The sequence below is a fragment of the Duganella sp. Root1480D1 genome (genome assembly GCF_001427305.1).
Lineage (GTDB): Bacteria > Pseudomonadota > Gammaproteobacteria > Burkholderiales > Burkholderiaceae_D > Rugamonas.
On record NZ_LMFZ01000004.1, the window covers coordinates 173,015 to 228,333 of the forward strand.

A 55,319-nucleotide genomic window follows, 5' to 3' on the forward strand; every position below is an offset into this window, starting at 1 on the left:
GGGCGCCCCAGAGGAAAGCACGCTCGTGCGCGCCTCCCTTCGCCTATGCCCCGGGCCTGCTGTAGCCTTGCCGCAACAGCATTTAGCTGCCGCGCTCGACGTCGTCGTGTTCCTGCCGTTTGGCGTCGGGCAGCGATTCGACGTGGTCGACATCGATATCGCCGCCATCCGGCGCGGGCGTATCGCGGCCGACACTGGCGCGCTCGCCGGTGCCCTGGGCATCGGAATCGCTGTCGAGTTCGCTGTCCCCGGGACCTGGCGGGCGCGCGCCCTGCAGGTCGCTGCCGGAGTCGGACGAATCGCTGGGGCCGAGCGCCCCGGTGCCATGGCCCTTGTTGACCTCTCGGTCAGGCTGGACCGGCATATTGTCGGGGTCGAGAGTACTGGTTCCTGACATGGTGTCCTCCTGTTTCCATTAACTTAACGAATTCAGGCGCCAGGCGGCGCAGTGTTGGAAGATGCCAACACTGTGTTACATCGGCAATAAAGCTGAAACATATTCGGCCATATACCAAATGCACCAAATTTCCCCTTTAGGTATAAGGTTTTCCCAAGATGTAGCTTTCAAAAAAGACGGAACTCATCCTTGCACGGAGCTTACGTTTGGGGTTTGATGCAGATCAAAAAGGCATTTACCTTAGGTCAACACTAGTACAATTCAGGCTTGAACAAATTGCACAGGAGTGCCTGCAGAATGAGTAGTTTTGACGCAACCAATAAGCGCCTGAAAAACATTCATACTCGCATCCCGGAATTCCCGGAAGACTTGGTACGCCTGCTGCGCATGACCTATCACGTCCAGAAACGCATGAAGGATCTGGCGAACTCGGTATTGCGCAAGTATGACCTGGTCGATGCCAGCTACATGGTGCTGGCGGTGCTGTATGGATCGGAGAATGAAACTTCGACCGCGTCCAACCTGGGCGAAGCCTGCATGGAAAAGCCGGCCAACCTGACCAGGGTCTGCAATGACCTGGAAGCGCAAGGCCTGATCACCCGCGGCAACCGCCCGGGCGACCGCCGCTGCGTGATGATTACCCTGACCGACGCCGGCCGCAACCTGATCGAACAGGTGATGCCGGAAGTCTGGACGCGCACCACCCGCGCTTACGACGGCTACAACGGCGACGACATCCGCGTGCAGGAACAGCTCTTCAAGCGCCAGCTCGCCAACCTCGACGTCTCCGCTTAAAAAACAAGGACATAAAAATGGGGACGTACCCCATTTTTCCGCAATGCGGGAAAATGGGGTACGTCCCCATTTTTTTATTTCTGCGGCTTGGTGTGCTTCATGGCGTAGTACAGGTGCTGCCACCAGTGCTCGCGTGATTGCACGCTCAGCATGCACTGGCGGTCGATCTCTTCCTTGAAGACGCGGTCGCGGCATTGCATATTGGCCAGCGCATTGCGCTGGTTCTCTGCATTCACTACGGCCAGCACGAGCCAGAACACCAGCCCGGACAACAGGACCACCAGCGTCCAGGCAAAGTGGTTGACCCAGGTGCGTTGCACCAGGCCGGCCTCGTCAGGGGCCGACTCCCGGAATGCACGCATCACGCCTTCTTCACGTTGGTCCATGTCTTATTTCTTGGTCGCAGCAGCCTTGGCTACCAGGTAGTCCGCAACCGCCAGGGCGGCAGCCTGGGACTGCTCTTCCGGCTGGTTTGGACGGCCGGCCATCGATGGGGAGGTCACGTAACGGCCATCAATCACCAGGGTTGGCGCACTGTCCACCTTGTACTGGGCGATGATGCTCTCCATACGCTTCATTTTAGACTCGACGCTGAAGGATTTGTAGACGCTTTCGTACTTGGCCTTGTCGACGCCGGCGCTGACCACCACGCCGGTCACGTCGTCTTCGCGCATCAGGCGCTTGTGTTCTTTGTGGATGGCGTCAAACAGCTTCTGGCTGGCGACATCCGTGGCGCCCATGGTTTCCAGGGTCACGTATGCGCGTGCCAGCGGGTCTTTTTCGCCACGGGCGAAGTGGATGCGGCGGAAGTGGATCTTGTCGGCGTTCTGCTTGACCCAGGCCGACATGCGCGGCTCGAGCGCGTTGCAGTGCGGGCAGGTGAACATGAAGAACTCGACCACCTCGACCTTCTTGCCCTGTGCTTCGCTGCGCACGGGGGTATCGAGGACCGTATAGTCAACGCCTTGTTTCGGCTCGGCGGCATAGGCGCCGGCAGCGGTGAACATCAGGGCGGCAGAAGCAATCAGCAGTCGCAGCAAACGCATGGTCATCCTTACAGGTAAATGGTAAACGCCGCGAGATTACCATTTTTTGCGCCCCGTGATCAGCCCCGCGGGCCAAATTGGCGCCAGCGGGGCTGATTTAAGCCAGCTTTAAGCGCTTAGAAGTCGTAACGCGCCGAAACTTTCAGTTGGCGGCCACTGTTCGGGTAAATGCCGCCGCGGCAGCTGAAAGCCTGGCTGAAGTGCTCCTTGTCGAACAGGTTCAGCGCGGTCACCGCCAGCTCCCATGGACCGAACTTGCGCGCATAGCGGCCATCGACCACGGTGTAGGCCGGCATGCGGGCGTCGCAGCTATTGTCGAAGTCACTGCCGTAACGCTGCTGGCCGACGCGCTGCACGCCGATGTCGGCGCTCTGGCCGTCGGACGGCAGCCATGCCAGGCGCACGGTCAGGATGTTTTTCGGCACCAGTGCCAGTTCGCGGCCTGCGTTAGGGCCGGAGCGGAACTCGGCATCCACCTGCTGGAAGTGGCCCTGTACCTGCCATTCCGGCGCGAAACGGTAGCTGCCATCCAGTTCGAAGCCCTTGCGCTGGGTTGGCGCCAGGTTGGTGTTGGCGCCGAACGTGCCCGCGGTCGGGTCGAAGTAGATCTCGTTGTCCAGGTTATGGCGGAAGATGCGCGCGTCGATCTTGGCGGCGCCCTGCGCGTAACCGAGGCCGATTTCGGCATCGTGCGAAGCCTGGGTCTGCAGCGGCTTGGATTGCACGGTGAAGCCGTTCTCGTCGGAGTTGGCGACGCGGTAGCTCTGGCCGGCCTTGGCCCAGGCGGTCAGGCCTGGCGCGGCCAGCATGCTGCCCTGCACTTCCCAGGCGTTGTTGGCTTGCTTGACAAGCACTGCGTCAGCAATGAATGGGTTCGGGTTGACCGATTCCTTTTCGAACAGCTCGCGTCGAACGCCGGCCGCCAGGCGGAATTGCTGCGGGCCGGCGAATTTCACTTCATCGCGCAGGTAGACCGCTTTATTGCGCTGGGATGCTTTGTCGTTGGAGAAGGCAGTATGAGTGATGCGGCTCCAGAGGCCGAAGTCGAAACCGGCTACCAGCTCGTTCAACAGGCCGCCGAACTGGCCCAAGTGGCGCACGCGCGGCGAGAACTGGGTCTGCCTGGTGTCGTAGGCAGACTGGAATACGCCAAACTGGCTGAAATAGCTGGCTTCCGCCTCTTTTTTGCGGTGCGACAGTTCGGCTGCCAGGTCGAAGGCGCCAATCTTGTGTTCCCAGGCGGCGGTGTAACGGTCGCTATCGAGCTTGCCGAAATCGTTCGGGGTCAGGGTCTGGCGCGGATTGGCATTGAATTCGCCTTCTGTCAGGCTGCCGGCGAAACGCTGGTCCTGGCGCGCGATATCGGCGCGCAGCGAGAAGCGGCCCACGCCGGTGTTGAACTTCACGCCGCCGTTGAAACGCGACTGCTTGAATTCATTGTTGTCGCGGTAGTTGTCGGAGCGCTGGTGGCCGGCCGATGCGTCGAAAGCGACATCGTCGAAGCCCTGCACCACGCTGGCGCGTACTTCGCCGCTGTCGAACTGGCCCAGTTCAGTGAACACATTGCCGCTGCGTTCGCCGGCTTGCGGGCGCTTGGTGGTGATCTGGATCACGCCGCCGGTGGCGCCTTCACCATACAGCACGCTGGCGCCGCCGCGCATGATGTCGATGCGCTCCACCATGTCGATCGGGATGGTGGACAGGGTTGCGCTGGACAGCTCGTTTTCGTTCAGGCGCACGCCATCCAGCACGATTACCACGTTCTGGTCGCTGTTGGTGCCGAAACCGCGCAGGTCGAGGCCGAAGTCCGGGCTGCCGGTCAGGCTCTGGCGCCCATACACGCCGCCGATCTTGCGGATCGCCTGGTTGACGTCGGTCACGCCGGCGCGGCGAATGTCTGCCGCGGAAATGGAAGTGGCGCCGATCGGCAGCAGCGATGGATCGCTGGCGAAGCGGGAACCGGAAACGACAACGGTGTTCGATTGGGCTTGGGCTGCTGCGGCAAAGCACAGGGCGATAGCTGCGGCAAGCGCGCAGCGCGAGGTGATGAAGGTCATGGCTGTTTGAATGAGTATTTTCCGCCTGCCTCCCCGCAGCCGGAATCCACAGAAGACGATCCCTGTGCGGGTGCGCTTCCACCTCCCTGGCCGGTATCCGGGCTGGCAAGACTGACCGTTCCACCTTCCTGCAGATGCAGTGGTTGTTTGGCGCGGCCTGCCGTCATGACGACGGCGCTTGCTTACCGTTGCGGGGGCAGCACTATGCGTTTCCCGTTTAACTGCCCCCATGAACAGGGGACGAGCACCAAGGCGCCCACATTATACGCTGCTTGCGCTATAGTGACGCGTTGCCAAATTGTTATGGGAGAACCATGCGTACTTTCATCGCGCTCGCCGCCATCGCCCTGCTGGCCGGCGCCGCAGCACCGCAAGCCGAGATACCGACCGCGCCGCGCAGGGCCGAAGCGGTCGCCGTGCCCAGCGCCCCCAATGCCTGGGGCGGCATGCGCACCGGCCAGGAAGCCACCCTGTCGGACCGCGTGGTGGACTACCAGATCGAGGCCAGCCTCGACCCGGTCAAGCACACCATCGACGGCAAGCAGCGCCTGACCTGGCGCAACCGCAGCAGCGAGCCGGTTCGCAGCGTCTACATGCACCTGTACCTGAACGCCTTCCAGAATTCCGGCAGCACCTACTTCACCGAGCAGCGCAAGAGCGGCAATGGGTTCCGTTCCGGGGTCGATACCAAGGACGGCGACTGGGGCTATATCGATCTGCGCAGCGTGCAGCAGAACGGCGCCAACGTGGCATGGAAATTCGTGCAGCCGGACGGCGGCCCGGTGACCGACCGCACCGTAGTGCGCATGGACTTGCCGCAGGCTGTTGCACCGGGTGCCAGTACCACGCTCGACATCAGCTTCTTCGACCAGTTGCCGCGCGTCGTCTCGCGCACCGGCTACTTCGGCACCTTCCACCTGGTGGCGCAATGGTTCCCCAAGATCGCCGTGCTGGAGTTGCCCGGCGAGCGCGGCGCCACCCAGGCGCGCTGGAATGCGCACGAATTCCACGCCGAGTCGGAGTTTTACGCCGATTTCGGCAGCTATGACGTCAGGCTGACCGTACCGAAGGACTATACCGTCGGCGCCACCGGCGAGCTGCAAAGCCAGCCTGTCGAAAAGGACGGCAAGCTGACCCACCGCTTCGTGCAGGGCGACGTGCACGATTTCGCCTGGACTGCCGACAGCCGCACGGCCAGGCCGCTGACCGATACCTGGACCGGCACCGGCAGCCCGCAAGTGAAGATCACGGTGCTGTACCCGCCGGAATACACATCGAATGCAGCGCCCGCGCTGAAGGCCACCAAGGATTCGCTCGACTACTTCTCGAAGACGCTCGGTCCCTATCCTTACAAGACGGTCACCGTGGTGATCCCGCCGTACAACGCGCGCGAAGCGGCCGGCATGGAGTACCCGACCTTCTTCACCGCCGACGCCTACAAGGACGTCACGCCCGGTACCCTCAGGGCCTTCGAACTGGACTTCGTCACCATCCACGAATTCGGCCACGGCTATTTTTACGGCATCCTCGCCAGCAACGAGTTCGAGGAACCGATGCTGGACGAAGGCCTGAACCAGTACTGGAATACGCGCATGCTGGCCGACCTGGATCGCACGATCGGCGCCACGACGCCTTTCCTCAGCAAGCTCGGATTTGCGCCGCGCTTCGACGTCTGGCATGTCGAACGCGCCGTGAGTCCGCGCGACGAGCCCGCCGACCCGCTGGGTGCCAGCGCATTCCATCGCCTGCAGGGCGTCGGCCCGGTGTATTCCCGCACCGCCACCGCCATGCACGACCTGGAAGCCCAGTTGGGCAAGGAGGTGATGGGGCGCGCTTTCAAGGAATACTACCGCCGCTGGAAATTCCGCCACCCCAGCGTGGCCGACTTCCGCGAAGTATTGGGTGAAGTCAGCGGCAACCGCGCAATGGTCGATCGCGTGTTTGCGCAGCAGGTGTACAGCGTGAACCGGGTCGATGACCGCATCGCCAAGTTCAGCAGCGCAGAAGTGGTGCCGCTGCCGGGCGTGCAGGTGGAGAACGGCAAGCACGTGGAGCTGACGTCGGAACAGGCCGAGGAGCGCGAAGAGCAGCAGCGCAAGGCATGGAAGAAGGCGCACCCGAATGCCAAAGAAGGCGAAGGCCCCTTCCCCTACCACACCATGGTCACGGTGCGCCGCCGTGGCGCCGACGTGCCGCAAACCCTGGTCGTCACCTTTGCCGACGGCAGCAAGGAAACCGTGCAATGGAGCGGTGAGGAGCGCTGGCAAACCTTCGAATGGACCAGGCCAGGCAAGGCCGTATCGGCCGAAATCGACCCGGGCCGCAAGAACTACCTCGATGTCAACAAGCTCGACGACAGCCGCACCGTGAAGCGGGACGGCCGCGCCGCGCGCCGCTGGAGCTTCGACTTCGCCGCCATCGTCCAGACCCTGATCTCCTTCATCGCTACCTTATGAAACTGACCGCCAACCTGAAAAACGCAAGCCGCGCCGCCCTGCAATGGCGGCTGCTGGTGATCTGGCTCGTTGCCGCACTGCTGCCTGCCCTGCTGGTCGCGGCGCCGATGTGGAGTTCACTGTCCGGCATCCTTGACCAGTCCATGCAGGCGCCGCAGCTGGCCAAGTCGCTGGATGTGCTGGCCCTGGCCGACATCATGGCTGAACTCAAGCGCAATAGCCTGTCGCTGCAGGCTGGCGGGATCGCAGCAGTGGTGCTTACCTTGCTACTGTCGCCCCTTCTCACCGGCGTGATCGTCACGGCCGGCCGGGCGGCGCAAACCGCCACTTTCCGCCAGCTGTTTGCCGGTGGCGTGAGCGAATACCCGCGCATGTTCCGCATGCTGTTGTGGGCCGTCGTTCCGCTTGGCGTGGCGCTGGCTGTCGCAGGGGCCGTGAGCGACGGCGTGCAGGGTCTTGCCGAGAAAGCCATCCTCGAATCGGCCGCCGACAACTGGGCGCTGTTTGCCAATGTGCTGGCGGTCCTGCTGATTGCCCTGGTCAACCTGACATTGGATGCCGGGCGTGCCCAATTGGCCATCGACCGCCGCCGCACTTCCGCCGTCAAGGCCTGGTGGTCGGGTCTCAAGTTGCTGTTGCGCCGCCCGGGCGCCATGCTCGGCAGCTATGTGCTGCTGACCGTGGCAGGCCTGCTGCTGGCAGGCCTGTTCGCGCTGGCGCGCTTTAACGTGGCCGGCAGTAATGGCTTGCTGCTGCTGGCCGGCTTCCTGCTGGCGCAGTTAGTGGTGCTGGCGATGGCGTGGATGCGTTCTGCGCGCCTGTTTGTGCTGATGTCGCTGTCAGCGGCGAATCGCTGACCGGAGTATATTGGTGGGCATGACTACCTTGCCCACCTTCTTCCTCTCCCACGGCGGCGGCCCATGGCCCTGGATGCGTGACCAGTTCGGCAACGCTTACGACCAACTGGATGCATCGCTGCGCGATCTGCCGCGCCAGGCCGGCGGCAAGCCGCTGGCCCTGCTGGTCGTCACTGCGCATTGGGAGAGCCGCGACTTCCTGGTGTCGTCGTCGGCCAGGCCGCCAATGATCTACGACTACGGCGGCTTCCCGCCGCATACTTACCAGATCCAGTACCCTGCCCCTGGTTCGCCGCAATTGGCTGCACGCGTGGCCGGGCTGCTTGGCGGGCGCGCCCGCCTCGATCCGGAACGCGGCTTCGACCACGGCACCTTCAGTGCCATGTATCCCGCCTTTCCGCAAGCCGACGTGCCGATCGTGCAGCTCTCGCTGCGCCATGGGCTGGACCCGGCCGAACACCTGGAAATCGGCCGCCTGCTGCGGCCCTTGCGCGATGAAGGGATCCTGGTCGTCGGCAGCGGCCTGAGTTACCACAACCTGCGCGCGTTCAACGCCGCCGGCGCCGAGGCTTCGCGCGTGTTCGATGGCTGGCTGCGCGAGACCATGACGGCAGCGCCGGCCGAACGCACGGCACGCCTGCTGGAATGGGAGCGTGCACCGGCCGCGCGCATGGCGCACCCGCGTGAAGAACACTTGCTGCCCTTGATGGTGGCGGTGGGCGCGGCCGAGGATGCGGCCGCGGAGGTGGTGTATCACGAAGACCGCTTCATGGGGGCGCTGGCGGTCAGCAGCTTCAAGCTCGGTTAGGTACCGCGCTTGCCCTTCATGCGCTCGGCCTCTTTCTCGGCAGCCTTGCGCTCCGCCTCTTCCGCCTTGACGCGCTCCGCTTCCGCGTGGATGGCCAGCGCCTCGGCGCGGGTCGCCGGGGTTTCCAGCGAAATGCGGCCCAGCGCGCCGCTGCGGTAATCCTGCAGCAGCATGTGCGACGCCTTCTCGAAGTCCCAGTCGCCGCCGCGCAGGCGATAGCTGCGCAGCTGCGCCACGCGCTCGATCAGCGCCACGCCGTCCATGGCCGACACCTCGGCCTTGTAGCGCGCCTTCAGCAATTCCGGATAGCGCTTCAGCAGTTCCTCCGCCAGCCACACCGCCACTTCTTCCTCGATCAGCGCGTTGGCGCCGATCGCGTGCGAGGCCGCCAGCGCCATGCCGTCGGACGGCATCTCGATCTTCGGCCACAGCAGGCCCGGGGTATCGATCAGCACCGTCTCCAGGTCGAGGTAGATCTTCTGCTGCTGCTTGGTGACTGCCGGCTCGTCGCCCACTTTCGCCACGCGGCGCTTGAGCAGCGCATTCATCAGGGTCGACTTGCCGACGTTGGGAATCCCCATGATCATCATGCGCAGCGGCTTGATCGGCTCATTGCGGTGCGGCGCCAGCTTGCGCGCCTTGGCAATCACCTTGGCCACGTCGGACGGCTTCTTGGTGGTCATCGCGTAAGCGGTGACGGTCTTGTCCTGTTCGAAGTGGCGGATCCAGGCCGCGGTGGCATCCGGATCGGCCAGGTCGATCTTGTTCAGGATCTTCAGGCAAGGGCGCTGGCGGAACTTGCGCAATTCGTCCACCAGCGGATTGCAGCTTGCCGCAGGCAGGCGCGCGTCAACCACTTCGATGACGACATCGACATCGGCCATCTGTTCCGCCGCCTTTTTCTTGGCGGCGTTCATATGCCCGGGGAACCATTGGATAGACATGCTCTTGCCTTACGAATCGAATGAACAATCCGCCATTTTACCTCAAGACCACCCTGCCGAACGAGGTGTCGGTGCGGGCGCCGCTGGCCTTGGGCGAGATGCCGAAACGACAAGTTTGCAGCCAGTTCACCGCATCGCGCACCACGGCGGCATCGAAATGCGCCGCTTCCGGCACGATGCGCCGGGCCTTGCCTTCGGCGTCGACCAGGAAGCGCAGCTTGATGGAAGCGCGGCCATCGGGCCGCTGGTCCAGGTTGTCGTAGCGCAGGAAGCGCTGCGACGGGCCGCAACTGCCAGGCAGCAGCATGGGCCGCAACGGCGCCGGGCCTTCCAGCGTCCACGCATACTGCAGCGGGAACACCGTCCCATCGCGTGCCGCGGCCAGCCCGGGCTTGAAGCGGCAGCGCGCCAGGCCGGCCAGCGCCGCCTGGTCCAGGATGGTCCAGCCGCTGCCCTGCTTCACTTCCGCGTTGCGCACCGCTCCATCGGCGCCGACCTGGAATTGCAGCGCGGTGCTGCCTTCGATTTCGTAGCGCACGGCTTCGCGCGGCCACTCGGGCAGCGTGCAACTGGCCGGCGTGGCCAGCGACTCATAGGGAAAGGCGCTGGCACCGGCCAGCGCAAGCAGCAACGACAGCATCTCAGATCTCGGCCAGGGCCTTCACATGGGCGACCACGCTGCGGCCCAGGGCCGACAGGTTGTAGCCGCCTTCCAGGCAGCTCACGATGCGGCCTTGCGCGTGCTGGCGCGCGACCTCCATCACCTGCTGCGTCATCCATGCATAATCCGCCTCCACCAGCCCCATGCCGCCCAGGTCGTCCTCGCGGTGGGCGTCGAAGCCGGCGGAGATGAAGATCATCTGCGGCTTGAACGCATGCAGCGCCGGCAGCCACTTCTCCTGCACCAGCGCGCGCACGGTATCGCCCCTGGAGCCGGCCGGCACCGGCACGTTGACGCGGTTTGGCGTCTCCGGCAGCACTTCGCAATACGGATAGAACGGGTGCTGGAAGAAGCTCACCATCAGCGCGCGCGGCTCATTGAGCAGCGCTTCTTCAGTGCCGTTGCCGTGATGGACGTCGAAGTCCACCACAGCCACGCGTTCCAGGCCGCGCACGTCAAGGGCGTGCCTGACGGCGATTGCCACATTATTGAACAGGCAGAAGCCCATCGGTTCGATCGGCCGCGCATGGTGGCCTGGCGGGCGCACTGCGCAGAAAGCGTTATCGATCTCGCGGTCGATCACCGCATCGGTGGCCGCAATCGCAGCGCCAGCCGCACGCCGCGCCGCATTCCAGCTATGCGCGTTGAGCGAGGTGTCGCCGTCGATCGGGTAGTAGTCGCCTGCAGCCGGCAGGTGGTCGCGCACGATGGCGATGGCATTGGCGGTATGGTTGCGCGCGATCGAAGCTTCGTCGGCCAGCGGCGCGTCGCGGTGTTCCAGCAGGTCGTCGATGTGGGCGTTGATCAACTGGTCGGCAATGGCTTGCAGTCGCGCCGGGCATTCGGGATGCCAGTCCCCCATTTCGTGGCGCTGGCAGTCGGGATGGCTGTAAATTGCTGTGCTCATGAATCGCGTTCTCGCATAGAATGCGAGTAATCTACCATGCGGCGGCAGGTCCACCAAACCACGTACCAAAACCATGTATACCAAATTACACGCCGTAGCACGCCAGGTCGGCCAGGTCATCGTCGGCAAGGAGTTGCAAGTGCGCCAGTCGCTGACCTGCCTGCTGGCCGGCGGCCACCTGCTATTGGAAGACCTGCCGGGCGTCGGCAAAACCACGCTGTCGCATGCCCTGGCGCTGTCGCTGGGCCTGCAGTTCAACCGCATCCAGTTCACCAGCGACCTGCTGCCGGCCGACGTGGCCGGCGTTTCGATCTATGAACGCGAGCTGAACGCCTTCAGCTTCCACCCCGGCCCGATCTTCACGCAAGTGCTGCTGGCCGACGAAATCAACCGCGCCACGCCGAAGACCCAATCCGGCCTGCTGGAAGCGATGGAAGAGCGCCAGGTCTCGGCCGACGGCGTGACCCGCCCGCTGCCCGAGCCGTTCTTCGTGATCGCGACGCAGAACCCGACCCACCAGGTCGGCACCTTTCCGCTGCCGGAATCGCAGCTCGACCGCTTCCTGATGTGCATCTCGCTCGGCTATCCCGACGCGGCCGCCGAGCGCGCGCTGCTGATGGGCGAGGACCGCCGCCAGATCCTCAAGCACCTGGCGCCGGCCATGACGCCGGCCGAACTGTTCGCCGCGCAGCAGTCGCTGCGCCAGATCCACGCCGCGCCGGCGCTGATCGATTACGTGCAAGCGCTGGCGCAGGCATCGCGCCAGAACGGCTTCTTTGCCGAAGGACTGAGCCCGCGCGCCGCGCTGGCCTTGCTGCAGGCTGCGCGTGCCTGGGCCGCATTGGAAGGGCGCGACCACGTCATGCCGGAAGACGTGCAGGCCGTGCTGGTGCCGGTGTGTGCGCACCGTTTGCGCCCGCTCAAGTCTTCGCACGGCACTGCGCTGGCCAGCCGCGACCTGGTGCTGCAACTGCAAAAGTCGGTACCGGTATAAGCCATGCTTGCTCCAGCAAGGAGAATGCTTGACCGCTGGCTGTTCCAGCTGAAGGAAAAGGAGCCGGGCGAGGTGCAGCTCGTGATGCGCCGCGTCTTCATCCTGCCGACCAGGCCAGGCCTGGCCTTTGTCGGCCTGCTGCTGATCATGCTGATCGGTTCCGTCAACTACAACCTTGGCCTTGGCTTCGTGCTGACCTTTTTCACCGGGTCCTGTGCCATCGTCGACATGTACATGACGGCCAAGAACCTGGCCTTCCTGCACCTGGCGCCTGGCCGCGCGCAGCCGGTGTTTGCCGGCGACGAAGCCCAGTTCGAACTGCATGTGCGCAACAGCACGCCGCGCAGCCGCTACGCCATCTGGCTCGGCTTCCAGGACGAAGGCGAGCCGCGCCAGGCCGTCGACGTGGAGGCCAGGGGCAGTGCCGCGGTGGTGCTGTCGCGCCCTACCACGCAGCGCGGCTGGCTGCCGGCGCCGCGCGTGCGCCTGTTCACCCGCTTCCCGCTTGGCCTGTTCGGCGCCTGGTCGTATTGGCAGCCGGACCTGAAAGTGCTGGCCTATCCGCAGCCGGAAGTGGCGGCGCCACCCCTGCCCACCACCGGCGCCGCGAGCGAGGATGGCTACGGCACCGTGGGCCTGGATAATTTCTCCGGCATCCGCAGCTACCAGCCGGGCGACCCGATGCGCCACCTGGCCTGGCGCCAGATCGCGCGCCTGCACCCGGCCGACGGCGGCAACCTGGTGAGCAAGCATTTCGAAGGCGGCGCGGTGTCCGACCTGCTGCTCGACCTGGAGGCGCTGCCGCCGCTGCTCGATATGGAAGTGCGCCTGTCGCGGCTCACGGCCTGGGTGCTGGAAGCGGAGCGGCGCGCCCTGCCCTATGCCCTCCATATCGGCCGCCGCGAAATCGCGCAAGGCCTGGGTGAAGCGCATTGCGCCAACTGCCTGCGCGCGCTGGCCCTGTACGGCAAGGAGGGCGCATGATCGCCCGCCTGGCCGGCATCGCCAGCCGCCTGACGCGCGACAAGGCCGATACCCTGCTGCTCGTGCTGGCGGCCTTGATGGTACTGGCGCCCCACTTCGGCCACCTGCCGTTGTGGACTTCGGCCACGGTCTGCCTGACCCTCGGCTGGCGCGGCGCCATTACCCTGCGCGGCAGCCGCCTGCCGCCAATGTGGCTGCTGCTGCCGGTATCGGTGCTGGCGATGGGCGGCGTCTACCTGACCTACCGCACCCTGCTCGGACGCGAAGCGGGCGTCACCATGCTGGCCCTGCTGCTTACCTTCAAGCTGCTGGAAATGCACGCGCGGCGCGACCTGTTCGTGGTGATCTTCCTCAGCTTCTTCCTGCTGCTGACGAACTTCTTCTACTCGCAATCGATCCTCACCGCGCTGGTGATGATCGCCACCATCATCGCGCTGCTGTCGGCGCAGATCACCTTCCAGTTCACCGCTGCCGTGCCGCCGCTGGCCGTGCGGCTGAAACTGGCCGCCCGCATCTTCCTGGTCGCAGCGCCGCTGGGCGTGCTGCTGTTTGTCGGCTTCCCGCGCATCCAGGGACCGCTGTGGGGCCTGCCGGGCGATGCCGGCGGCAAGAGCGGCATGGCCGATACGATGTCGCCGGGCTCCATGACCAGCCTGGCGCTGTCGGAAGAAGTGGCATTCCGCGCCCGCTTCGATGGCGCCGCGCCGCCGCAGCAACAGCTTTACTGGCGCGGCCCGGTGCTGAGCCACTACGATGGCCGCGCCTGGACCCGCATCGGCCTGACCTTGTATCCGATCGCCGAGCTGCGCCTGGCCCGGCAACTGGACTTGAAAAACCCCGCCTATTCCTATGAGGTGACGCTGGAGCCGGGGCGGCGCCAGTTCCTGTTCATGCTGGAGCTCAGCGAACCGGGAGCGCGGGCCGACGGCGCCGAAGTTTCGTACACAAGCGAGCTGGAACAACTGGTGCAGGCCGGCAGCGACAAGCGCCTGCGCTACAGTTCCGTGGCACACCCGGCTTACCTGGCACAGCCAGGCCTGGCGCCGCAAGCGTTGGAACGCTGGCTGCAGCTCCCGCAGGGATTCAATCCGCGCACGCTGCGCTTTGCCGCGCAAATACAGGCCCTGCGCGCCGTCGGCGGCGACGATGCCGCCATCGCCGCCGTGCTGGACATGTTCCGCAAAGGCTTTGAATACACGCTGGAGCCAGGCCAGCTTGGCCGCGATGAAATCGACGAATTCCTGTTCGATACGCGCAAGGGTTTCTGCGAACACTATTCCGGCGCCTTCGTTTATGTGATGCGCGCGGCCGGCTTGCCGGCGCGCGTGGTGAATGGCTACCAGGGCGGCGAACTGAATCCGGTCGACGGCTATTACACGGTGCGCCAGTCCGATGCCCATGCCTGGGCCGAAGTCTGGCTCGGCCCCCAGCGCGGCTGGACGCGCTTCGACCCGACCGCCGCCGTCGCGCCGGAGCGCATCCGCAGCAGCCTGGCGCAGGCCTTACCGCAATCAGCGCCTTTCGGTTTGCAAGGCTTGGCCGACCTGGCGCGCGACCAGAACTCCTGGCTGGCGAAGCTGCGTTTTGGCGCCAGCGCGATGAATAATGCTTGGAATCAATGGATCCTCGATTACAATCCAAACAGGCAGCAAGATTTCCTCAAAGAACTGGCCGCCTCCTTTGGCGACTGGCGCCTGCTGGCGGGCCTGGCCCTGTGCGCCGCACTGGCGCTGCTGGTGAAATACCGCCGCACCGGGCGCGCGCGCGATCCGGTCGATGCGGCCTACCTCGCCTTCTGCCGCCAGCTGCTGCGGCATGGCGTGGACAAGGCGCCGGACGAAGGCCCGCTGGCCCTGGCCCAACGCGTGCGGCAATCGAACCTGCCGCGCGAGAAAATAGCTGCCATGACAGGATTCCTGGAGCTGTATGGCGCGCTCAAATATGGGCCACCGGCAGCGCAACGAGACAATGAGCCGCTCGCACGGCTGAACAGTTTGCTGAAACAATCCCGATGAGATTTTTAAAGAAATTCCCCACCTCCGCGCTGGCCATGGCCTGCTTCGGCCTGGCCCTGGCGCCGGCTGCCGATGCCGCCATCCACAAGCCGGCCAGGATCAAGAAAGCGCCAAAAAAACCAGCGATCGACTACAGCGGCGAGTTCGTCAACTTCGGCCAGTGGAAGGACGTGCAGCAGTTCATGGGCGATCTGGAAATGAAGCATGGCGTGCCGGTCGCCGAATCCGAGAAGCTGTTCCTTGAACTGCGCTATATCGACGCCGCGGTGCAGCTGATGAAACCGGCGCCGCCGGGCAAGCCAAAAAACTGGCAAGCCTACAGCAGCCGCTTCATCGAACCAAAGCGCATCAATGCCGGCGTCGAATTCTGGAACGCCAACCGCGACACCCTGGCACGCGCCGAAGCGCTGTACGGCGTGCCGGCTGAAATCATCGTCGGCATTATCGGCGTGGAAACTATCTACGGCCGCGACATGGGCAGGTTCCGCGTGCTCGACGTGCTGGCCACCCTCGCCTTTTCCTATCCCCTGACACCGAACCGCGAGGCGCGCATGGAATTCTTCCGCGGCGAGCTGGAAGCGGCCATCGTGTCGGCGCGCCAGTCCGGGATCGATCCGCTGTCGCTGACTGGCTCCTATGCGGGTGCGGTCGGCATGCCGCAATTCATGCCAAGCAATATCTACCAGTTAGGCGTCGACTTCGACGGTGACGGCAAGGTCGACCTGCGCAATTCTCCTGCCGATGCCATCGGCAGCGTCGCCAACTTCCTGGTGGCCCACGGCTGGAAGCGCGACGATCCGGCGCGGCTGGCATATCCGGCGACCGTCTCGCCCGAACGAGCCTGGGAAAAATACCTGGGCACCGGCCTGGAAGCCCAATACAGCGGCGCGGACCTGCTGGCCGCCGGCGTGCACCCCGATGCCGACCTGCCGCCCGGCTTGTACGGCCTGGTCGACCTGCAAAACGGCTCGGAACCGACCGAGTACTGGGTTGGCACTAATAACTTCTTTTCTATCACCAAGTACAACCGGAGTTATTTCTATGCCATGTCGGTAGTGGAATTCGGGCGCGCGGTAAAGCTTTCAATGAAGGAAACTTTGTAACTGCGTGTAACTTGTGTGATATACAAGAGTATAGAATTACCCTAACACAAAAATTCAGGTAGAATTCTCTCAGAATGTTGCGATAGGACAACGCGTTTCGAGAGCAATATACTATTTTTTGTTGCACGCAAGTACTGCTGACCGCTCTGTTGTACAATTGTGTATATATTATGAAACTTGTTAAACAGGAATCCGTCTCAGGATTTGGGTCGTTAGCAGGACAACTTTAGAGAAGGAACAGAAGACATGACCAACCAAGTCGGTAATGATATGAACAACGAGTCGGAAGGCGATGATCTGCTGCAGTACAATCCGAACCGTCTGCTCGACACCCTGATCGAAAACCTGCGCCTGAAGAACGATGCGGCCCTGTCGCGCGCTCTGGAGGTCGCACCGCCTGTGATTTCCAAGATCCGCCACCACCGCCTGCCGGTCGGCGCATCGCTGCTGATCCGCATGCACGAGGTTTCCGACCTGAGCATCCGTGACCTGCGCTACCTGATGGGCGACCGCCGCAATAAGTTCCGCATCAGCGACAAGCAGTTCAAACCGAAAGAAGGCGCCGGCTCCGAAAACAAGGGCTGATTCCAGTTCTTGCTTTACCCTCCCCGCCCGGGGAGGGTGAGCGCCGCTGCGCTCAGGCCGGGAACACCCCGGTCGACAGGTAGCGGTCGCCGCGATCGCAGACGATGAACACGATCGTCGCGTTTTCCACTTGCTGCGAAATGCGCAGCGCAATCTCACAGGCACCCGCTGCCGAAATCCCGCAGAAGATACCCTCTTCAGCAGCCAGCCGGCGCGCCATGCGTTCCGCCGCTGCCTGCGACACGTATTCCACCTGATCCACGCGCGCCTTGTCGTAAATCTTCGGCAGGTATGCTTCCGGCCATTTGCGGATACCCGGGATCGACGAGCCCTCTTCCGGCTGCGCGCCGATGATGCGCACGTTCCCGTTCTGTTCCTTCAGGTATTGCGACACGCCCATGATGGTGCCGGTGGTGCCCATGGCGGACACGAAATGCGTGACGCGGCCTTCGGTATCGCGCCAGATTTCCGGGCCAGTGCCCTCGTAGTGGGCGCGCGGGTTGTCGCCGTTGGCAAACTGGTCGAGGATGATGCCCTTGCCGTCCTTCTGCATCTGCTCGGCCAGGTCGCGCGCGTATTCCATGCCGCCGGTTTTCGGCGTCAGGATGATGTTGGCGCCGTAGGCGGCCATGCTCATGCGGCGTTCTTCGCTCAGGTTCTCCGGCATCAGCAGGATCATCTTGTAGCCGCGGATGGCTGCAGCCATGGCCAGCGCGATGCCGGTATTGCCGCTGGTCGCTTCGATCAGGGTGTCGCCCGGCTTGATCTGGCCGCGCTCTTCGGCCCGGCGCAGCATCGACATGGCGGCGCGGTCCTTGACCGAACCGGCCGGATTGTCGCCTTCCAGCTTGCCCAGGATGATATTGCCGCGCGTGGCCGCTTCTGCGCCGGGGATGCGTACCAACTGCACCAGCGGCGTGTTACCGATGGTATCGGCGATTGTTTTGTATCCCATGGTTCCTGCTATGTATTGTTCTGTCAAACGGCCATTTTATCCGCTTCGGCGGCGAGGTGCAGGGACATGAAGACATAGCCCAGGCTTTCGCCGTCAATCCGGAACAGGTCCGCAATCTCGCCAGTCTGCACGAAACCGCACTTCCGGTACAGTCCACGGGCCGGCGCATTGCCCGCCAGGACCTCCAGGTCCACCCATTCCAGGCCCTGTTCACGCGCCCAGCCGGCTGCCGTGTTCACCAGTGCAGCGCCAAGCCCGCTGCGGCGCGCAGCGCGGTGCACGCCCATGCCTAGCAGGCAGCGATGGCGCGCCGTCGCCTCGGGCCGCGAACGCAAGTCGATGTGGCCGATGATTTCCCCTTCGCGCAGCGCGACCCAGACCCGGCGCCAGCCTTGCTGGCCGAAGCTGGCCTGCAGGCCGGTACTGAAACCGTTCACCTTCTCCGGCGGGAAGCCGGCGCTGGTGCGCGACATAGGCTGGAACAATGGAGCACCATCGCGTCCATTATCAAGCAGGTGGTCGTTCAGGTAATGAAAGAAGGCGGCCAATTCTTCTGCTTGCAGCGGCCGGATTGTAAAGGTCATGGTAAATCATAGCAGGCCGGGGTAATTGCATTAAACTACATGCATTAACAGAGGAGCCTTTCCCCATGAGCGACACTGAAGTCATCTCCACGCCGTCCACCTTGGAGAGCCGGCGGCACCAGGTCAATCCGGTGCTGACCGAGCAGGAAATCAAGCGCCTGCACCGTTTCGGCACGGTGCGCCAGTATGCGCGCGGCGTGCGCATCCTCGAAGCGGGCCACACCTGCTTCGGCTTGATCATCGGGCTGAAAGGCACGATCACGATCTGCAAATACGATGGGCTTGGCAATTCCGAATTCCTGACCGAGCACGGTCCCGGCGAATTCACTGCCGAGGTCTCGCAGCTGTCGGGCCGCCCGTCCCTGGTCAACGCCACCGCCAAGGACGATGTCGAAGTGCTGGAAGTGACGCCGGAAAACCTGCGCGCACTGGTGATCGCGGAGGCGGAACTGGGCGAGCGCATCGTGCGTGCCCTGATCCTGCGCCGCGTCGGCCTGCTGGAGACGGAGGGCGGTGGCCTGGTGCTGGTGTCCCCGGCCGGCAACGCAGCCCTGTTCCACCTGCGCAGCTTCTTGAGCAGCAACGGCTATCCTTACCGCATCCTCGATCCCAAAGATGACGAGCAGGCACGCGCCCTGTGCGAGTACTACGAGCCGGGCCCGGACGACTGGCCGCTGGTGGTGTGCCCGGACGGCGTGGTGAAAAAGAACCCGAGCAATGCCGAAGTTGGCTACTGCATTGGCCTGCTGCCCGACATCGATACCGAAAAACTGTGGGACGTGGTGGTGGTCGGCGCCGGGCCTGCCGGCCTGGCGACCTCGGTGTATGCCGGTTCGGAAGGCTTGTCGGTGCTGGCACTGGAGCAGCGCGCCTTTGGCGGCCAGGCTGCGGCCAGCGCGCGCATCGAGAACTACCTTGGCTTCCCGACCGGCATTTCCGGCGGAGCGCTTGCCGGCCGCGCCTTCGTGCAAGCGCAGAAGTTCGGCGTGGAAGTCGCGATTCCAGCGCCAGCTACCCGCCTGCTGTGCGACAGCTGGCCGCTGCGCGTGGAAATCGCCGGCGGCCAAGTGGTGCGCGCCAAGACCGTGGTGCTGGCCAGCGGCGCGCGCTACAAGCGCCCTGCCCTCGACAATATCGGCGAATTCGAAGGCCGCGGTATCTATTTCTGGGCCTCGCCGATCGAGGCCAAGCTGTGCAAGTCGGAAGAAGTGGTGCTGGTTGGCGGCGGCAATTCCGCCGGCCAGGCAGCTGTCTTCCTGTCGGGCCACGCCTCCAAGGTGCATATGGTGATCCGCGGTGACGGCCTGAAAGCCACCATGTCGACCTACCTGATCGACCGCATCAAGGCCACCCCGAACATCGAACTGCACACGCACACCGAAATCGTCTCGCTGGACGGCAATGACGACGGGCTGTCGCGCGTCACCTTCCGCTGCAAGGACACCGGCACTATCGATAGCTGCGACGTCTGCCGCCTGTTCCTGTTCATCGGCGCCGACCCGAACACGGCCTGGCTGGCCGATTGCGGCGTGGAGGTCGATGCGCAAGGCTTCATCCGCACCGGCTTTGACGCCATCAAGGACCAGTGCCGCGCCAAGATGACGCTGGCAGATGCCCCGCAACGCGCACCATTGGAAACCAGCGTGCCGGGCGTGTTTGCGATCGGCGACGTGCGCTCAGGTTCCACCAAGCGCGTAGCCGCAGGTGTCGGCGAAGGCGCGGCCGTGGTATCGCAGATCCACGCCTTTCTGGCCAACCTGCCGGTAGAGGCGAAGGCCTAGGCACTGCCACGTGCCGCCGGCAGCAGCACGGTATCGGCATACTTCCATTGCTCTGGCGTTCCGCCCGTATCACCTCGCAGGAGTTCTCTCAGGGCAGGATCAATCTCTGCAAGCGCATCTCCCGAAGCGCTTGCAGCTTTGCCTGAGTCTTTCCATGCTTCGATGCCTGTTCGCTGCCTTGACGGAAGCGCTTTGACGGCTTCTCGAACGAACATGCACGTCATCCAGGGCGCGAATTTTTCCTCACTATGATCGATTTGCCGGGCGACCCGCCGCAGGATCAGCCAAGCCTGACGCAGGCGCCAAAGCGCCCGCGGATTGGTTAGCCTTGTTTTCGCCGCCAATTCACTAAAAAGTCGAACCTCATCCTGGCTGACCAACGCAATCTCGCCTCCGCCTGGCCTGTCTGTTTGTTCGGGCTCGTCCCGTTCAGGCGGATGCCAGTGTCCCCCGATTCCAGGACCAGTTCCAAACATTCCACCTTCGATAAAGAGCCGCGTATTGCTCGGCGAAATGGGCGTCAATGAGATTGAAACGTTAAACACTTTTGCCAAGTAGTCGCGCGCCACCATGGCGGGTTCGCGGTCAGCCGCTTTGAATTGCTCGAAATGCGTTTCAACGGCAGGAAATGCGATGCGATCATCCATTGCAACCAAAGTGACCACTCGCGGCAAGCTCGTAACGAGGCGGACCGCATCAAGCATCTGCTTGATGGTCGCTGTACTGCAGCGATCCAGGTCATCTACCACTATCAGCAAGTATTCTCCTTTGCCAGGATCACTTCCTCCTTCGATACGAAGTTCGATAAGGTTCTGAAGCGAAGTACGCATGTCATGGAAAGACCCCAGCTTCGACGAATAGTCCGGCAAGCCGAACATCCCCTCCCCGTCGGCCGTTGCCAGCCGCTTGGCCCATATCACCAGATTGCCGCCAACGAACTTATTGACAGAAGCGACGGCAGCCCAGGCAATCGCAATAGTGGAGATCAAAGTCTTGACCGCAGCCGACAGATCGAGCTGGCTAAAAAGAAGAACAAACAAAACCACCAACAATGATTGGTGGGATACGAATGGACGCATCCACTGCAGGAAAGTGCCCATCTTGCTGTTGATATGCGTTCGTTCAGCGGCCAAGGCATCAAAGATGTGCCTGCGCTGTTTTGCCGACAGCTTCAGTGCTAATCGCCACATGTCCGACAGGCCCAATCCGGCAGTCAAATGCTCAACGATCGATTGGGCCAGTGCAGCCGCAATGTTCTCAGACTTCTCGTGTTCCCAGGCATTGAAATCAACTATCCTGACTGTGGGCTTGGCTGCAATTTCCCATCCCAATGCCGCCTTCACAAAACCGATCTGCGAAGTCTTGCCGCTCCCCCATTCCCCGAATAATGCAATGGTCAACGGATCAGTGGTCGAACGCTCGCGTATCAGATCCACTAGCGAATCGGTAATTGCCTGGCGGGCGAACGCGTCATGCTGCGCGACGCGCTCCACTTTGGTTTGCCCTTGTCCCGCGTCCGCCAACCAGGCCCCCGACGGCACCTCATTGCCGGGTGCTTCAGGGCTACTCTCCTGACGGAACGCCGTCTTTGAGGCGCGGGTTCTTGCCGCCCGCTTTTTGGGCGCGGCGCCGCTGTCGCCGTGAATGTCTAAACCGAGGTTCGGCAAATTCGTATTGGACGATCCGCGTGGGGCTTCGGCTTGCCCGAAACCTTCAAACAAACTTGTCGAGGACGAAGCAGTACTTGAAAAAGGCCAGGATTGGCTTTGGCTATCCATATGCAACCTCCTTCGTGCGCTTATGCTCCCAATCAAGGCATTCAGGATACTCCAGTCGCGCCCTTACATCCCTTTGAATCGGTGCTGGAAGCGCTGGCTGACCGGCAGCCGAACGGCATGCCCACGCAAGCTAAGCCACATTGCGTTGTCGCCGTCGCGCACGGCAGCTGCAATGCGCTTCACCGCTACCACATAGCTGCGGTGCACCTGCCAGAATCCCGCGCCGTCCAGCGTTTCCGCCAGTTGCTTGAGCGGCATGCGGATGTGCGCTTCCAGTCCCTGCGCCACCACACGCGTGTACTTGTCTTCAGCCACGAAGTACAGGATGTCGGACAGGTCGATGAAATGCACCGTCTGGCCAACCGATGCCTGTATCCACGACGGTGGCTGCGCCTGCGACGCGGGCGCAGCGCTTGCCGCGCGCACGCCGGCAGCGAGGCCCTGCAAGTCCGGCGGCGGCAGCAGCATGCGCTCGCGCAGCCGTTGCACTGTGCGGGCCAGCCGCGCCGCGTCGATTGGCTTGAGCAGGTAATCGTGCGCACCCTGTTCGAATGCGGCCAATGCATGTTCGTTGTACGCCGTTACGAAGACCACATGGGTGCGCGACCCGAATGTTGCTGCCAGCTGCAAGCCGTCCAGCCCGGGCATGCGGATATCCAGGAAAGCCACGTCCGGCGCCAGCTCGCGTGCCAGCCGCAGCGCCTCGAAGCCGTCCGCCGCATCGGGCAGCAGTTCGGCCTCCGGCCATAGTGCTGCGAACAATTCGCGCAGCTCCGCCCGCAGCAGCGGCTCGTCATCGGCGACCAGGATGCGAGGCTTCATGCGCGGGCCTCCATTGGCAGCAGCAGTTCGGCTTCAGTCGCGCCATCTGCCGCCCGGCGCAACTCGAACGTAGCCTGCCCGCCATAAAGCGCCTGCAGCCGCTCACGCACGTTGCGCAGGCCGACACCGCTGCCCAGCAGCGTTGCGCCCTGGCTTTGCTGCAAGCCCGCGCCATCGTCGCGCACGACAATGCCCAGCCGGCCGTCGCCGCGCATCGCTGCCGCGACACTCACGCATACGGTGCCCGGTTTCGGTTCCACCCCGTGCTGCAACGCGTTTTCCACCAGGGACATCAACATCATCGGCGGGACCTGCAGCTCGCCCAGCCCTTGCGGGCAATCGATCCTGGTCGACAGGCGCGCGCCGAAACGGATTTCCATCAGCGCCAGATAATGGCCCGCCAATTCGCACTCCCGGGCCAGCGTGGACGACGATGTACGCATGTCCGGCAACGCCGTGCGCAAGTAGGCGATCAAATGATCCAGCATTTCCACTGCCCGCTCCGGAGCGTGGCGTGCCAGGTAGCGGGTATTGGCCAAAGTGTTGTACAGAAAGTGCGGCTCGACCTGTGCCTGCAGCGATTTCAATTCAGCTTGTACGGCAGCCCGCTGCAGCTCCGACAGTTGAAGCGCGCGTGCTTCCCGATTGGCCATCAACAATGGAATGCCAAGCATCAGCGCATTGAACACCAGGGCGCTGCTGAACATCTGCGCAGACGTCAATGCCGCCATGCGCTGCAACTGCGCCGCCTGCCCATATGCCAGCGTCGCGACGCACGCAGAGGCGAGCAGCGCCAAAGCCAGCCCCGCCCAGCAGAAGGCCCAGCCGGCATGGCGCGGCATCAGCCGCCGTATCGCCCCGGCAGCAAGTTGCGCACAGATGACGCCCAGCACCAGGCTGCCGAACAAGGCAGCCCTGGCCCAGCTGCCACTCCAGAGGCAGATCGCCAGCACCAATCCGCCGCACACGGCACTGGTTGCCCAGTCCCGCAAGCTGGGGGATGAGATGCGCCGCAAGGCCGGCCCCGGGCCATAAGGTGCTGGCGTATGCTTCATCACAGGCTTGGCTTCGTGCGCAGTTCGATTTCCTGCTCGCGCGAGGGCATCGAATCAACCGCAACCTCGGTCCCGACGGCGGTCATTTTCAGTTCATCGATCCAGCTTGTACCGCTCGAGCCGGTGATGACGCCGAAGCTGATGGACTTGGCGTCCGCTGGCACGTCAAGGGTGACGCTGCGCGGCGTCCAGCCGTTGGTGCCGCGCATCGGCTTGTCCTGGCTGTTGTAGAAGGCGCAGGAATATTTGGATTCGCAGTCGACCCGCATCCAGAGCCCAGTCCAGCCAGTGACATTTTCAGTGCGAACCTGAGCCTGGAAACGCAGGCGCTTGCCGCGGTACTCGGCGGCGGAGAAAAACTGCATCAATGTGGCCCAGTCGCCGGTGGTGGCTGTGGATTTGGCGCGAACGTACTTGGCAAGGGAACCGCGGTGTACGCCATTCTCTTCCTGGCCAGCTTCGAACCTGCTCTTATGCTCGGAACTGAGCATCCAGGGTGGATCGAGTGGAACGCCAGGTTGCGCCAGGGCCAACAGGGAAGTGGCGCTCAATGCTGCGAGCAATACGATGTGAGGTTTCATGGGGGTAGTTTCGCATGGCATGACGACATTGTCATGTCCACAACTGTGCCCCGGGCCGCGGGTTTACGGGGAAGCATGCGATAAACGCTCCCCCTTGCCGATGAATGCCGGCGCCTGCGGATTAACGCAGTGAGGCGCTACCTATTTGCGTGCGGCTTCCTTGCGCGCAGGCGCTGCGCCCTCACGCGATTTGCCGTTGACCATCAGGCCGGCCTCCGACAGCTTGATGGCGTTTTTCTCGCCGATGCCTTTGACCCGCTGTTCCAGGTCGGCCCAATCCTTGAACTCCCCTTTTGCGCGTTCCGCCATGATGGCCTTGGATTTGGCCGGGCCAATGCCCTTGACGCTATCGAGTGCGGCCGCATCGGCCTTGTTGACGTCGACCTGGGCGAATGCCATGCCCATGCAAGCGACCAGCGTAGCGACGGCGAGCAGCAGTTTCCTGATCATGATTGCCTCCATAAGTGGACACGAGAAGACCTCGTTTCGCCACAACGCGGCACGCGTCGCCCGGCTGACGCGCGGCGCATGCAATTTGAGGCAGATCAATCAACGCACAACTAATTCCACACGACGGTTCCTGGCACGGCCTTCGTCGCTGGCGTTGCTGGCCACCGGCGCCATATTGGCCACGCCACGCGGCATCATGCGGTTGGCGGCAATTCCGTACCTGGAGGCCAGCGCATCGGCCACGGCCTGGGCACGCTTTTGCGACAGCGTCATATTGGCCTCGAACTCGCCCTGGTCGTCGGTATGGCCGACGATGAAGACTTTCATCTTGGGCTGCGCCTGCAGGGCCTTGGCCATCTGCTCCAGTTGCTCGCCCGACTGCTCGCGGATCACGGCCTTGTTGGTGTCGAAGGTCACGCCGTACAGCGCCACCTTGCCGTCGCGCTGCAAGCCTTCCTGGATGGCACGCGTGTCGACGGTCACCTTGCCGCCTTCCATCACGGTCGGTTCGATGATTTGCACGAACTGGCGCACACGCTGGAAATCGGTGTATTCGGACAGCCCCACCATCACATAGGTATTGCCGCCCGGGCCCGGCTTGGCCGCACTGACCAGGTGAAAGCGCGGCTGGTTGGCGCTATTGAAGGTGCTGCTGACATAAGGGTCGAACGACTTCCAGTTCACTTCGCGCGGCAACTCCTGCACCAGGTTCTGTACCTTGGCCTTCTCGCATTGGTCGGTTTCGCAGGCGTACAGGATCTTGAAGCCGGCGGCGCTCAGCGCTTGCAGGTAATTGCGGTGGATTTCCAGCGCGCTGCGGCCTTTCGGTCCCCAGTAATAGCGGTTGGCAGTCTTGCCCTCCACCTTGTGCAGCACGGGCTTGCCGGCCTCGGTATCGACGATGCGCGCCTGGCCCAGGTTCTCGCCGCCATACATATAGAGCATCGAACCCTCATAGCGGTGCAGCAGCGGGTGGTCGCTGCCGCCGGCAATGTCTTTGCTGAAGTTCGGCTGGGCGGAGGCCTGGAAGGAAATCGCTGCCAGGACGGCAAAAAGAATGGTTCGCATGGTGTCTGCATCCGGTGAAAGGGATTGCCAATATAACAAAAACGCGACAATTCGCGCGCAAATTCGAAATTGCAATGGCGCAACTATGCCTGCGCTGCCATACTTGGATTTTTTGCAATCAAAATTAGCATGCGATCACTGACTAGCTTGAAATCCGATTTGATGCGCATGGCGCTGTATGCCGTGCTGTCGCTGGCCCTGGTGCCGGGAATTACCCTGGTGTTCAGCGGCCACGTCCTGAAAACATGGGATCGGGAATTCCTGGAATCGATCGAAGGCGACCTGCGCAAAGCTAATGTCGCCCTGGCCGAGCGCGAGCAAGTGCTGGCGCGCTTCCGCGCCGATCCGCCCTCCACGATTTGCGGCAACAGCGACCCCGCAGCAGCCGAATACCGCTCCCGCGCCTGCGAACCCTGGGGCCATCAATGGCAGTTCTACTGGGCGCACAAAGTCTCGCAAATCATGCTGCTTGGCGGCGTGCTGCTGGCGGCGCTGATCGTCCTGCTTTGCCTGGCAGCGCAGCGCGGCCGCGACGTCCAATACCGCAGCCTGCTGCTGGGCCGGCGCCTGCTCTCCTGGTCGGGTTCCATCGAAGTGGTGGCGCAGAACGCCATGCTGGCCTGGCTCTCGTTCTGGCTGACGGCCTGGTTCTTCCACATGTATTCGATCAAGCTGGTGGCGATCACCGGCATTGCCGCAGCTGCCGCCGCGCTGCTGGCCGTCACGCAGATCTTTGCCCGCCCCAAATGGAAATTCGAAGTGGAAGGTGAGCTGGTGCGCGAACAGGACGCGCCAGCCCTGTGGCAGCGCGTGCGCGGCCTGGCGCAGATGCTGGGTACCGCGCCGCCACGCCAGATCATCGGCGGCATCGACACCAACTTCTTCGTCACCGAAAGCCAGATCTCCCTGGGCAATCAAACTGTCGACGGCCGCACCCTGTTCGTCAGCCTGCCCCTGCTGCGCGTGCTGGACCAGCGCGAAGCCGACGCCGTGCTGGCGCACGAACTGGCGCACTTCAGCGGCGGCGACACCGAGCGCAGCGCAAAGCTCGGCCCCGCCTTGTCGCAATTCGACGGTTACCTGGGCGCCATGCAAGGCAACTTCATGACGCTGATCGCCTACTACCCCTTGGCGCTGTACCGCACGGCGCTGGAGCTGGGCCTGATGCGCGAAAGCCGCGAGCGCGAATTCCTCGCCGACCGCGCGGCAGCGCAGGCGGTAGCGGGACGTCCCCTGATTTCGGCTCTGATCAAGATTTCCGCGTATGGCAACTACCGCGGCCACATCGAAGAAGAACTGTTCCAGCGCGACGATCGCCACGAAGGCGAAATCGGCATCGCCGCCTACGTTGCGCAAGGCCTGAAGCCATTCGCTAATTCCGAGCGGTTCCAGGATGCGATGCAGGGCGCCAGCGTGCCGCACCCGTTCGATTCGCACCCCAAACTCAGCGAACGCATGGAAAACGTCAGCAGCCCGATTCCAAGCAAGCTGTTTGGCGCCGTGGTTGCAAGCACGGTGGCAAACAGCTGGCACAGCGAGATCCTGACGGCGGAAGCCATCGAAGCACGCCTATGGAATGCCTACGAATCGCGATTCGCCAAGGCGCACGAGCACACCCTGGCCTACCGCTACCACCCATCCAATGACGCCGAGCGCGCCATCGTGCTGAAGTATTTCCCGCCGCGCGATTTCGGGCCGATTGTGGTGGCCTATGACGGCATCACCGTGAATGCCGACCAGAGCAACTTTGACTGGGACCAGGTCACCAACATGAACTACGAAGACGGATATGGCGGCGACGTGCTGACGCTGACCCTGGCCGATCCGCACAGCGGCAAGACCTCATCGAAAAAAGTGAAGCTGCCGGGATTGAAGCCCCAGCGCGACGAGTTGAAGCAAGCGCTGGGCATGTACAAGCAAAGGCACGCAGTCTCGCGCCAAAGCTGAGCTTGTGTCACACCTTGGGGTCACACCCCAAGTGTGACACGGGCTCAGCCGGGGAACAGCTCTTCGCGGGTGACGGTGGCGGTGCCGAGCTTGCCGACCACGATGCCGCCAGCGCGGTTGGCGGTTTCCACCGCTTCCTGCCAGCCGGCGCCGGAGCCCAGCATGGCTGCCATGGTCGCGATCACGGTGTCGCCTGCGCCGGAAACGTCGAACACTTCACGCGCGCTGGCCTGCACGTTGAAGATGCCTTCGTCAGTGAACAGGGTCATGCCCTCTTCCGAACGGGTCAGCAGCAGCGCGTCCAGCGACAGCTCGGCGCGCAGGTTCTGCGCCTTGGTCACCAGTTGCTCTTCACTGTTCCAGGAACCGACAATGCGTTTCAGTTCCGATTTGTTCGGCGTCAGCACAGTGGCGCCCTTGTATGGCGAGAAGTCGTCGCCCTTCGGGTCGACCATCACGATCTTGCCCGCAGCGCGCGCAGTGGCAATCATTTCAGCCACGTCGACCAGGCCGCCCTTGTTGTAGTCGGACAGCACGATCACATCGTATTCCGGCAACAGGGTCTTGAACTGCACCAGCTTGTTGCGCAATACGGCATCGCTTGGCGCTTCTTCGAAGTCGATGCGCACCATCTGCTGCTGGCGGCCGATCACGCGCAGCTTGATGATGGTGGAAATGGCGCTGTCGTGCTTCAGGTAGCTGTGAATGCCGCCGCTTTGCAGCAGCTGCTCCACTTCCGAGCCAGCTTCGTCGGCGCCGACAATGCCCAGCAGGCCGGCGTGTGCGCCGAGGGCTGCGGCATTGCGTGCTACGTTGGCAGCGCCGCCCAGGCGGGCTTCGCGGCGTTCGATACGCACCACGGGTACCGGGGCTTCCGGCGAAATGCGGCTGACGTCGCCGAACCAGTAGCGGTCCAGCATGACATCGCCGGCGACCAGGAGGCGTACTTTGTCGAGTGCGGGCGCTTTGCTCATATCAGTTCATTACGTTGAGTTCTTCGGTGCGGCGCGGAGGGTAAGAATCCCAGCGGCTGCAACCAGGGCAATGCCAGTAGAACTGGCGGGCTTTGAAGCCGCAGTGGCTGCACTGGTAGCGGGCCAGCTTTTGCGTGTAGCCGTGCACCAGGTTCTTCACCATCGACAGTTCGGACAGCACAGAGGCCGGCGCATCCATCATGCGCGCTTCCAGCAGCTTGTCGAGGCCCAGCAGAGTCGGCGTGCGGCGCAATTCGTCGAGCACCACTTGCTTGGCGGTGTCGACGCCTTCCAGTTCGATCACGGCCTTGAACACCACCTCCAGCAAGTCGATCGAGGAAGCCTGTTCCAGGTAGGACTTCAGCAGGCTGACGCCTTCCTGCGGGCGGCCGACTTTGCGGTAGCCATCCATCAGGCGGGTTGCGACCAGGGCGGTATGCGGCACGGATTGCTGTTCGACACGACGCCACATCAGCAGCGCGGCTTCGGTATCGCCCTTGGCCAGCAAGGCATCACCACACAAGATAGTGGCGCGCACGCTGGAGCGGTCGGCTTGCAGCGCCTGCTCCAGCAGGCTTTCCGCTTCTTCGGGCTTCATGTGCACCAGCGCGTCCTGCGCCAGCTCACAGTAGAACTGCGAGATTTCTTTCTGGCGCGAGCCGGCCCCGGCTTCCTGCAGCGCGAGCGCGGCCTCGATGGCGCGCTTCCATTCTTTCTCGCGCTGGTAGATTTCCAGCAGCGCCTTGCGGCCCTGCACTGCGTAGGAGGTATCGAGCAGGCGGGTATAGGTTTCTTCGGCCCGGTCCAGCAGGCCGGCCTTCAGGTAATCCTGGCCCAGCTCATACTCGGCGTGGGCGCGCTGTTCGGCCGGCAGGTCTGGACGCGACAGCAGGTTCTGGTGCACGCGGATGGCGCGCTCCGTTTCGCCGCGGCGGCGGAACAGGTTGCCCAGTGCGAAATGCATGTCGGCGGTTTCCGGGTCGAGCTTGACGATCTCGATGAAGGAGTCGATGGCCTTGTCCGGCTGGTCGTTCAGCAAGTGGTTCAGGCCGCGGAAATAGCCTCGCGGCAGGGTGCGCGATTCGGATACCACGGCGCGAATGTCGACGCGTGCGGCGATCCAGCCAAGGGCAAACATAGCTGGGATGCCCAGCAGCCACCAGAGTTCAAAATCCATATTTTTCTTAGTGCTGGGTGTTGATGCTGTCCGGCAGCGGGCGTTCGTTTACTTGCATGGCCGCGGTCTGCAGGGATTCGATAGTGGATTTCTGCTTGTTCGATTCGCGGCGCTGGCGGAACAAGGTAGGAGTCAGCGCAAGGATGCACAGGGCGGCGCCGGCCACGAAGAAGGCCAGCAGCATCAGCACCAGCGGGCCGCGCAGCTCGTAATTCAGGAACAGGTGCAGGTCGACTTCCTGCGAATTTTTCAGGGCAAAACCAAAGAACAGGACAAACAGGACAACGCCAAAGGCGGTGGAAATAAATTTCATTCTTGGTTCCTATCTTTAAAACCGGTAAACCAGGGTCTGACCCATAGGGTCAGACACTTGGCCGTTTACCGGTTCTAACAACAAAAAAGGGGCAGGCAAATGCCCGCCCCCTTCATTCTACTGTGCCAGAGACTCAGTCCTCAATGATCGGTTGCCCGACCATCGCATCGACCCGCTCGCGCAGCTGCTTGCCAGGCTTGAAGTGAGGCACCCGTTTTTCAGGGACCATCACTTTGTCGCCGGACTTCGGATTGCGTCCAATGCGTGGCGGCCGCGAATTCAGGGCAAAGCTGCCAAAACCACGGATCTCGATGCGCTGGCCTTCAGCCAAGGCGTTGGTCATCGCATCGAGAATGGTCTTGACGGCATACTCCGCATCTTTGGCCACCAGCTGAGAGTAACGCTCAGCCAGGCGGTTGATCAATTCGGACTTAGTCATCTAAGTGCTCGGTAGATTAGTTCTTGTTGTCGAACTTGGCTTTCAGCAGCGCGCCCAGGCTGGTGGTGCCGGAAGCGGCGCTGGAGTCAGCGGCCATCTTCGACATCACTTCAGCGGTGTCCGCGTTGTCTTTAGCTTTGATCGACAGCTGGATCGAACGTGCCTTGCGATCGATGTTGATCACCAGGGCTTCCACGGAATCACCAACCTTCAGGTGGGTGCCGGCATCTTCCACGCGGTCGCGGGAGATTTCGGAAGCGCGCAGGTAGCCTTCAACTTCTTCGGACAGCTGAATTACGGCGCCTTTTGGCTCAACCGACTTAACGGTACCGGTCACCAGGGAGCCCTTGTCGTTCATGGCTGCGAAGTTGTTGAATGGATCGCCTTCCAGTTGCTTAACGCCCAGGGAAACGCGCTCACGCTCAACGTCGATTGCCAGAACAACGGCTTCCAGTTCGTCACCTTTCTTGAACTTGCGCACGGCTTCTTCGCCGGACTCGGTCCAGGACAGGTCGGACAGGTGCACCAGGCCGTCGATGTTGCCTGGCAGGCCGATGAACACGCCGAAGTCGGTGATCGACTTGATTGCGCCCTTGACCTTATCGCCCTTCTTGTGGGTCATGCCGAAGTCGTCCCAAGGGTTTGCCTTGCACTGCTTCATACCCAGGGAGATACGACGACGCTCTTCGTCGATTTCCAGGACCATGACTTCAACTTCGTCGCCCAGTTGAACGACTTTGTTAGGAGCCACGTTCTTGTTGGTCCAGTCCATTTCGGACACGTGAACCAGGCCTTCGATGCCTTGTTCAACTTCAACGAACGCACCGTAGTCGGTCAGGTGGGTGACTTTACCGAACAGGCGGGTGCCTTGTGGGTAACGACGGGACAGACCGGTCCAAGGATCGTCGCCCAGTTGCTTCACGCCCAGGGACACACGGTTCTTCTCTTGATCGTACTTCAGGACCTTAGCGGTGATCTCTTGACCCACGGTCAGGACTTCCGAAGGGTGACGCACGCGGCGCCATGCCAGGTCGGTGATGTGCAGCAGGCCGTCGATGCCGCCCAGGTCAACGAACGCACCGTAGTCGGTGATGTTCTTGACGACGCCGGTCACCACGGTGCCTTCTTTCAGGGTTTCCATCAGCTTCTGACGCTCTTCGCCCATCGAAGCTTCGATGACGGCGCGGCGGGACAGAACCACGTTGTTGCGCTTGCGGTCCAGCTTGATAACCTTGAACTCGAGGGTCTTGCCTTCGAATGGGGTGGTGTCCTTGACTGGACGGGTGTCTACCAGCGAACCTGGCAGGAAAGCGCGGATGCCGTTGGTCAGAACGGTCAGGCCGCCCTTGACTTTGCCATTGACGGTACCAACGACGATCTCGCCGGATTCCATTGCTTTTTCCAGTGCCAGCCACGATGCCAGGCGCTTAGCCTTGTCACGGGACAGGATGGTATCGCCGAAACCATTTTCCAGCGATTCGATGGCCACGGAAACGAAGTCGCCTACTTTGACTTCCAGTTCGCCTTGGTCATTCTTGAATTCTTCAACAGGAATGAAAGCTTCCGATTTCAGGCCTGCGTTAACGATCACAAAGTTGTGGTCCAGACGCACGACTTCAGCGGAGATCACTTCGCCAGAGCGCATGTCTTGACGCGACAGGGACTCTTCGAAGAGGGCTGCAAAACTTTCCATTATTTATTTCCAGGTTAGCCAGTAAGGCCCGCACTATGCGGCTTCAACTGGGTTGAGGGTTGAACAAAACAGCTATTTATTTATGGGCGGCGGCCCACCATTTCAACACCTGCTCGGTCGCTTCATCAGCGTTCATGGCAGACGTATCGAGGAGGTACGCACCCTCTGCCGGCGCCAGCGGCGCAATGGCCCGGTTCATATCCCGGTCGTCGCGCGCTTTCAAATCCATCAGCAGGTCTTGCATACTAGCAGAAATTCCCTTTCCGATCAATTGCTTATAGCGGCGATCGGCGCGCGCCTCGACGGAGGCGGTCAAAAACACCTTGAGGGGCGCGTGCGGGAAGATGACGGAGCCCATGTCGCGGCCGTCGGCCACCAGGCCAGGGGTCTTGCGGAAGCTCAGTTGCAGGCCGTACAGCGCTTGCCTTACCGCCGGCAGGGCGGCGATTTTTGATGCCGTATTGCCAACTTCTTCGGCGCGGATGGCGTCGGTGACGTTTTCCTGCGACAAGTAGATGGCGTCGCCTGCGAAGTGGATGTTCAGGTGCTCGGCCAGCTTGGCCAGGGCATGCTCGTCGTTCAGGTTGGTCTCGCGGCGCAGCGCCTGCAGCGCGGTCAGGCGGTACAGGGCGCCGGAATCGAGGAGGTGGAAGCCAAGCTTGTCCGCGACCTTGTGGGCCACGGTGCCCTTGCCGCTAGCGGTCGGGCCGTCGATGGTGATGACTGGGATGTTCGATGTTGGCATATGGTTAATTTCTAAACCGGTAAACCAGTGTCAGACCCACAGGGTCTGACACTTGCCCGCGGCAGCCGCGGACCGGTGCCTGACCCTGCGGGTCAGGCACCGCTTTGCCGGTTTTGGCTAAAAGTTAAACGCTACCACGCTTAGCGATCGACGCAAACGCAGCAAAATACTCAGGGAACGTCTTCGCGACGCATTTTGGATCATTGATCCGAACCTTGGCGCCCTGACGGATAAATCCATCCAGCGACGCCAGCGAGAAGCACATGGCCATGCGGTGGTCATCGTAAGTATCAATGGCCGCAGGCAGCAGTGTGGCAGGCGGAGTGACGGACAGCCAGTCCGCCCCCTCCTCCACCGTCGCCCCCAGCTTGCGCAGTTCGGTCGCCATGGCGGACAGGCGGTCAGTCTCCTTCACGCGCCACGATGCAATATTGCGCAAGGTAGTGGTGCCTTCAGCGTACAGCGCCGCCACGGCGATGGTCATCGCCGCATCCGGAATATGGTTAAAGTCCATGTCGACCGCCTTCAGCGGACCGTTCGCGCTGGCTTCGATCCAGTTATCGCCCATGACGATGGTCGCTCCCATCTGCTCCAGCGCCTGCGCAAAGCGCACGTCGCCCTGGATCGAGTTGTTGCCCACGCCCAGCACCCGCACCGGGCCGCGGCCAATCGCGCCGGCAGCCAGGAAGTAGGAAGCGCTGGAGGCATCGCCTTCCACATGAATGGTGCCCGGGCTCTTGTACGTCTGCCCAGCCGGAATGGTGAACGAAGACCAGCCATCCTGCTCCACCACGCCGCCGAAGCGGCGCATCAGGTTCAGCGTAATTTCAATGTAAGGCTTGGAAATCAGCTCGCCTTCAACGTCGATGGTCACAGCCTGTTCGCGCGCCATCAGCGGCGCCACCATCAACAGCGCGGTCAGGAACTGGCTCGACACATCGCCGCGCACGGACAGGCGCTGCGACTTGAACTCGCCGGTGCGGATATGCAGCGGCGGGTAGCCCTTGTTCATGGTGTATTCGATATCGGCGCCGGCAGCATTCAGCGCGTCGACCAGGTCGCCGATCGGGCGTTCATGCATGCGCGGCACGCCATGCACCTTGAAGTCGCCGCCGATCACGGCCAGCGCAGCGGTCAGCGGACGGATCGCGGTGCCGGCGTTGCCCATGAACAGGTCGGCAGTGCGCAGCGGCCAGCTGCCTTTCACGCCCAGCACCACGTGCACGGTGCTTTCACCTTCACGATGTTCGGTCCAGTTCACACCCAGCGAGCGCAGTGCGGCCAGCATCACGGCAGTGTCGTCGGAGGCCAGCAGGTCGATGACGCGGGTTTCTCCCTCTGCCAGCGCGGCCAGCAGCAGGATGCGGTTGGAAATGGATTTCGAGCCTGGCAGGCGCACCGTGCCTTCGGCATGGGCGACCGGCAGCAGGTCGAGGTAATGCGGATAATCAGTCATGCGTGTTCCTTATTCTGCCGCCGCGTCTTTCGGCTGCGGCGGCTCAGCCGCCTCGATGGTCTCGATCCATTGCCGGCGCGCGCGCTGGGCGTTGGCATAGGTAGCTTCAAGGGCGGCGGCGTCGCCAGCGGCAAGGCTGGCGCGCAAGCGGGTTAATTGTGCCAGATATGCATCCAGCTCAGTCAGGAGTGCGGCCTGGTTGGCGAGGCTGATGTCGCGCCACATTTCAGGCGAGCTGCCGGCGATGCGGGTGAAGTCGCGGAAACCGCTGGCAGCATATTGGAACAGCAAATCCGAGTGGGGCTTGCGCTCGATGTCGTCTACCAGCGCATAGGCCAGCAGGTGGGGAAGATGGCTGACGGCGGCGAACACTTTGTCGTGGTCTTCCGGGGTCAGGGTATGGATGATGGCGCCACAGGCTTTCCAGGCCGCCGCAACGCGCTCGACGGCGGTGGGGCCGTTCTCGGCCAGGGGCGTGAGGACGGTTTTCTTGCCTTGATAGAGGTCGGCGATGGCAGCGTCGGGGCCGTTGGTTTCGCGGCCGGCGATGGGGTGGCCGGGGACGAACTGGCTTACTCGCTCGCCCATGACGGCGCGGGCGGCGGCGGCGACGTCGGATTTGGTGCTGCCGGCGTCGGTGACGATGGTGCTGGCGTCCAGGTGCGGCAGGATTGCTGTCAAGATGCGGCCTGTCTGCGCCACCGGCGCGGCCAGCAGGATCAGGTCGGCGCCTTTAATCGCGTCTTCAAACCGGCAAACCGGCCTGGCGGCCGTACCCGTCTGACCCGCAGGGTCAGACACCGATACGCGGCGGCCGCTGGCGAGTGTCTGACCCTGCGGGTCAGACACTGGGGTACCGGTTTGGGCGGCCGAGTCGATGATACCCAATTCGAGCGCCCGCGCCAGGAACGCCTCCGAGCGATCCACGCCAACAATATGCCGAACAGCGCCAGCCTGCCTCAGCGCCCGCGCAAACGAGCCGCCGATCAGGCCAACACCGAAAATAACAACCTTATTAAGCACGATCCTCCGCCAGCGCCTTACGCAGCGCAGTAATCAGCACCGCATTCTCTTGCGGCAGGCCGATGGAAATACGCAGCCACTGCGGCAAGCCGTAGTTGCCGACCGGGCGCACGATCACGCCCTGCTTCAGCAGCGCCAGGTTGATACGCGCACCAGCCGCATCATCGGAACCCACGCGCACCAGCACGAAGTTACCGTAGGAAGGCACAAACTCCAGTCCCATATCCTTGAACGCTTCCACGAACTGCTCGTACCCGGCAGTATTATTGGCTGCCGATTTCGACAGGAACTCCTTGTCATTCAGCGCCGCAATCGCCGCAGCCTGCGCCAGCGAGTTCACATTGAAAGGCTGGCGGATACGATTCATCAGGTCGGTCACTTCCGGCTGCGCCAGCGCGAAGCCCACACGCAGGCCGGCCAGGCCGTAGGCCTTGGAGAAAGTGCGCGACACCAGCAGGTTCGGGTACTTCTTGACCCAGGCCGCCGACTCGTACTGGTCTTCCTTCTTCAGGAATTCGTTGTACGCCTCGTCCAGCACGACGACGACGTTCGCAGGCACCTTCTGCAGGAAGGCTTCGATCTCGGCGCCGGTGACGAAAGTACCAGTCGGGTTGTTCGGGTTGGCGATGAACACCAGCTTGGTGTCCGCTTCAATCGCAGCCGCCATCGCATCCAGGTCGTGGCCATGGTTCTTGGCCGGCACCACGATGTGGCGTGCACCGATGCCCTGGGTCGCCAATGCGTACACGGCGAACGAATACTGCGAATACACGACCGACTGACCGCGCTCAACGAAAGCGTGTGCAGCGATTTCCAGGATGTCGTTGGAGCCATTGCCCAGCGTGATCCAGTCCATCGGCACGTCGTAGCGCTTGGACAGCGCCATTTTCAGTTCGAAGGCATTGGCATCTGGGTAGCGGCCCAGTTCAGCAGCGGCAGCGGCCATGGCCTTCTGCGCCGATTCCGGCACGCCGAACGGGTTCTCGTTCGATGCCAGCTTAACGATGGACTCTTCTTTCAGGCCGAATTCGCGCGCCACTTCGGAGATAGGCTTGCCAGCCTGGTAAGGAGCGATTGCGCGAACGTATTCAGGGCCGTAATTCTTGGACATGGATCTAATCTCTTTTAAAAGTCAGGTGAGGCTGGTCGGGTAAGAGCCCAGCACTTTGAAGAAGGCGGCATTGTCCTTGAGTTCAGCCAATGCCTTTGTCACGGACGGGTCTTGCACGTGCCCCTCTACGTCAACATAGAAATAGTATTCCCACGTGCCGATGCGGGCCGGGCGCGACTCGAAACGCGTCATCGACACGCCATGCTTGGCCAGTGGCGCCAGCAACTGGTACACGGCGCCGGCTTTGTTCGGCACTGCGAGCACCATCGAAGTGTGGTCGCGGCCGGACGGGTTGGTCTGCAGGCAGCCGATCACCACGAAACGGGTGCGGTTGTGCGGGTCGTCCTGGATATGGGCATTCACCACGCCCAGCCCATATTGCGCACCGGCGTGTTCGCTGGCGATGGCGGCGATGGTCGGGTCGTCGCCCGCCATACGCGCCGCTTCGGCATTCGAGGCCACGGCGCGGCGCTCGATATGTGGGTAGTTCTGGTTCAGCCACACCTGGCATTGGGCCAGCGCTTGCGAATGGGCGCAGATCACCTGCACGCCTTCCATGGTGCCGGTCTTGGTCATCAGGCTGTGGTGCACGGCAATCGCGATCTCGCCCGAGATCAGGCAAGGGGTGGCCAGCATCAGGTCCAGCGTGCGGTTCACGGCGCCTTCAGAGGAATTCTCGACCGGCACCACGCCGAAATCGGCGGTACCGGCCTCCGTCGCGCGGAACACTTCATCGATCGATGCACAGGGGATGCCATCGACAGCGGTGCCGAACTGCGCGTACACCGCCTGCTCGCTGAAGGTGCCGGCCGGGCCGAGGTAGGCCACGGTCACGCGGCGCTCCAGCGCGCGGCAGGCCGACATGATCTCGCGGAAGATGGTCTGCACTTCGCGGCCGCCCAGCGGGCCGGGGTTGCGGTCGGCCACGCCGCGCAGCACCTGGGCTTCGCGCTCGGGACGGAATACGGGCGCATTGGTTTCGGCCTTGACGTGCCCTACTTCCTGCGCCACTTTGGCGCGCTCGTTGAGCAACGCCAGGATTTGCGCGTCGATCGAATCGATCTTCTCGCGGAGGGGTTTCAGTTTGTCTGTCATTCGTTTGCGTTCACTTTGTGCGGGCTCTAAACCGGTAACCCTGTGTCTGACCCGCAGGGTCAGGCACCGATACGCGGCAGTCGCGGGCCAAAGTGTCTGACCCTGCGGGTCAGACACTGGTTTACCGGTTTTCAGCGCCCTGCAAATTCGTTCAAGTAGTCGACCAGCGCTTGCACGCCCTCGATCGGCATCGCGTTATAAATCGATGCCCGCATACCACCGACGGACTTGTGGCCCTTCAGCTGCAACAGCCCGCGCGCCTTCGCACCGGCCAGGAATGCTTCATTTTTCGATTCGTCGCGCAGGTAGAACGGGATATTCATGCGCGAACGATATTCTTTTGCGACGCGATTCTGATAGAAGTCGTCGGCGCCGAGCGCCTGGTACAGCAGCTCGGCTTTCTCAATATTACGCTTTTCCATGGCGGCGACGCCGCCCTGTTTCTTCAGCCACTGGAACACCAGGCCGGCGATATAGATGCCGTAGGTTGGTGGCGTGTTGTACATCGATTCGTTTTCCGCCACGTTCTTGAAGTCGAAAGCGGACGGGCAGAATGGCAGCGCCTTGCCGATCAGGTCATCGCGCACGATGACCACGGTGACGCCTGCCGGGCCGATATTCTTTTGTGCACCGCCGAAGATCACGCCGTACTTGCTGACATCCACTGGACGCGACAGGATGTGCGACGACATATCGGCCACGATGTCGGTGTCGCCTTGCGCGGTCGGCACGAAGTTGAACTCGACACCGTCAATCGTTTCGTTGGTGCAGATGTGGAGGTAGGAAGCCCCCGGGGTCAGCTTCCATTCCGCCTGGTCCGGCACGCGATCGAAACCGGTCGCCTGCGACGAGGCCGCCACGTTGACGCGGGCATAGCGCGCCGCTTCCTTGATCGACTTGCTGGACCAGGAGCCGGTCTGCACGAAATCGATGGTGCTGTCGGCGCCGCCGCTCAGGTTCATCGGCAGCACGGCATTCTGCGACAGGCCGCCGCCCTGCATGAACAGGATCCGGTAATTGTCCGGCACCGCCAGCAGCTCGCGCAGGTCGCGCTCAGCGGCTTTGTAGATCGAAATGAATTCAGGACCGCGGTGGCTCATCTCCATGACGGACATCCCGCTGCCCTGCCAGTCCAGCATTTCAGCGGCCGCCTGTTGCAGCACTTCCTTAGGCAGCACGGCCGGGCCGGCAGAGAAATTGTAGATGTTCGCCACGTCAAAACTCCTTACTTGTTCACTTAGTTTGCTCTACCACGCGCTTGGCGCGCTCCTGCACCAGCTTTTGTGCCGCTTGGGCGCTTTCGCCCATCAGCATCGGCATCACTTCCAGCGACTTCTTGCCGGTCGGGCTGCGGTAGAAAGCCGTCAGGGCCTTCACGTCTTCCTGCGTGAAATGGCGCGCGTACAGCGGCACCACCTGGTTGTACAGTTCATCGACCAGCTTCGGATCGTTCAGGTCTTTTTGCAGGGCGGCGCTGATGACCGGCATGCGGCGCTCCACATTCGCCATTTCCGCCTTGCGCTGCTCGTCGTTGAATTTTGGATTATTGCGCACCACCGCTTCCGCGCGCATGCGCAGGATCTGCGGCAGCGCCTTAGCCAGGTTTTGCAGCGAAGTAGCCATATTGGCGCGTGCACCGGTGGTTTCCATCAGCTCGCGGATGGATGCCTCGCTCGCAGGGGCAGCAGGAGCTGCGTGGGCGGCGGCGGCGAAAGCAAATACTGCGGCGGCGAAGGCGGTCTTCTTCATGCTTGCTCCTTATTATTTACGGAACTGCTCCATTGCTTTCTGAATCCGCGGCATGGTCAGGCGCTGGCCAATGGCCATCGACTCCGCCATCACCTGCGGCATCAACTGCATGCTCTTCATGCCGACCGGCGTGCGGTAGTAAGCCGCGATCTGCTTCAGTTCATCGGCGGTGAAATGGCGCGAGTACAGTGCGATCATTTCGCTTTCCATGTCAGCCATCAGGCCAGGATCGCTCAGGACGCCGCTCACCACTTCCGCCATTTTCGGCAGCTCGGCTTCCATCTTCAGGAGCATTTCATGGCGCTGGGCGTCGTTCAGGCTGGTGTCGGCCTTGATCGAAGCTTCGATCTGCTGGCGCATGATGTTGGGCATGGTCCTGGACATCTGGTCCATCGATGCTTTCCACATGCTGCGGTAATTCATCGCATCCAGCAGGTCGCGCACGGCGGCCGCGTTGGCCGGCGCCGGGGCTGGGACCGGGTCAGCGGCAAACGCCCCCTGGGCCAGGGTGAAGGAAGCGATCAGGGCCAGGACGATTTTCTTCATTGCTTATTCGTTTTCCGAATTTGGTCGTTGAAAAAACTAACGGGCCCGGCCTGATGTCTCAGACGGGGCCCGTTGCGGGTCAGCCTTATTCGGCTGCTTCGCCGCCTTCAGCTTCCGCTTCCGGCTCGTCCGCGTCTGCTTCGACGATGCGTTGCAAGCCCGAGAGCTTGGTGCCGTCCTCCACCGCAATCAGGGTCACGCCCTGGGTGGCCCGGCCCATCTCGCGGATCTCCGATACGCGGGTGCGGATCAGCACACCGCCGGTGGTGATCAGCATGATTTCGTCGCTTGCCTGCACCAGGGTCGCTGCCACCACCTTGCCGTTACGCTCGGAGGTCTGGATCGCGATCATGCCCTTGGTGCCGCGGCCGTGACGGGTGTACTCGGTGATCGGGGTACGCTTGCCGAAGCCATTCTCGGTGGCGGTCAGCACCGACTGCTGCTCGTTCTCCGCTACCAGCAGCGCGATCACGTTCTGGCCGTCTTCCAGGTTCATGCCGCGCACACCGCGCGCGGTACGGCCCATCGGACGCACATCGTTTTCGTCGAAGCGCACTGCCTTGCCGGCGTCGGAGAACAGCATCACGTCGTGCTTGCCGTCGGTCAGCGCGGCACCGATCAGGAAGTCGCCGTCATCCAGGTCGACCGCAATAATGCCGGCCTTACGCGGGTTGCTGAAGTCCTTCAGCGGGGTCTTCTTCACAGTACCCAGGCTGGTCGACATGAAGACGTAGTGATCTTCCGGGAAAGTGCGGTTTTCGCCCGACAGCGGCAGCACCACGGTGATCTTCTCGTTGTCCTGCAGCGGGAACATATTCACGATCGGCTTGCCGCGCGAAGTACGCGAGCCTTGCGGCACTTCCCACACCTTCAGCCAGTACATGCGGCCGCGGTTGGAGAAGCACAGGATGTAATCGTGGGTGTTGGCGATGAACAGCTGGTCGATCCAGTCTTCATCCTTGGTTGCCGCTGCCTGCTTGCCGCGGCCGCCGCGCTTCTGGGCGCGGTATTCGGACAGCGGCTGGGCCTTCATATAGCCCATGTGCGACAGGGTCACCACCATGTCCTGCGGGGTGATCAGGTCCTCGGTTTCGAGGTCGGTCGCATTGTTCTCGATATTCGAGCGGCGCGGATCCTTGTCGCCGAATTCCAGCATCGAGGCATTCAGTTCCTCGGTGATGATGGCGGTCACGCGGGCCGGCTTGGACAGGATGTCCAGCAGGTCGGCGATCAAGGACATCACGTCCTTGTATTCGTTAACAATCTTGTCCTGTTCCAGGCCGGTCAGGCGCTGCAGGCGCATTTGCAGGATTTCGCCAGCCTGTTCGTCGGACAGCTTGTACAGGCCATCCGATTGCAGACCGTAGTGCTTCGGCAGGTGCTCAGGACGGAAGGCTTCGATACCGCCCTGGCCTTCTTCACCGGTGCGCTTCAGCATTTCGCGCACGATGGAGGAATCCCAGCCGCGCGCCATCAGTTCCTGTTTCGCGATCGGCGGCGTAGGCGCAGCCTTGATGATTGCGATGAAATCGTCGATGTTCGCCAGTGCAACCGCCAGGCCTTCCAGCACGTGGCCGCGTTCACGCGCCTTGCGCAGTTCGTACACGGTACGGCGGGTAACGACTTCGCGGCGGTGCGACAGGAAGGTAGCCAGCAGGTCCTTCAGGTTCATCAGCTTCGGCTGACCGTCCACCAGGGCTACCATGTTCATGCCGAAGGTGTCCTGCAACTGGGTCTGCTTGTACAGGTTGTTCAGCACCACTTCCGGCACTTCGCCGCGTTTCAGCTCGATCACCACGCGCATGCCCGACTTGTCGGACTCGTCGCGGATATCGGAAATGCCTTCCAGCTTCTTGTCGCGCACGTTTTCGGCGATACGCTCCAGCAGGGACTTCTTGTTGACCTGGTATGGCAGCTCGTCCACGATGATCGCGGTGCGGCCGCCTTCCTTGCCGTATTCCTCAAAGTGGGTCTTGGCGCGCATGACGACACGGCCACGGCCGGTGCGGTAACCATCGCGCACGCCGGACACGCCATAAATCGTGCCGCCGGTCGGGAAGTCCGGCGCCGGGATCAGTTCGATCAGTTCATCGATCGTGCAATCCGGGTTGTTCAGTACGTGCAGCGCGCCGTTGATCACTTCCGTCAGGTTGTGCGGCGGGATGTTGGTGGCCATACCCACTGCGATACCGGACGAACCGTTGATCAGCAGGTTAGGAATCTTGGTCGGCAGGACGGTAGGCTCTTTTTCCTTGCCGTCGTAGTTGGGTGCGAAATCGACGGTTTCCTTGTCGATATCGGCCAGCAGTTCTGCGGAAATCTTGTCCAGGCGGCACTCGGTGTAACGCATCGCCGCGGCGTTGTCGCCGTCGATGGAACCGAAGTTACCCTGGCCGTCGACCAGCATGTAGCGCAGGGAGAAGTCCTGCGCCATACGCACCAGCGTGTCGTAAATCGACGCGTCGCCGTGCGGGTGGTACTTACCCATGACTTCACCCACGACGCGGGCGCATTTCACGTAAGGGCGGTTCCACACGTTGTTCAGTTCGTGCATCCCGAACAGGACGCGGCGGTGTACGGGCTTCAGGCCGTCGCGAGCGTCCGGCAGAGCTCGGCCAACGATCACGCTCATGGCGTAATCGAGGTAGCTCTTGCGCATCTCTTCTTCGAGGGAAATTGGGATTGTTTCTTTTGCGAATTGATCCATTGGCGGGTCGATCTTTTGTCTAGGCGTACAAGCCTGCGATTTTAGCATGGCGCCCGGTGGCCTTGGAGAAAGTCATCGGGTTGACACAAAAGCACCTTATTATGACCGCTGCGTTGCAACAAAACAACATTTTGGTCAAATGCGCGAAACTGGCCTTTTCCCCGACTTTTGATGCAGTTTTGCGAAATATGGCAAAATGGTCGAGAAACTAATGAAATAGATAGTTTTATCAGCGTTACACCCCGATTAAGGAAAAGACCAATATGAAGAAAATCCTCGCCACCGTGTTTGCAGCGTCTTCCGTTCTGGCCGGCCCTGTGCTAGCCCAAGACAAGCCGACCGCTCCTCCGTTCGCACCAGTGACCCAGGACATCAAGGCCGCGACGCCCAAGAGTGCCTATGTGCAGGATGCCCGTGGCATCATCGCCCGCAATCCATTCGGCCTGTGCTGGCGCACCGGCTACTGGACCCCGGCCGATGCCGTGCCAGGTTGCGACCTGCCGATCTGCACCCCGCCGGAAGAGCTGAAGGATGGCAAGTGCGTGCTGCCGCCACCACCACCTGAAGCGCCGGCACAGCCGCCAGTTGCCGTGCCAACTACCCCAGCACCTGCACCGACCGCAGTACCGACCGCTGAAAAAGTTTCCTTCGCCGCCGACGCCTTCTTCGACTACGACAAGGCCGTGCTGAAGCCGGAAGCCAAAGAGAAGCTGGACGACATGGTTACCAAGCTGAACGGCATCAACCTGGAAGTGATCATCGGCGTCGGCCACACCGACTCCATGGGCACCGACCAGTACAACGACAAACTGTCGCTGCGCCGCGCTGAAGCCGTGAAAGCCTACCTGCTGAGCAAAGGCGTGGAAGCCAACCGCGTGTACACCGAAGGCAAGGGCGAGAAGCAGCCAATCGCGGACAACAAGACCGCTGAAGGCCGCGCCCAGAACCGCCGCGTGGAAATCGAGGTTGTTGGCACCAAGAAGTAATTCCCGGCGCATACGCGCTATTGCAGCCCCGCCCTGAGCGGGGCTTTTTTTTGTTCGCCCCTCTGCTATCATCCCGCCTATGAATGCCGACCCATTAGAACTGCAAAAATTCAGCGAACTGGCCCATCACTGGTGGGATCCCACGTCCGAATTCAAACCTCTGCACGAGATCAATCCACTGCGCCTGGAATGGATCAATGCCCGCGCCCCGCTAGCCGGGAAGAACGTGATCGATATTGGCTGCGGCGGGGGCATCCTGTCGGAATCCATGGCACGCAAAGGCGCCAAGATCACCGGCATCGACCTGTCCGAAAAAGCCCTGAAAGTGGCCGACCTGCATAGCCTGGAATCCGGCGTGCCGGTGCGCTACAAGCTGATCGCCGCCGAAGAAATGGCAGCGCAGGAAGCCGGCCAGTACGACGTGGTCACCTGCATGGAAATGCTGGAACACGTACCGGACCCAGGCGCCATCGTGCGCGCGGCAGCCACCCTGGTAAAACCGGGCGGCCATGTGTTTTTCTCCACCCTGAACCGTAACCCGAAGGCTTACCTGTTCGCGGTGATCGGCGCCGAATACCTGCTGCGCATGCTCCCCAAAGGCACGCATGATTATGAAAAATTCATCACTCCAGCCGAACTGTCGCAATATGTGCGCACTGCTGGTCTGCAAGTGGATGCATTGAAGGGCATGGGCTACAATCCGCTCACCAAGGTCTACTCCTTGAACAACGACACCAGCGTTAATTACCTGGTGGCGTGCACCCGCCCTGAATAAAGCCAGGCGGCCTGCGCGCCGCCTGCTTCGAAAGCCGTTCCCTACCATGAGCCTGTTCCCAGCCCCGCGCGCCATCCTGTTCGACCTGGATGGCACCCTGGCCGACACCGCACCAGACCTGGCCGCCGCGATCAACCTGCTGCGCACCGTGCGCGGGCTGGAGCCGACGCCATACGAGGTGCTGCGCCCGCAGGCATCGCACGGCGCGCGCGGCATGATTGGCGTGTCCTTCGGCCTGATGCCGCAGGATGAAGGCTTTGAAGAACTGCGCGATGGCTTTTTCACCAACTATGAAGCGGCGATGGCGGTGCACAGCACCCTGTTCGACGGCATCGGCGAACTGCTGTCCGGCATTGCAGAAGCCGGTCTGCGCTGGGGCATCGTCACCAACAAGCCAGCCCGCTTCACCGACCCATTGGTGCCGCAAATCGGCCTGGCGCTGGCCAGCTGCGTGGTTTCGGGCGACACCACTCCACACGCCAAACCCCACCCGGCCCCGTTGCTGGAAGCGGCAGCCCGCCTCGGCCTGGCGCCGGAAGAATGCTGGTACGTCGGCGACGACCTGCGCGACATCCTGGCCGGCCATGCCGCCGGCATGCGCACCGTGGCCTGCCAGTGGGGTTATTGCGGACCGGTCGAACCTGCAGCCTGGGGCGCCGACCACCTGTTGGCATCCCCTGCCGACCTGCTGGCCCTGATTCGTGCAACTGTACCGTCCCCGACACCGTTGGCGGCCTAGAAACTACGTTATAACTTGCCCAACAGCAATAAGTTTCTATACTATAGTCAGTAGCGATTACAGAGAAAAGGTAGCCGGAGACTTTATGGACGGGGACGACAACATCGAGGCGACGCTCCCACCGCGTAGCAGTGCACCGCAGGTCTGGGATGCCTCCGTTGCCGAGAGCCGCTTCTACTGGTACGACCTGCTGGTCAACGACCCGCTGGTACCCGACTTCCGTGACCCGATTGGACGCTACCAGCGCCGCATGCAGTTCGCGCTCGACGCGACCATGGAAAAGCAGCTCCTTTTCTTCGTCATTTCCCGCCAGCGCCTGCGCTTCGACATCAAGAAAGGCACGAGCTGGGGCTTCTTCGGCCTGAAGCTGACCGTGCCGCTGCTGGCCGGCACCGACAATCGCAAGGAATCGATCACGCTCGAACTGGAAGTGCCGTTCGAAGCGACCTTCAAAAAACCGATCGTCACCCTGCACGATAAATACATCACGCTGAATTGGGGCGCGCTGACGGAATGCTATTCCGCGCACGACCTGTTGCAGAAATTCCCCAACGACCTGAAGTACGAAAGCACGGTCGAGTACGTCGGTATCACGCGCGACCCGCAGTCCCGCCTGGCCAAGGGCCGCTTCCCCGCCGTCAACCGCATCATGGAAGAAAACGACGGCACGCTGGACACCTTCCTGCTGGTCAAGCGCATGGATGTGAAAGTCGAAACCGCCGTGCAGGACCCGCTTGGCGAAGCCTCCACCCGCTCACATGTGGAAGTCATGGAAGGCGCCCTGATCCGCTACTTCGAAGGTGAAAAACCGGCCCACCACGGCACCATCGAAAACAACAACCGGCGCGACCGCGTAGCGCAACTGGTCGAGACCTACCAGCTTGACAGCCTGACGGTAGACCTCGGCTTCAAGGAGGCCGACAGCTTCCACGACCTCAAGTCCGCCCACGTGCCGGTATCGCGCCGCCACCTGGTCGAATTCACCTTTGGCCCCGGCGGCGAAATCCGTTCGACCCGCCTTGCCGACGACGCCCGCCCGCTGGTTTCGCTCGAAGAGTGACGCGGCGCAAAAGATTGAGGTAGAATACAACTTCCTTCTGTGGGGACGACCTGGTTTCGACGTGGGTTGCAAAGCAGAACAGGGCATACCGAGGGCTGGTTACCTCGTAAATACACCCAGAAACAAACTAACTGCAAACGATAACTCGTACGCACTGGCAGCTTAATCGCTGACCTGCCCGACAACACCTCGCCCTTAGGGTGTGACCGCAAGGTCGTGTTGGGTCATTTATAAGGGATCGAGCTACGAGGGTTCACTTCGAGTAGCTCTAAATCTAAGGTGAATCGCCTTTACGAAGCGTGCACGTCCGCGTCGTAGGGGTTAAATTAAATGGCAGTGCTAAGTATGTAGAACTGTCTGTAGAGTGCTTGCGGACGCGGGTTCGATTCCCGCCGTCTCCACCACCGAACAAAGAAAATGGGCTCCAAGCGCAAGCTTGGGGCCCTTTTTCTTTGTTCGTTAGCGCAGAGTTGGCGGGAACCGAATCCGCGTCCGGTACTGGCGCGGGGTGGAGTGCGGGTTTCGGCTCGCATGCGAGCCGCGCGCGGAACGACGTCCGCTTGCAAGCGGACGTCTCTTCGATTCGCCCATTCTCGAAATCGCATCGCGATTTCGCGCCGCGTCAGCGGCTCACGGCAAGCTCAGCTTTAATGAGTCACCACATTGGCATTCGCCTGCAGATCGTGGCCGCCGTCGAGATTCAACAGAATGAACTGAACCGGTGATTCTTCCAGCGCATTCGTTTTCTTCAACTGCTCAATCAACGCGTCCAGGTTCGCGTAGTCGAACTGCGCGCACCAGCGGGCCATCTTGGCGAGGCACCGTACAAAGTCGACCGGATCGTTATCGCGGGTTAGACGCAGTCAATGTACTGCGGATGGAACAATGTCGTTTTCACTCGCAGAAATGCCGGAAATGTCGTTTTCCCTCTCATAATTTGAGTCAGAGCCAGCATCGAGTTTGTCGTTTTCCTTCACATTTTCACGCTCGCGAGCTCAAAATTGTCGTTTTCCCTCTCAAATATGGGGCGGCTTGTCGTTTTCCCCCGCAGTTTTCGAATTACAGCCCGCACGCCTCAACTGCATAGGCACTTAGATTCGCGCGCCCTTCCGGTGTCATGTTTCTCGCGAAGAAGCAGGCATAGGGCCGGTTGGTGGCTTGGTCAACGTAGAGGTACTGCGTCGGCACGTTGTACGCAATGTCGAACTTCGAAGCTGGCTGGCTTGGAGTGAGCGCTTTGAACATCAGGTGCAGTTTCAAGCCGAAGTTCGGGTGGTGGAAGTCGAAGCATCCTTCCGGATAAGCGCAGCTGCCGTTTTGCGCCGGCAAATGCAGCGGAACGACTGTTTGCAGCGATTGGTCAGTCGGCATCCGCTCATAGCGCATCGCGACGGGCGGATCGTCGGTGGTGATTTCGTTGATCGCGCTGCCTGGCTGATGGAAGTCCGCATAGAGCGCATCAAAAGCGGTCCAGCTGTCGGGGTGAATGAAGGTCTGCTTGACCTGCTCTTTTTCATACGTGGTTTGCGCTTGCACTGCGTACACCGCCCTTACGCGCGAGGATTTGGTCTGGTATGGGAACGGGCTCTGGTCATCGGCCAGGTTCTTCAACAAGGCATTCATCAGGCCGAGCGTGCCGCGCGATTGCCCGACGATGAAAATATTGCTGCCGTCTATACCGAGCATGCCGGACCTGTGGCGCGCCCATTGCACGGCGCGGGCGATGTCCGTATTCGGGATGTCGAGATTGGGTGGCTGGCCATAGCGCTGGCTCGCCACCGGGTGGCGGAATTCGATCGACATGAACGCGAAGCCCAGCGCCAGCGCCGGCGTTACCAGTTTCGGATAGAGCTCGCCCTGCTGGGGCAAGTTATCGGTGGCGCCGTTCGGATGTGCCCAGATGATTAAGGGCAGCCTTTGCGATGCTGGCAGCGCTGCGGGGCGGTAGAAGTCGAAGCGCTGGTCCAGCGTAACGTCGTAAGCACCGGCTGGCGACTTCTCATCCCACGCCGTGCCTTCGGCGTAGCAGATATCCCTGGCAACCGTGGCCTGGGTTCCTTGTGTTTGGGTATAGCTGGATAGCTCGGCATCTGTGCTGATCTTGCGGCATGGATCTGCTGCGGCGGCGCCTGTAGTTGCGGCCAGCAGCAGGCCGCTGAACAGACACAGGAAAAAACGAGGTTGGATGATTTGTCGCATTCTCTGCTCCGGAATTGGTGTTTGAATGGTGGACAGCTGAGATACATTATCATTAAAACAATTAACTGATCGTATGGGAGGACGGGGTGGAGAAATTCGAGAAACTGTTTTCTTACGGGACGCTGCAGCAGGAAGACGTGCAGCTTGCAACGTTTGGGCGCAAGCTCGAAGGCATGGCAGACCAGTTGAATGGTTATAAGCTTGGGCTGCTCGAGATCGATGATCCCAAAGTGGTTGCGACGAGCGGCAAAACGCATCATCCGATCATTTCGCGCAGCGGCAGCGGGACAGACGCCGTCATTGGCTCGGTGCTTCTGGTCACGCCAGCGGAATTGCAGCAAGCGGACCAGTATGAGGTGGCTGCCTACAAGCGGCATAGCATCACGCTGGCATCCGGAACTGTTGCGTGGGCTTATGTGGACGCCCGCGATCCGGACTGAAGCTGTCGCTCATTGAGCAAGCTCCATCGAGCCTGTTAACTCGCGCGTATTCCTGGATGTGGACTGACGCACAGACCACTCGCCTCCGCGCGGCGTAGCCTGTACGCTGGCTCAAGGAGGCAGCGTGGATCAACGAAGTCACAAGGAGCTGCGTCACGACAGCGGTACCGCCGAGCGCTTCGACATGGCGGTACGCACAGCCCTGGCTTTTGACCAGGGCGCTGCCTATACCTATCTCGCCATTTGCGGCGTGGAGCACATGCTGATCCGCTCCTTCGCCGAGCGCTTCCCGACGCAGGTGCGCTCAGTCGCCTCCCTGCCCTGGCACTCGAGCGACCGCCGCAGCGATTCAATGCAGCGTGCGTTTTAGCGCGCGCCGCCCCTTCATCAGGGCCCTGCGGCTGTCGTAGCTGGACTGCGGTTGAGCCAGAATTCCGGCGTGGTATCGAAATAGCTGGCGAGCTGCTGGGCGGTGGCCGGCGAAATACTGCGCTCCTGCCGCACGATGCCAATCAGGTATCCGGGTTCCAGGTGCAGCACGCCAGCCAGCGTGCTTGTGGTCAGCCCCATGGGGTCCATGAATTCTTCCAGCAAGGCTTCGCCCGGATGGATCGGGCGCATTGTGGTTTCCATAGTCGCCTCCTTCCCTTCGATTCTACTACTGTGCAGCCACAGGCAATACTGTTGGCTTAGAATAGCGACAGTATGAAATGGAAAGCTTTCACTGCGACCGCCCTCCTCGCGCTCGCTGCCCACAATGTGCATGCCGCCTGCGGCACGATCCGCTTCGCCTACCCCGACCAGCACCGCCCGCCATATTGGCTGGGAAATGGCGCGACCGTGCCCGAGCCGGCCGGCGCCAGCGTGGAATGGATCCGCGAATTTGCTGCCAGCGGCGGCTGCGCGATCGAACTGGTGCGGCTACCGGTGATGCGCCTGCGCAGTGCGCTGGCCGGCGGAACGGTGGACTTTATTCCCGTCGATATCACAGCCGATGGACAGCCCGGCATCGTGATCCCGCGCGACGCGCAGGGCAAGCCGGATACCAAGCGCGCGGCAACCCTTTTCGTAGCTGCCTTTGTGCGTGCCAAAGACGGCTACGCGCGCGATCTCGATCCACTGGAAATGGTGCGCGGCAAACGGATCGGCGTGATGTATGGCGCCACCTACAGCGGGCTTCTGGAAAAGGCCGGCGCCATTCTCGACCAGGGTGCGTCAGCCGTGCCGAGCAATTTCGACAAACTCATGCTCGGCCGCGTGGATGCCTTCATCGTGCCGATGATCGCCGCCTCCGACCTGGACAAATACGTGGCCGACCATTACAAGGGCCAACTGGTGCGGCTGGAAAAACCGGTACTGAAATCCTATCTCTGGGTTGCCACCAATCCGGCCTATTACGAGGCACACCGCCACGAGGTCGATACCGCCTGGAACTGGGTCGGCAGCGCAGGGAACAAGCGCCTCAATATGCTGCTCCGCAAGTACACCGAGAATTAGGATATTCCTCCCTACCGGCCTACAATGGACTATTGGCCGTAGCTACAAGGAGGCAATCATGTCCACACTCAACAAGGGACGCAGCCTGGAGCAACAAACCCACGATGGCACCAGCAGCATCGCGACCATGGGCGCCGGCTGCACCGGCCGCCGCAACCTCTCCCAATCACAGGAAGGCAACCAGCAATCAGCCGAATCGGCCGGCCGCACCGACGACCTGCTGTCGGGCTGTGTCGATGAGGAGAAACGCGAGCACGGTTTCCAGACGGGCACCCAGTACCGCCAGGGCGAGCAGCGCGATTCGGGCCCCGATACCGTCCGGCGCAGCGAACGTTAATAGTTCTTGATCCAGTACAAGTTTTACCGTTGAACAAATTTCCTGGGTGGCGCATAATGCGAATGATAACAATTCTCATTACGAAGCCACTTAGGAAATAGCATGTCGTTCAACAAATCCCCGCTGGCGCTTGCCATTGCGCTGGCATTGCCGCACTTCGCAGCCCTCGCCGAAGAAGCCACCCTCCCCTCCGTAACCGTCACCGCCGCCCGCGAAGCCGCTTACAACCCGAGCAGCGCAACCAGCGCCACCAAGATCGATGCGCCGCTGCGCGACATTCCGCAAACCGTGAATGTGGTGCCGCAGGAGCTGTTGCGCGACCAGGGCGCAAGCTCGATGGAAGATGTGATGAAGGGCATTCCGGGTGTCGGCCTGTCGCATGGCGACGGCCAGCGCGACCAGGTGACCATCCGCGGCTTCACCGCGATCGCCGACCAGTTCATCGATGGCATGCGCGACGACGCACTGTATTTCCGCGACCTGTCCAACATCGAGCAGATCGAAGTCATCAAGGGCCCGGCCTCGGTGCTGTATGGCCGCGGTTCTTCGGGCGGCATGATCAACCGCATCACCAAAAAGCCAGGCATCGACCGCATGGAAGCCAGCGTGACCTTCGGCAGCTGGAGCAAGAAGCGCGGCGAATTCGACGTGGCGCGCAACCTGAAGGATAGCGGCGTGGCCTTCCGCGTCACTGGCGCCAAGGAAGATTCCGACAGCTACCGCGACCAGCAATTCCTCAAGCGCGAGGCGCTGTCGCCTTCGCTGCTGTGGAAGCTCAGTGCCGATACTTCCCTGCTGGTGCAGGGCGAATACCTGTCCGACCGCCGCCTGACCGACTTCGGCATCCCTTCCTACAAAGGCCTACCGGTCGACGTTGAGCCAGGCACCTACTACGGTGCCGCCAATGCGCGCGACGTGGACTTCAGCCAGGCGCGCGTGAAATCGCTGGCCGTGGTGCTGGATCACCGCATCAACGCCAACTGGTCTCTGCGCAACGCGTTCCGCCGCTACGACTACTCGCTGAACCGCAACAACACCCTGGTTGGCAGCGTCAACGAGGCGGCGCAGACCGCCTCCCTCACCCATGGCAATGTGCGCCGCGAAGAAGATGGCTACTTCAACCAGACCGAATTGACCCAGCACGCGGAATTCTTCGGCATGCAGCACCAACTGCTGTATGGCATTGAGATCGGCAAGCAGGACAAGGACCAGGTCAACCGCTCGAAAACCAATGTGGCTACGGTCAACCTGTTCAAGCCCGTGCTGCCAGTACTGCAACTGGAAGCCAATGTGGCACCAGGCACCGACAATCTTGGCATCATGAAGAACAAGAGCGTCTACGTCCAGGACCTGGCAACGCTGACGCCGCAATGGAAGCTGCTGGCCGGCGTGCGTTACGATGACTTCAGCCAGGAGACCCATGAGCGCCGCGCTGGCCAGAAGAACCTGGAACGTACCGACCGTGCCTGGAGCCCGCGTGCCGGCATCGTGTACCAGCCAAGCGGTACTGTTTCCTACTACGCTTCGTTCAGCAAGTCCTTCCAGCCTTCGGGTGAGACCTTCGCACTGGCCGCCAACAATGCCGCCATCGAGCCGGAACAAACCACCAACAAGGAAGTAGGCGCGAAAATCGACCTGTTCGATAGCCAGGCCACCGTTGGCGTGTCGCTGTTCCGCCTGCAGCGCACCGGGATCAAGGCCACCGACCCAATCACCCTCGTCGTCATGCCGGTTGGCACACAGCGCACGGACGGCCTGGAGCTGACCTTTACCGGAGACCTGGGCCACGGCTGGCAAGTCGCTTCCGGCCTGGCGCTGCTGGATGCCGAAATCATCAAGTCCATCGCGCGCGACGACGGCCAGAACGTGCAAGGCAAGCAGCCAACGCTGACGCCCAAGCACAGCGCCAACCTGTGGCTGAACAAGGCACTGGGCGGCGGCTGGTTCACCGGCGCCGGCGTGAACTACCAGGGCGACCGCTTTGCCAACCCGGGCAACACCACCACCCTGCCTGGCTACACCGTGGTCGATGCCATGGTGGCTTACCGCACCGCGTCCTTCGATGTGCAGCTTAACGTGAACAACCTGTTCGACCGCGAATACATCGTTTCAGGCCACGGGTCAAGCAAGCTGCTTAACCTGCCGGGCGCTCCGCGCAATTTCCGCGTCACGGCCCGCTACCGCTTCTGATCCAACTGAGGCACAATCGGGACATTACTTTGCGAAAGGAATGTCCCGATGATTTACGAGCTGGCGGAATTTGAGATCAAGGATGGCCTGGGTGCCGATTTTGAGGCGGCGGTGCAGACGGCCGTGCCGCTGTTCCAGCGCGCCAAAGGCTGCAAGTCGATGCGGCTCGAGCGCGTGATCGAGCGCGCCAACACCTATATGCTGGTCATCGTGTGGGAAACACTGGAAAACCACACCGTCGATTTCCGCGGCAGCGAAGACTTCCAGGCCTGGCGCGGCATGGTCGGCCAATACTTCGCCAACACCCCGCGCGTCGAACACACTGCCAACGTCGTCGCCGGATTCTGATGCGAATCCTCGCCTGCCTGCTGCTGGCTACGGCCAGCCTGCCTGCATTGGCTGCCACACCGGCGGAAACCATGGATGCTTTCCAGCGCGCGCTGGCGGAAGGCAGGCGCGATGCGGCGCTTGCCCTGCTCAGCCCCAAGGTAAAGATATTCGAATCCGGCTATACCGAAAATAGCCGCGACGAATATGCCGCGCACCATCTCGACAGCGATATCGATTTCCTGCGCACGACCCAAGCACGGTTGCTGCGGCACGAAGAACGCCGCGACGGCGCCGCCGCCATCGTGATGCGCGAAACGGAAACCACCGGCAGCTACAAGGGAGCCGAGGTTCACCTGTTCGGGCTCGAAACCGCAGTGCTGGAGCAGCGTGGCGACGGCTGGCAGATCGTGCACTTGCACTGGTCATCACGCAAGGCGCAGGCGAAGTAAGCGCGCGCCGCATTGCAACGCCTTACGCGACAATCCCGCTAAACAGGAGACTTACTATGCCAAGCACCATTTACCGAAATTTCCGCCAGATCGCGGATGCCGAAGGCGCCCGCAGCGCCTTGCTGGCCGAAGGCTTTGCCAATTCGGCCGTACAACTGAACCTGCATGAAGCACGCCCGCTGAACACTACCGCATCGGCCGTGCAGAACATCATGGATTCGCTCACCCCGGACGATGTCGACAACACCGACAAGCCGGACCGCCCTGCAGCCCTGCTGTCGGTCGATGTGGACGACGACGCCCAGCGCGAGCAAGCCGACCGCATCATGTCCCGCTTCGGCGCACAGGAAGCCTAGTTCGATACAGCCTTCAGGCCTGACACCGCGCGCTTGGCCGACGGTGGTGCAGGCTGTCGCCTGCCACCCGCGCCTGTTGCAAAGGCTGCAGCGGCAAGCAGCCGTGGTGCGCCGCCTTGGCTCGGTGTGCTCCAGCGCCTGGCTGCTGGCCCATGCCGGCCTGCTGGACGGAAGACGCGTCACCACCCATTGGAATATTTCAGCCTCGCTGGCGCAGCGCTTCGAGCAGGTGCAGGTAGAGCACGACCAGACCTACCTGCGCGGCGGGAACCTCTATACCTCGGCCGGCGTCACTGCCGACATGGACCTGGCGCCGGTGGAAGGAGACCTGACCGTGGACCAGTTGGCCGCGCAAGCCGGCATGAGCGTGCGAAATTTCTCACGCGCGTTCAAGAGCGAGACAGGTGAAACGCCAGCCGATTTTGTCGAAGCCGCGCGGCTCGATGCGGCGCGGCGCCTGCTGGCGACTACCGGCTGCGCTTTCATCCCCAGCCTGCAGGGGCGGCGGTTTAGCGGGTGCGGGCCAGCCAGCCCGTCAGCTTCCTGGCCTTCAGCGCGGTTCCAGCCACCAGCCGGCGCTGCTTCAGCATGCGCAGGATGAGGTCCAATTCCTTGGGCCCGGGCTTGAGCGGCCGCAATGCCGCGCTCAGCTTGGGATAAATACTCCCTCTCAGAAAACGCGCATGTGCGGTCAGCATGAGATAGCCAAGCAATAAGAAAGTCCCGAGCAGCATATAGGCCTGGACCTGCCCCAAGCGCATCGAATCGCGAATCAGCAGCGGCAGGATAAAAAGGGCTGCCACGACGTAAGCCGCCAACGCCACGATAAATGACCGGTCAACGCGCGAAGTGTCCAGGCGGTTCCTGATCTCCGGTTCGACCGCGTGGAATTTTTCGAGCATGAGTTCGAAACGCACGTCGCGCGGCAATGGAGGCGTGCCTTCCTTGATCATGCGCTCAATATCCAGCCTACCTTTCTCGGTCTCGTAGACCCTCGGGTTGGTTGTACGCACCAGGGTTACAAGCGGTGCGATGCCGTCGGCCAGCGTCTTGAATTTATTCAGCCTCGCAGGCAGCTCCGAATGGCAGTTCTGGCACTGCGCGTAATGGCCGATGGTCTCGCCCTTGCCATACACCACGCTATACACATGGTTTGCCATCTCCACATTGCAGATCAACATTGGAGCGACTTCCCTGCAAATCGGGCAGAAGTCTGCCGCATAGCCCTGCCGGTTGACGACTTTCCTGGTTCCCCACCAAATCACAAACATGAAACGACAACCCCTAAGAAACAGAGTGATGG

At 62.0% G+C, this 55,319-nt stretch carries 58 protein-coding genes, 1 other RNA gene and 1 riboswitch (1 of these 60 cut by a window edge); of the genes, 25 read left to right on the top strand and 34 right to left on the bottom strand.

Annotation, left to right across the window (positions count from 1 at the left end):
* Window positions 1–82: 82 nt before the first annotated feature.
* Complete coding sequence (locus tag ASD58_RS06480) at window positions 83–397, bottom strand: hypothetical protein (RefSeq protein WP_057260274.1); 315 nt, start codon at window positions 395–397, stop codon at window positions 83–85.
* 297 nt (window positions 398–694) lie between these two features.
* On the opposite strand from ASD58_RS06480, the gene ASD58_RS06485 reads away from it, so the two are divergent.
* Window positions 695–1,192, top strand: coding sequence for a MarR family winged helix-turn-helix transcriptional regulator (locus tag ASD58_RS06485; RefSeq protein WP_057260275.1), 498 nt, complete (start codon window positions 695–697; stop codon window positions 1,190–1,192).
* A gap of 74 nt (window positions 1,193–1,266) precedes the next feature.
* Here ASD58_RS06485 and ASD58_RS06490 read toward each other — a convergent pair whose 3' ends face one another.
* The 3 genes from ASD58_RS06490 to ASD58_RS06500 all read right to left on the bottom strand — a co-directional run bounded on the left by ASD58_RS06490 (window position 1,267) and on the right by ASD58_RS06500 (window position 4,295).
* The gene (locus ASD58_RS06490) at window positions 1,267–1,578 is read right to left on the bottom strand and encodes a hypothetical protein (protein ID WP_229209914.1); all 312 of its coding nucleotides are present in this window, start codon (window positions 1,576–1,578) and stop codon (window positions 1,267–1,269) included.
* A gap of 3 nt (window positions 1,579–1,581) precedes the next feature.
* On the bottom strand, window positions 1,582–2,238 hold the full coding sequence (locus ASD58_RS06495) for a thiol:disulfide interchange protein DsbA/DsbL (protein ID WP_229209915.1): 657 nt from the start codon (window positions 2,236–2,238) through the stop codon (window positions 1,582–1,584).
* Between the two features lie 116 nt (window positions 2,239–2,354).
* Entirely contained in the window at window positions 2,355–4,295 is a 1,941-nt protein-coding gene (locus ASD58_RS06500; protein ID WP_057260277.1) for a TonB-dependent receptor, read from the bottom strand.
* A gap of 70 nt (window positions 4,296–4,365) precedes the next feature.
* Window positions 4,366–4,562: riboswitch (cobalamin riboswitch) on the bottom strand.
* 47 nt (window positions 4,563–4,609) lie between these two features.
* On the opposite strand from ASD58_RS06500, the gene ASD58_RS06505 reads away from it, so the two are divergent.
* Genes ASD58_RS06505 through ASD58_RS06515 form a run of 3 tightly spaced genes read left to right on the top strand, consistent with a single transcriptional unit; the run spans window position 4,610 to window position 8,416 of the window.
* Window positions 4,610–6,751: a M1 family metallopeptidase gene (locus tag ASD58_RS06505; RefSeq protein ID WP_057260278.1), complete on the top strand. Its 2,142-nt coding sequence runs from the start codon at window positions 4,610–4,612 to the stop codon at window positions 6,749–6,751.
* Window positions 6,748–7,608, top strand: a complete 861-nt coding sequence (locus ASD58_RS06510; protein ID WP_057260279.1) for a hypothetical protein — start codon at window positions 6,748–6,750, stop codon at window positions 7,606–7,608. The genes ASD58_RS06505 and ASD58_RS06510 overlap by 4 nt, the downstream gene beginning before the upstream one ends.
* A 19-nt stretch (window positions 7,609–7,627) precedes the next feature.
* Window positions 7,628–8,416 (top strand): class III extradiol ring-cleavage dioxygenase, encoded by a 789-nt coding sequence (locus ASD58_RS06515; RefSeq protein WP_057260280.1) that lies wholly within the window; start codon window positions 7,628–7,630, stop codon window positions 8,414–8,416.
* Here the strand turns inward: ASD58_RS06515 and ylqF are convergent.
* From ylqF to ASD58_RS06530, 3 genes are read right to left on the bottom strand one after another with little or no spacing between them, the layout of a single operon-like run.
* Window positions 8,413–9,360 (bottom strand): ribosome biogenesis GTPase YlqF, encoded by a 948-nt coding sequence (ylqF, locus tag ASD58_RS06520; RefSeq protein ID WP_082565260.1) that lies wholly within the window; start codon window positions 9,358–9,360, stop codon window positions 8,413–8,415. The genes ASD58_RS06515 and ylqF overlap by 4 nt on opposite strands.
* Window positions 9,361–9,397: 37 nt before the next feature.
* Window positions 9,398–10,000, bottom strand: coding sequence for an energy transducer TonB (locus ASD58_RS06525; protein ID WP_057260282.1), 603 nt, complete (start codon window positions 9,998–10,000; stop codon window positions 9,398–9,400).
* Window position 10,001: 1 nt separating this feature from the next.
* Entirely contained in the window at window positions 10,002–10,928 is a 927-nt protein-coding gene (locus ASD58_RS06530) for a histone deacetylase family protein (protein ID WP_057260283.1), read from the bottom strand.
* A 73-nt stretch (window positions 10,929–11,001) separates the two neighbouring features.
* Here ASD58_RS06530 and ASD58_RS06535 point away from each other — a divergent pair, with 73 nt between their 5' ends.
* The 5 genes from ASD58_RS06535 (at window position 11,002) to ASD58_RS06555 (ending at window position 16,609) form a co-directional block, all read left to right on the top strand.
* The gene (locus tag ASD58_RS06535) at window positions 11,002–11,922 is read left to right on the top strand and encodes a MoxR family ATPase (RefSeq protein ID WP_057260284.1); all 921 of its coding nucleotides are present in this window, start codon (window positions 11,002–11,004) and stop codon (window positions 11,920–11,922) included.
* Window positions 11,923–11,946: 24 nt separating this feature from the next.
* Window positions 11,947–12,906, top strand: a complete 960-nt coding sequence (locus tag ASD58_RS06540; protein WP_229209916.1) for a DUF58 domain-containing protein — start codon at window positions 11,947–11,949, stop codon at window positions 12,904–12,906.
* Complete coding sequence (locus ASD58_RS06545) at window positions 12,903–14,921, top strand: DUF3488 and DUF4129 domain-containing transglutaminase family protein (protein ID WP_057260286.1); 2,019 nt, start codon at window positions 12,903–12,905, stop codon at window positions 14,919–14,921. The genes ASD58_RS06540 and ASD58_RS06545 overlap by 4 nt, the downstream gene beginning before the upstream one ends.
* Window positions 14,918–16,024: a lytic murein transglycosylase B gene (gene mltB, locus ASD58_RS06550; RefSeq protein WP_057260287.1), complete on the top strand. Its 1,107-nt coding sequence runs from the start codon at window positions 14,918–14,920 to the stop codon at window positions 16,022–16,024. The genes ASD58_RS06545 and mltB overlap by 4 nt, the downstream gene beginning before the upstream one ends.
* A 246-nt stretch (window positions 16,025–16,270) precedes the next feature.
* Window positions 16,271–16,609, top strand: coding sequence for a hypothetical protein (locus tag ASD58_RS06555; protein WP_057260288.1), 339 nt, complete (start codon window positions 16,271–16,273; stop codon window positions 16,607–16,609).
* 52 nt (window positions 16,610–16,661) lie between these two features.
* Here the strand turns inward: ASD58_RS06555 and cysM are convergent, their stop codons facing one another.
* Window positions 16,662–17,564 carry a cysteine synthase CysM gene (cysM, locus tag ASD58_RS06560; protein WP_057260289.1) on the bottom strand — a complete coding sequence of 301 codons (903 nt, stop codon included), beginning with the start codon at window positions 17,562–17,564 and terminating at the stop codon, window positions 16,662–16,664.
* A 23-nt stretch (window positions 17,565–17,587) separates the two neighbouring features.
* Window positions 17,588–18,148, bottom strand: coding sequence for a GNAT family N-acetyltransferase (locus ASD58_RS06565; protein WP_057260290.1), 561 nt, complete (start codon window positions 18,146–18,148; stop codon window positions 17,588–17,590).
* A 65-nt stretch (window positions 18,149–18,213) separates the two neighbouring features.
* Here ASD58_RS06565 and ASD58_RS06570 point away from each other — a divergent pair, with 65 nt between their 5' ends.
* A complete protein-coding gene (locus ASD58_RS06570) occupies window positions 18,214–19,929 on the top strand; it encodes an FAD-dependent oxidoreductase (protein ID WP_057260291.1) in 1,716 nt (571 codons plus the stop codon).
* Here the strand turns inward: ASD58_RS06570 and ASD58_RS06575 are convergent.
* From ASD58_RS06575 to ASD58_RS06605, 6 genes are all read right to left on the bottom strand, one after another.
* Window positions 19,926–21,707, bottom strand: a complete 1,782-nt coding sequence (locus ASD58_RS06575) for a P-loop NTPase fold protein (RefSeq protein WP_082565261.1) — start codon at window positions 21,705–21,707, stop codon at window positions 19,926–19,928. The two genes, ASD58_RS06570 and ASD58_RS06575, sit on opposite strands and share 4 nt — an antisense overlap.
* A 63-nt stretch (window positions 21,708–21,770) precedes the next feature.
* The gene (locus ASD58_RS06580; RefSeq protein WP_057260293.1) at window positions 21,771–22,529 is read right to left on the bottom strand and encodes a LytTR family DNA-binding domain-containing protein; all 759 of its coding nucleotides are present in this window, start codon (window positions 22,527–22,529) and stop codon (window positions 21,771–21,773) included.
* The gene (locus ASD58_RS06585) at window positions 22,526–23,584 is read right to left on the bottom strand and encodes a sensor histidine kinase (protein ID WP_082565262.1); all 1,059 of its coding nucleotides are present in this window, start codon (window positions 23,582–23,584) and stop codon (window positions 22,526–22,528) included. Before ASD58_RS06585 ends, ASD58_RS06580 begins: the two co-directional genes overlap by 4 nt.
* A complete protein-coding gene (locus tag ASD58_RS06595) occupies window positions 23,584–24,165 on the bottom strand; it encodes a hypothetical protein (RefSeq protein WP_082565263.1) in 582 nt (193 codons plus the stop codon). The genes ASD58_RS06585 and ASD58_RS06595 overlap by 1 nt, the downstream gene beginning before the upstream one ends.
* Window positions 24,166–24,306: 141 nt before the next feature.
* Complete coding sequence (locus tag ASD58_RS06600; protein WP_057260356.1) at window positions 24,307–24,615, bottom strand: helix-hairpin-helix domain-containing protein; 309 nt, start codon at window positions 24,613–24,615, stop codon at window positions 24,307–24,309.
* Window positions 24,616–24,714: 99 nt separating this feature from the next.
* Window positions 24,715–25,683, bottom strand: a complete 969-nt coding sequence (locus ASD58_RS06605) for an OmpA family protein (protein WP_057260297.1) — start codon at window positions 25,681–25,683, stop codon at window positions 24,715–24,717.
* Between the two features lie 129 nt (window positions 25,684–25,812).
* Between ASD58_RS06605 and ASD58_RS06610 the strand changes: the two genes are divergently transcribed.
* Window positions 25,813–27,630, top strand: coding sequence for a M48 family metalloprotease (locus ASD58_RS06610; RefSeq protein WP_082565264.1), 1,818 nt, complete (start codon window positions 25,813–25,815; stop codon window positions 27,628–27,630).
* Window positions 27,631–27,674: 44 nt separating this feature from the next.
* Here the strand turns inward: ASD58_RS06610 and rfaE1 are convergent, their stop codons facing one another.
* The 14 genes from rfaE1 to gyrA all read right to left on the bottom strand — a co-directional run bounded on the left by rfaE1 (window position 27,675) and on the right by gyrA (window position 42,658).
* Complete coding sequence (gene rfaE1, locus ASD58_RS06615) at window positions 27,675–28,604, bottom strand: D-glycero-beta-D-manno-heptose-7-phosphate kinase (protein WP_057260299.1); 930 nt, start codon at window positions 28,602–28,604, stop codon at window positions 27,675–27,677.
* 1 nt (window position 28,605) lies between these two features.
* A complete protein-coding gene (gene lapB, locus ASD58_RS06620) occupies window positions 28,606–29,781 on the bottom strand; it encodes a lipopolysaccharide assembly protein LapB (protein WP_057260300.1) in 1,176 nt (391 codons plus the stop codon).
* 7 nt (window positions 29,782–29,788) lie between these two features.
* Window positions 29,789–30,094 (bottom strand): lipopolysaccharide assembly LapA domain-containing protein, encoded by a 306-nt coding sequence (locus ASD58_RS06625; protein WP_057260301.1) that lies wholly within the window; start codon window positions 30,092–30,094, stop codon window positions 29,789–29,791.
* A 133-nt stretch (window positions 30,095–30,227) separates the two neighbouring features.
* On the bottom strand, window positions 30,228–30,533 hold the full coding sequence (locus ASD58_RS06630; protein ID WP_057260302.1) for an integration host factor subunit beta: 306 nt from the start codon (window positions 30,531–30,533) through the stop codon (window positions 30,228–30,230).
* A 16-nt stretch (window positions 30,534–30,549) separates the two neighbouring features.
* The gene (rpsA, locus tag ASD58_RS06635) at window positions 30,550–32,226 is read right to left on the bottom strand and encodes a 30S ribosomal protein S1 (RefSeq protein ID WP_057260303.1); all 1,677 of its coding nucleotides are present in this window, start codon (window positions 32,224–32,226) and stop codon (window positions 30,550–30,552) included.
* Window positions 32,227–32,302: 76 nt separating this feature from the next.
* Entirely contained in the window at window positions 32,303–32,971 is a 669-nt protein-coding gene (gene cmk, locus ASD58_RS06640; protein ID WP_057260304.1) for a (d)CMP kinase, read from the bottom strand.
* A gap of 124 nt (window positions 32,972–33,095) precedes the next feature.
* Window positions 33,096–34,427, bottom strand: a complete 1,332-nt coding sequence (gene aroA, locus ASD58_RS06645; protein ID WP_057260305.1) for a 3-phosphoshikimate 1-carboxyvinyltransferase — start codon at window positions 34,425–34,427, stop codon at window positions 33,096–33,098.
* Window positions 34,428–34,436: 9 nt separating this feature from the next.
* Window positions 34,437–35,450 carry a prephenate dehydrogenase/arogenate dehydrogenase family protein gene (locus ASD58_RS06650; RefSeq protein WP_057260306.1) on the bottom strand — a complete coding sequence of 338 codons (1,014 nt, stop codon included), beginning with the start codon at window positions 35,448–35,450 and terminating at the stop codon, window positions 34,437–34,439.
* Window positions 35,443–36,561, bottom strand: coding sequence for a histidinol-phosphate transaminase (gene hisC / locus ASD58_RS06655; protein WP_057260307.1), 1,119 nt, complete (start codon window positions 36,559–36,561; stop codon window positions 35,443–35,445). The genes ASD58_RS06650 and hisC overlap by 8 nt, the downstream gene beginning before the upstream one ends.
* A gap of 21 nt (window positions 36,562–36,582) precedes the next feature.
* Window positions 36,583–37,656 carry a prephenate dehydratase gene (gene pheA, locus ASD58_RS06660; RefSeq protein ID WP_057260308.1) on the bottom strand — a complete coding sequence of 358 codons (1,074 nt, stop codon included), beginning with the start codon at window positions 37,654–37,656 and terminating at the stop codon, window positions 36,583–36,585.
* Between the two features lie 131 nt (window positions 37,657–37,787).
* Entirely contained in the window at window positions 37,788–38,870 is a 1,083-nt protein-coding gene (serC, locus tag ASD58_RS06665; RefSeq protein WP_057260309.1) for a 3-phosphoserine/phosphohydroxythreonine transaminase, read from the bottom strand.
* Between the two features lie 19 nt (window positions 38,871–38,889).
* Complete coding sequence (locus ASD58_RS06670; protein ID WP_057260310.1) at window positions 38,890–39,405, bottom strand: DUF2059 domain-containing protein; 516 nt, start codon at window positions 39,403–39,405, stop codon at window positions 38,890–38,892.
* Between the two features lie 12 nt (window positions 39,406–39,417).
* Entirely contained in the window at window positions 39,418–39,951 is a 534-nt protein-coding gene (locus tag ASD58_RS06675; RefSeq protein WP_057260311.1) for a DUF2059 domain-containing protein, read from the bottom strand.
* An 85-nt stretch (window positions 39,952–40,036) separates the two neighbouring features.
* Window positions 40,037–42,658: a DNA gyrase subunit A gene (gyrA, locus tag ASD58_RS06680; protein ID WP_057260312.1), complete on the bottom strand. Its 2,622-nt coding sequence runs from the start codon at window positions 42,656–42,658 to the stop codon at window positions 40,037–40,039.
* 263 nt (window positions 42,659–42,921) lie between these two features.
* Between gyrA and ompA the strand changes: the two genes are divergently transcribed.
* The 5 genes from ompA to ssrA all read left to right on the top strand — a co-directional run bounded on the left by ompA (window position 42,922) and on the right by ssrA (window position 46,622).
* Entirely contained in the window at window positions 42,922–43,644 is a 723-nt protein-coding gene (ompA, locus tag ASD58_RS06685) for an outer membrane protein OmpA (protein WP_057260313.1), read from the top strand.
* Window positions 43,645–43,723: 79 nt separating this feature from the next.
* Window positions 43,724–44,419, top strand: a complete 696-nt coding sequence (gene ubiG, locus ASD58_RS06690; protein ID WP_057260314.1) for a bifunctional 2-polyprenyl-6-hydroxyphenol methylase/3-demethylubiquinol 3-O-methyltransferase UbiG — start codon at window positions 43,724–43,726, stop codon at window positions 44,417–44,419.
* A 46-nt stretch (window positions 44,420–44,465) separates the two neighbouring features.
* Window positions 44,466–45,158, top strand: a complete 693-nt coding sequence (locus tag ASD58_RS06695; RefSeq protein ID WP_057260315.1) for an HAD family hydrolase — start codon at window positions 44,466–44,468, stop codon at window positions 45,156–45,158.
* Between the two features lie 85 nt (window positions 45,159–45,243).
* Window positions 45,244–46,218: a hypothetical protein gene (locus tag ASD58_RS06700; protein WP_057260316.1), complete on the top strand. Its 975-nt coding sequence runs from the start codon at window positions 45,244–45,246 to the stop codon at window positions 46,216–46,218.
* 41 nt (window positions 46,219–46,259) lie between these two features.
* Window positions 46,260–46,622: a transfer-messenger RNA gene (ssrA, locus tag ASD58_RS30425) on the top strand.
* 243 nt (window positions 46,623–46,865) lie between these two features.
* Here the strand turns inward: ssrA and ASD58_RS31125 are convergent.
* Both ASD58_RS31125 and ASD58_RS06705 read right to left on the bottom strand, forming a co-directional pair.
* Window positions 46,866–47,027, bottom strand: a complete 162-nt coding sequence (locus tag ASD58_RS31125) for a hypothetical protein (protein WP_156401183.1) — start codon at window positions 47,025–47,027, stop codon at window positions 46,866–46,868.
* Window positions 47,028–47,277: 250 nt separating this feature from the next.
* Window positions 47,278–48,417 carry a S9 family peptidase gene (locus ASD58_RS06705; RefSeq protein ID WP_057260317.1) on the bottom strand — a complete coding sequence of 380 codons (1,140 nt, stop codon included), beginning with the start codon at window positions 48,415–48,417 and terminating at the stop codon, window positions 47,278–47,280.
* Window positions 48,418–48,503: 86 nt separating this feature from the next.
* Here ASD58_RS06705 and ASD58_RS06710 point away from each other — a divergent pair, with 86 nt between their 5' ends.
* Complete coding sequence (locus ASD58_RS06710) at window positions 48,504–48,857, top strand: gamma-glutamylcyclotransferase family protein (protein ID WP_057260318.1); 354 nt, start codon at window positions 48,504–48,506, stop codon at window positions 48,855–48,857.
* A 124-nt stretch (window positions 48,858–48,981) separates the two neighbouring features.
* The gene (locus ASD58_RS06715; protein WP_057260319.1) at window positions 48,982–49,227 is read left to right on the top strand and encodes a hypothetical protein; all 246 of its coding nucleotides are present in this window, start codon (window positions 48,982–48,984) and stop codon (window positions 49,225–49,227) included.
* A gap of 17 nt (window positions 49,228–49,244) precedes the next feature.
* On the opposite strand, the gene ASD58_RS06720 is transcribed toward ASD58_RS06715, so the two are convergent.
* Window positions 49,245–49,490, bottom strand: a complete 246-nt coding sequence (locus ASD58_RS06720; protein WP_200951578.1) for a HigA family addiction module antitoxin — start codon at window positions 49,488–49,490, stop codon at window positions 49,245–49,247.
* 72 nt (window positions 49,491–49,562) lie between these two features.
* Between ASD58_RS06720 and ASD58_RS06725 the strand changes: the two genes are divergently transcribed.
* From ASD58_RS06725 to ASD58_RS30430, 7 genes are all read left to right on the top strand, one after another.
* Entirely contained in the window at window positions 49,563–50,354 is a 792-nt protein-coding gene (locus ASD58_RS06725; protein ID WP_057260320.1) for an ABC transporter substrate-binding protein, read from the top strand.
* Between the two features lie 58 nt (window positions 50,355–50,412).
* On the top strand, window positions 50,413–50,691 hold the full coding sequence (locus tag ASD58_RS06730; protein WP_057260321.1) for a hypothetical protein: 279 nt from the start codon (window positions 50,413–50,415) through the stop codon (window positions 50,689–50,691).
* A 102-nt stretch (window positions 50,692–50,793) separates the two neighbouring features.
* Window positions 50,794–52,881, top strand: coding sequence for a TonB-dependent siderophore receptor (locus ASD58_RS06735; protein WP_057260322.1), 2,088 nt, complete (start codon window positions 50,794–50,796; stop codon window positions 52,879–52,881).
* A gap of 48 nt (window positions 52,882–52,929) precedes the next feature.
* Window positions 52,930–53,229, top strand: a complete 300-nt coding sequence (locus tag ASD58_RS06740) for an antibiotic biosynthesis monooxygenase (RefSeq protein WP_057260323.1) — start codon at window positions 52,930–52,932, stop codon at window positions 53,227–53,229.
* Window positions 53,229–53,660 carry a DUF4440 domain-containing protein gene (locus ASD58_RS06745; RefSeq protein WP_057260324.1) on the top strand — a complete coding sequence of 144 codons (432 nt, stop codon included), beginning with the start codon at window positions 53,229–53,231 and terminating at the stop codon, window positions 53,658–53,660. The genes ASD58_RS06740 and ASD58_RS06745 overlap by 1 nt, the downstream gene beginning before the upstream one ends.
* A 56-nt stretch (window positions 53,661–53,716) precedes the next feature.
* Window positions 53,717–54,016, top strand: a complete 300-nt coding sequence (locus ASD58_RS32090; protein ID WP_057260325.1) for a hypothetical protein — start codon at window positions 53,717–53,719, stop codon at window positions 54,014–54,016.
* 46 nt (window positions 54,017–54,062) lie between these two features.
* Window positions 54,063–54,617, top strand: a complete 555-nt coding sequence (locus tag ASD58_RS30430; protein ID WP_229209917.1) for a DJ-1/PfpI family protein — start codon at window positions 54,063–54,065, stop codon at window positions 54,615–54,617.
* Here the strand turns inward: ASD58_RS30430 and ASD58_RS31130 are convergent.
* The gene (locus ASD58_RS31130) at window positions 54,526–55,182 is read right to left on the bottom strand and encodes a hypothetical protein (protein ID WP_162252992.1); all 657 of its coding nucleotides are present in this window, start codon (window positions 55,180–55,182) and stop codon (window positions 54,526–54,528) included. The genes ASD58_RS30430 and ASD58_RS31130 overlap by 92 nt on opposite strands.
* Before the next feature lie 118 nt (window positions 55,183–55,300).
* Window positions 55,301–55,319: the 3' portion of a nicotinate phosphoribosyltransferase gene (gene pncB, locus ASD58_RS06760; protein WP_057260327.1), read on the bottom strand. The gene runs 1,172 nt beyond the window's last position; only the last 19 of its 1,191 coding nucleotides appear in the window; its start codon lies off the right edge, out of view — the gene reads right to left on this strand; it ends in the stop codon at window positions 55,301–55,303.

Bases quoted from the DNA above. Each gene is read 5' to 3' on its own strand.
- rpsA (WP_057260303.1), bottom strand. From the start codon at position 32,226: ATGGAAAGTTTTGCAGCCCTCTTCGAAGAGTCCCTGTCGCGTCAAGAC.
- ASD58_RS06740 (WP_057260323.1), top strand. From the start codon at position 52,930: ATGATTTACGAGCTGGCGGAATTTGAGATCAAGGATGGCCTGGGTGCC.
- ASD58_RS06605 (WP_057260297.1), bottom strand. From the start codon at position 25,683: ATGCGAACCATTCTTTTTGCCGTCCTGGCAGCGATTTCCTTCCAGGCC.
- pheA (WP_057260308.1), bottom strand. From the start codon at position 37,656: ATGACAGACAAACTGAAACCCCTCCGCGAGAAGATCGATTCGATCGAC.
- lapB (WP_057260300.1), bottom strand. From the start codon at position 29,781: ATGGATTTTGAACTCTGGTGGCTGCTGGGCATCCCAGCTATGTTTGCC.
- ASD58_RS06675 (WP_057260311.1), bottom strand. From the start codon at position 39,951: ATGAAGAAAATCGTCCTGGCCCTGATCGCTTCCTTCACCCTGGCCCAG.
- ASD58_RS06725 (WP_057260320.1), top strand. From the start codon at position 49,563: ATGAAATGGAAAGCTTTCACTGCGACCGCCCTCCTCGCGCTCGCTGCC.
- ASD58_RS06540 (WP_229209916.1), top strand. From the start codon at position 11,947: ATGCTTGACCGCTGGCTGTTCCAGCTGAAGGAAAAGGAGCCGGGCGAG.
- ASD58_RS06525 (WP_057260282.1), bottom strand. From the start codon at position 10,000: ATGCTGTCGTTGCTGCTTGCGCTGGCCGGTGCCAGCGCCTTTCCCTAT.
- ASD58_RS06500 (WP_057260277.1), bottom strand. From the start codon at position 4,295: ATGACCTTCATCACCTCGCGCTGCGCGCTTGCCGCAGCTATCGCCCTG.
- ASD58_RS06720 (WP_200951578.1), bottom strand. From the start codon at position 49,490: ATGGAAACCACAATGCGCCCGATCCATCCGGGCGAAGCCTTGCTGGAA.
- ASD58_RS06745 (WP_057260324.1), top strand. From the start codon at position 53,229: ATGCGAATCCTCGCCTGCCTGCTGCTGGCTACGGCCAGCCTGCCTGCA.
- ASD58_RS06625 (WP_057260301.1), bottom strand. From the start codon at position 30,094: ATGAAATTTATTTCCACCGCCTTTGGCGTTGTCCTGTTTGTCCTGTTC.
- rfaE1 (WP_057260299.1), bottom strand. From the start codon at position 28,604: ATGAGCAAAGCGCCCGCACTCGACAAAGTACGCCTCCTGGTCGCCGGC.
- ASD58_RS06505 (WP_057260278.1), top strand. From the start codon at position 4,610: ATGCGTACTTTCATCGCGCTCGCCGCCATCGCCCTGCTGGCCGGCGCC.
- ASD58_RS06595 (WP_082565263.1), bottom strand. From the start codon at position 24,165: ATGAAACCTCACATCGTATTGCTCGCAGCATTGAGCGCCACTTCCCTG.
- hisC (WP_057260307.1), bottom strand. From the start codon at position 36,561: ATGTCCAAGAATTACGGCCCTGAATACGTTCGCGCAATCGCTCCTTAC.
- ASD58_RS06495 (WP_229209915.1), bottom strand. From the start codon at position 2,238: ATGCGTTTGCTGCGACTGCTGATTGCTTCTGCCGCCCTGATGTTCACC.
- ASD58_RS06490 (WP_229209914.1), bottom strand. From the start codon at position 1,578: ATGGACCAACGTGAAGAAGGCGTGATGCGTGCATTCCGGGAGTCGGCC.
- ompA (WP_057260313.1), top strand. From the start codon at position 42,922: ATGAAGAAAATCCTCGCCACCGTGTTTGCAGCGTCTTCCGTTCTGGCC.
- ubiG (WP_057260314.1), top strand. From the start codon at position 43,724: ATGAATGCCGACCCATTAGAACTGCAAAAATTCAGCGAACTGGCCCAT.
- cysM (WP_057260289.1), bottom strand. From the start codon at position 17,564: ATGGGATACAAAACAATCGCCGATACCATCGGTAACACGCCGCTGGTG.
- mltB (WP_057260287.1), top strand. From the start codon at position 14,918: ATGAGATTTTTAAAGAAATTCCCCACCTCCGCGCTGGCCATGGCCTGC.
- ASD58_RS06485 (WP_057260275.1), top strand. From the start codon at position 695: ATGAGTAGTTTTGACGCAACCAATAAGCGCCTGAAAAACATTCATACT.
- ASD58_RS06610 (WP_082565264.1), top strand. From the start codon at position 25,813: ATGCGATCACTGACTAGCTTGAAATCCGATTTGATGCGCATGGCGCTG.
- ASD58_RS06630 (WP_057260302.1), bottom strand. From the start codon at position 30,533: ATGACTAAGTCCGAATTGATCAACCGCCTGGCTGAGCGTTACTCTCAG.
- ASD58_RS06600 (WP_057260356.1), bottom strand. From the start codon at position 24,615: ATGATCAGGAAACTGCTGCTCGCCGTCGCTACGCTGGTCGCTTGCATG.
- ASD58_RS06670 (WP_057260310.1), bottom strand. From the start codon at position 39,405: ATGAAGAAGACCGCCTTCGCCGCCGCAGTATTTGCTTTCGCCGCCGCC.
- ASD58_RS06555 (WP_057260288.1), top strand. From the start codon at position 16,271: ATGACCAACCAAGTCGGTAATGATATGAACAACGAGTCGGAAGGCGAT.
- ASD58_RS06730 (WP_057260321.1), top strand. From the start codon at position 50,413: ATGTCCACACTCAACAAGGGACGCAGCCTGGAGCAACAAACCCACGAT.
- ASD58_RS06565 (WP_057260290.1), bottom strand. From the start codon at position 18,148: ATGACCTTTACAATCCGGCCGCTGCAAGCAGAAGAATTGGCCGCCTTC.
- ASD58_RS06515 (WP_057260280.1), top strand. From the start codon at position 7,628: ATGACTACCTTGCCCACCTTCTTCCTCTCCCACGGCGGCGGCCCATGG.
- ASD58_RS32090 (WP_057260325.1), top strand. From the start codon at position 53,717: ATGCCAAGCACCATTTACCGAAATTTCCGCCAGATCGCGGATGCCGAA.
- ASD58_RS06580 (WP_057260293.1), bottom strand. From the start codon at position 22,529: ATGAAGCCTCGCATCCTGGTCGCCGATGACGAGCCGCTGCTGCGGGCG.
- aroA (WP_057260305.1), bottom strand. From the start codon at position 34,427: ATGACTGATTATCCGCATTACCTCGACCTGCTGCCGGTCGCCCATGCC.
- ASD58_RS06700 (WP_057260316.1), top strand. From the start codon at position 45,244: ATGGACGGGGACGACAACATCGAGGCGACGCTCCCACCGCGTAGCAGT.
- ASD58_RS31125 (WP_156401183.1), bottom strand. From the start codon at position 47,027: ATGGCCCGCTGGTGCGCGCAGTTCGACTACGCGAACCTGGACGCGTTG.
- ASD58_RS06585 (WP_082565262.1), bottom strand. From the start codon at position 23,584: ATGAAGCATACGCCAGCACCTTATGGCCCGGGGCCGGCCTTGCGGCGC.
- ASD58_RS06510 (WP_057260279.1), top strand. From the start codon at position 6,748: ATGAAACTGACCGCCAACCTGAAAAACGCAAGCCGCGCCGCCCTGCAA.
- ASD58_RS06530 (WP_057260283.1), bottom strand. From the start codon at position 10,928: ATGAGCACAGCAATTTACAGCCATCCCGACTGCCAGCGCCACGAAATG.
- ASD58_RS06570 (WP_057260291.1), top strand. From the start codon at position 18,214: ATGAGCGACACTGAAGTCATCTCCACGCCGTCCACCTTGGAGAGCCGG.
- ylqF (WP_082565260.1), bottom strand. From the start codon at position 9,360: ATGTCTATCCAATGGTTCCCCGGGCATATGAACGCCGCCAAGAAAAAG.
- ASD58_RS06735 (WP_057260322.1), top strand. From the start codon at position 50,794: ATGTCGTTCAACAAATCCCCGCTGGCGCTTGCCATTGCGCTGGCATTG.
- gyrA (WP_057260312.1), bottom strand. From the start codon at position 42,658: ATGGATCAATTCGCAAAAGAAACAATCCCAATTTCCCTCGAAGAAGAG.
- cmk (WP_057260304.1), bottom strand. From the start codon at position 32,971: ATGCCAACATCGAACATCCCAGTCATCACCATCGACGGCCCGACCGCT.
- ASD58_RS06480 (WP_057260274.1), bottom strand. From the start codon at position 397: ATGTCAGGAACCAGTACTCTCGACCCCGACAATATGCCGGTCCAGCCT.
- ASD58_RS06695 (WP_057260315.1), top strand. From the start codon at position 44,466: ATGAGCCTGTTCCCAGCCCCGCGCGCCATCCTGTTCGACCTGGATGGC.
- ASD58_RS06545 (WP_057260286.1), top strand. From the start codon at position 12,903: ATGATCGCCCGCCTGGCCGGCATCGCCAGCCGCCTGACGCGCGACAAG.
- ASD58_RS06705 (WP_057260317.1), bottom strand. From the start codon at position 48,417: ATGCGACAAATCATCCAACCTCGTTTTTTCCTGTGTCTGTTCAGCGGC.
- ASD58_RS06535 (WP_057260284.1), top strand. From the start codon at position 11,002: ATGTATACCAAATTACACGCCGTAGCACGCCAGGTCGGCCAGGTCATC.
- ASD58_RS06575 (WP_082565261.1), bottom strand. From the start codon at position 21,707: ATGGATAGCCAAAGCCAATCCTGGCCTTTTTCAAGTACTGCTTCGTCC.